Origin of the sequence: Desulfovibrio piger (assembly GCF_951793255.1) — a bacterium.
In the GTDB taxonomy this organism is placed as follows: domain Bacteria; phylum Desulfobacterota; class Desulfovibrionia; order Desulfovibrionales; family Desulfovibrionaceae; genus Desulfovibrio.
Genome location: NZ_OX636706.1, coordinates 167936 through 221203 on the forward strand (window position 1 = coordinate 167936; position 53268 = coordinate 221203).

Sequence of the window (53268 nt, forward strand, 5' to 3'; positions counted from 1 at the left end):
TTAGACCGTTCCATTGGTAGCCCAGGGCCAGGGCCACATCCTTGGCCACGAACCAGGGCTCGCCGCGTTCATCCAGGCGGCAGCGCACCAGCTGTTCCTCAAAGGCAAAGGGCATCAGGCGTTCAGGCATGGTGCACCCCGCGCTCGGCCTGGGCAGGCAGCAAATGGCAAAGGGCGCGCAACTGCTCCAGCTGGCTCTCGATGCGGGCCGCGCTTTCCAGCAGCAGCCCGGACACGGCATCGATGTAGGGCGTGCGCTCATCTTCTACACATTCGGCCAGCAGGCGCAAACGGTCGGGCAAGGGGGAGAGATTGCTTTCGATGTCCAGCAGGGGGGACAGAGAAATGTCAGACATACGGGCCTCGTAGTTGTTAAGGGAATTGGGGAATAAAAAAGGCAAGGCGACGCTCCCCGGCCAACTACAGCCGCCGGTCCTCACGGATACCGGACGTCGCCTTGCCAATATATACCCGCACCCCTCAGAGGCGCTCTGGTGGCAAGAACAAAAAAGACCGCACTTCTTGCCGTGTGGGGCACAGCAAAGGCGACGGTGACGCCTGTAGTTGTTTGGGACTTCAGGTTGCTAAAAAGCCGGGGGCGTGTCAAGAAAAAGGAAAAAAAGGAGCACAGCACATGAAGGGCGAACACTTTCATGAATGCAGCCAGCGCATCGAAGATCGCGGAATTTCCGAGCTGATCGGCATCGCGCGCGGCCTCGTGGCCGACGGCGTCGTCAATGAACTGGAAGCGGATTTTCTCATCCGCTGGCTCAAGGAGAACGAGCACCTCACCTGCTGGCCGTTCGACGTGCTCAACAAGCGCGTCCGTGCCATGCTGGCGGACGGCGTGATCGATGCGGAAGAACGGCAGGAACTGCTTGAACTCCTGCGGGATCTGATCGGCGGGAAACCCGCGGCCGGAAAGGCCGTCAACTTTGCCAGTGCCCTGCCCCTGACGCAGCCTGCTCCCGACATCATTTTTGCGGGCAAGACCTTTTGCTTTACCGGAACCTTCGCTTTTGGCCAGCGCAAGGACTGCCAGGCAGCCGTGGCCCGCCTGGGCGGCACACCGCAGGACAAAGTCACCACCCGCCTGGATTACCTGGTCATCGGTTCGCTGGGCAATGAGGACTGGATGCATTCCACCTTCGGCCGCAAGATCCAGCAGGCCCTGGACTTCAACGCCAAGGGACGCGGCATCGCCATCGTTTCAGAGGACGCCTGGACGCAGGCCCTGTGCGCGGCGGAGTAGGAGCAAGCAGCGTAATAGACATCTTGCCTGAATGAGTAACCATAGGCACTTACTGTAAGAGGAAACGATATGGGAAGACGAAACCCTGCACAAGTCCAAAGCCAACATCTTTCTATGTTTGAAAAAATAACAATTGGCGCAGGCTTTGCCATATCTATTTCGACATTCGTTATGGGGTTGATGGCAGTTTTTGCAGGATATACTGTAGTCAATGATAAGCTAAAAAATGCGGAAGAAAAAGCTGAATTATTACTAAAAAAAATTGAGGAACATGAAAAAACATCAGCTAAAAAGGTAGAAGAAGTAAGCAAAAACTCACAACAAATCATCGTTAGTAAGGACTTTTCAAAGATTATGTCGATGGGCATGTCCGATGAACTCATTGAAAAGGCAAAAACTGTTGCTGAAGATAAATCAAGCAACAATACCAGACGGGCGGATGCGCTTTTAGAGTTGTATAATAAAAACTATGAAACAGCATTGACCTTATGGAAAAAAGTACTTGAACATGATGCGAATGCTGCTGATGCCATATTTTATTGCTGCCTTTTGCATTTAATATTTGCCGATGATACCCACAATGTTAAGAAACTTTTTGAAAGCAAAAAATATCTAAAAAACATTCCAAAAGAAGCCATTAACATCATTTTTACTTTTATTGACCTTACATTGGGGACAATTAATATAAATAGCCTTGATGAAAATGAGAGAGACGCATTTTTTTCTTATATTGAATGGATATATACAAAAATAAAAAACACAAAAGAAAGTTTTGAATTATATCACCGGTGGGGATGCATTGTTATGCAGGAATTTAACCAGCCTAAAAGATCCAATCTAAATTCAATACAGCGTTCAAAAGAATTATTTGCTGAAGCTGAAAAACTTATAAAAAGTGACACAACGATTCCTCAAAGAGACCGTATTACTTTTTACAAACAATACGCAGATGTATTTGTAACTCTTGCATATCATGATATAAATAATGCTGCTACCTACTGGAAAAAAGGACATGATATCCTTGATAGCATAAGGCATATCAATGATGAAGCCAAATATGAGTATGCGGTATTTATTTATAAAGAAAATCAATTTTATAATAGATTGTCAGAAAAAGACCTTAATGAATGCATTACTATTCTCGAAGAATTAAAAGAGACAAAAATGAGATCAAATGCCTTAAGTCTACTTGGAGGCATATATCACTTTATATATAATAATGAAAAGAAAGATTTAGATCTTTTAGTTAAGTCTAGCGAATACATGCGGGCAACTATTTCTCTGCAAAATCCTAACAACGAAAAATGTAAAATTTTGCTCGATGCTCTTTATACTCTTGCATCAAAAACAACTGACAATAATCAATATATACGACAAGCTAATTACTTGTTCCATAACTTCAATTTACTCAGGTATATAACGCCCGATATTTTTGAATATCAAATCAAATTCAAGCTTCTTACAGGTGCCCCAGAAAAGGAGATCCTCTCCGCTTTTTCTGGCTATCAAGGCCCCATTCCACGTACCCTGCTTGTTGACCCCCAGATAAAAAAAGTTATCGACACCGCCTACGGCCTTGACCGCATGGACAGCTCGACACAACAGCAACACTTGCCTGATGAGAAAGCTGTCAATCCTCGGGTAGTTGAGTAAGATCTCTCATATTGTCTGGGGATGTCTCATTTTCTGCAGGCATCCCGGCCAGCAGGGATGCCTGCAGTCTGCCGGTCTCCACGCCCCAGGCAAAAACAGTGCGCAGTAGTCGCGCCCGGTGCGTGGCGGTGGTCAACATAACTCCCTGCTCGCGCTGGGCGGCCAGAAACTCCTGAATCTGCCTTGCTCCCACGCGTCGGGCCTGCCAGCCGCCGAACATGGCCAGTATCGTGGCCAGATGATGCCGGGTACTGATCTGTGTTACCGGCCTGGTCAGCTGGTGCGTCACATAGTCCTCTGCCAACTGCCGCACGGTCAGGGCCGCACGGCGTCGTTTGCTTGCAGCCATAAAAGCCTCCTTGCAGGAGGCCTATAGCAGTCTGCCCTCCAGATCCGCCATGAGGGCAAGGGCCTCTTTTTTGCCCATGCGCGGTCCCTCGTGTCCGGAGAGACGTATCCACCAGCGGTTTTTATAGCAGCGGGCGGCACTGACCGTTCCGCCCTGGCTGGCGGTCAGGCCGCGGCAGACGCCGGGCAGGAGCCAGTGCAGGGGATTCCGGTCCCGTCGGTTCCAGGACCATCCGATCCAGTTTGCCAGATCGACAACAAAGCCCCACAGACCGGCCTGCAGAAAACGATCTTGCCAGAAAACACAGTCCTCGGCCAAGATGCTGGCCCCGTCATGCGCCCATGCCGCAAAGGCGCGCACTGAGAACCTGCTGCGGATGCCCCAGTTGCGGATCACACAACGCCTCATGGTCACACGCACGCCATCCTGTGCCTCCGGGGCACGGCGTCCGATGTCGCGCACGATACAGTCCTCCAGCACCAGCTCCGCGCCTGGGTCCGTCTCTGGGTAATCGCCGTTGCCCCACAGGACCCCTTTGCCTACCCTGGCCAAGCGGGTCTCGCGCACCACGGCCCGGGCGCCGTCCACCCCGGAGAGGCCCTCGTCGAGCCTCTTCAGCGGCCAGCTGCCCAGATCCACCACACAGCGGCGGATGACCACAAGCCCATCGCTGCCATAGACGGTGATGCCGTCACCCCCGGCGCCTGTGGGCGCCGTGATGTACTGGTCCTCGATGATACGGATGGAGCTGCCAGTCCCTGCGGTACGGGAAAGTTGTCTATCCATCTCTCCCCTCTACAGCATTGCGGGCTTCCCAGCGCCACCCACGAGCGCAGCCGTCCCTATCATCATCGTAGGGACACCACGTCTCCGCCTCTTCGGGTTCTTCCACGAGCTCATCCCTGTACTCGCACTCATCGCAGTAGGGAGCTTTTATATCAAGGACTCCGACAAGGTAATCGATCTGAGCCTCAAGACTTGCCACCTGCTGCTCCAGAGATTGCATTTTTTTGCTTTCAGCCTCGGTCATCCAGATCCCCTCCCGTTACATGTTTTACCCGATCTCGTTCCTCAGCACGCTTGGCATTGTTGAAACGATCAAGCGTGCCCACCAGATAGCCGGTGATGCGTCGCACGCGCTCGAAAAGGACGCCCTCACCGCGTTCCTTGGCCGATGCTTCGTGTGGTTCCATCTTGTGCTCCTAGAACGACAAAACGTCCGCCAGCGAGGCCGGGAAGACTGGTGGGTAGAGGGCATCCCTGATACCCCAGAGCATGGCCGCGGCGGCCTCCCGGGGGGCGAGACCGCCCGTCCCCGTCCCCATGCCCGGGATGGCCACGCTTTCCAGACCGGCATCCAGCGCACAGCGCACCGCAGCGCGTGTGGCCAGATAGGCCGGGAGAGGCGTATCCAGCAGGGTGGGCACGCGCATGGTCGGTGCGCTGATGCACCAACGGATGTGCGGATGCCCGGTCTCCACCAGCAATGCCTGCCCCACCAGCAGCTCACCGCCAGCCTGCTCCCGGATCATACGCTGGAGACGCTGCTGGAGCTGCGGGCCGAAACAGCGCGTGTACACACCATCCAACCCGCCATCCATAAAACCAAAACTGTTGGCCGGGCTGACCACAGCAGCCACGTCCAGGGAAAGGATGTCCCCCTCCACCACCCGCACTGTGGCCGCCAGCCTGGAGCCGATGCGATCTCGCCATGCCGTGGCCAGATGGGATTGCGTCGCGCAGAGGATGATCTCCATGCCGCCTCCTTACGCCTTCACCCAGTTGGGGATCTCCGGCCACGGGGTATCTTCCGCGCCGCCATCCCAGGGCGCGCCCTCCTGCGAAGGAAGATCGCGCAGGGCCTGGCGGTAAACCTGCAAGATGATGCGCTGGTCATCGGAGAGGGGATAGTCCGGCATCAGCAGGTAATCCGTGGCGGCAAGACGCTGGTCACGCTCGGAGCGCAGGCGCTCGAAGCGGGCCTCCTCGCTGTTGTATTCGGCCAGACGGGCCGCCTCGGCCTCGGCGGCAGCCTGCTCCAGACGGGCCTTTTCTTCCTCCCACAGCTCCACATACGGCGCGACCTGGCCTGCGTAGCTGTCGGCGGCCAGGGGATCATTGTAGGGCGGCTCATCGCCGCTACCCAGCCATTCGATGTGGCCCTGCTTCCCATCCCATTGCAGGGCGTGCATGCGCTCCGGAGCGTTGAAATCAAAGGTCAGGGCCAGACCGTCCACGATTACGAGCCTGTCCGCAGGAACAACGGTTACTCTGGGCATGTCTTTTCTCCTTATTTTTTGCCGTATTACGGCGGGTTAAAAAATCTTTCCGGCACTGTCGGCGCCACGACGTTGAGCGTGGAGCAGATGCCTGGGCATACGCATACTTTTGGCGTCTCTGGATCTGGAACAGGAACTTCCAACTCCTGGGTTCCTGCGTCAGCGACATCGGGCGCTGGTTCCTATCCCAAAACCTCACAAACTGGCGGCAGCCAGTCGCACACGCACAGCCTTTCCGGGGCCAATTCCGGTGCTGCCAGCAGCCTGCCGCCGTACTATTCCGGGCATTATGTGATCCGCGTCTGAGCAGCGGTAGACGAGGGGTTGAGGGTGGTGGCCGGGTATTTCCGGCACTGTCGGCGCCACGACGTTGAGCGTGGAGCAGATGCCTGGGCATAATCATACTGCGAATGTTGGTAAGTTCCATACGGGCGGAAATAATCGAGGTACATATGCATCAGGTGATAATGTCGTTGCATCTACTAGCCAGACAGGGGGGTCTCAGTCGCACACGCACAGCCTGTCCGGGGTCAGCTCCGAGGCCGCAGACAGCCTTCCGCCGTACTACGCCGGACATTATGTGATCCGCGTCTGAGCCCCGGTAGACGTGGGGTTGAGGGTGACGGCCGGGTGTTTCCGGCACTGTCGGCGCCACGACCTTGAGCGTGGCGCAGATGCCAAGCCATACTCATACGTTCGACAAGGGCACTTATGGCAATATTGCAGAAGCCAAAGGCAGTGCGAACTCCGGAAAACAAACGACTGATGCAACAGGCGGCTCCCAAGCCCATACGCATAGTCTGTCCGGGGCCGAGTCTGGCAGCGCCTCAAACCTGCCTCCCTATTACGCCCTGTCCTACATCATGCGATGCGCATGATGTAGGTGAGTGCATAGTATGGCGGGAGCGTGCTGGCCGACCCGGATTTGGCTCCCGACAACGCATGAGTATGCGCCTGGGAACCGCCCGAGGCATCAGTGGGCTGTCCGTCTCTCGGCGGTTTGCAGTCATTGCCGTCATTTTTGCCGTGCCAGCCGCTCCACGATGTGACCTTGCGATAACCATGTGTATGGCTTGGCATCTGCTTAGTGGACAACGTGGTCTCACCCACAGTGCCGGAAATACTGTGGCTATGGGTCTCAGAGCCGCCGGTGGAGCCAGCCGTATGCTCATCGGAGGCGCCCAAAATCATGCGCCCGCGCAGATCCGGCACGGTGCCGCCTTTGCCGTCGCTGCCACCGTCACAGAGTATCCAGTCCTCACGGGCCTCTGTCTCCCCGGGCATGATGGCCCGACGGCCATCGCTCCCGCCGAAGGTCACGCCGTCGATGGCAACAGGGAGGCGCGGCGGGAATATTGTCCAAGGATCGATATTTCCGATGGCCTCGATCAAGCCCGCGACCTTCTCCTGCAGTGCCGAAAAATCATCGGAGCTCACACCACCCAAGGTTTCAAGATCAAGAGGATCACTCCCCCCCGGGGCATGAGTATCGGCATGGGAGGGCAAGATGTCCTTACGCAGCTTGGGGCCTGCCCCGTTGTTGGCGAACAGGCGGCGGATGATTCCGGGAAACGACATGGCTGACCTCCTACTTGCAGCGGACCAGGATGTCCCTGTCCGTGGCGACTTCGATGTTCCAAACGATTTTCGTACTGGTCTGGCCCTTGCTGCCGACCTCGGCGTACTGCTCTCCGATCATGCAGGCGACGCCGTCCAAAAAGACCTCCAGCGCCACGCTGCCCACCTCATACTGCGGCACCGTGAACTGCGTGCCGGCCGCGATGGCCGCCGAGCGGCTCCCGGCAAGGGAGCGCAGCTCGGCAGCCTGGGCCACGCGGAGGGAGTCCGGCAGCATACCGATTTTGTTACCTTTGGCATCCTTGATGATATACGACACAGGACTCCCTCCCTGCCCCCTAGACGGCGGCCTTTTCGAACACGATGCCGTTGGGGTTCATGTCCGCCGGGATCTGGCCACCGTTTTCGATGATGGCCACCATACGGCCGGAGTAGTAGGTCTTGCCGTTGATGATCGCGGTATCACCGGTGGCGGAGATGCCGTTGAGGACGTCGGCATTGGCGTGCTCGTGGGCCTTGGCCATAGCGGCTTCAACGCCTTCCTTGCCCTGGATGTCGGTCCACTTGACGACCAGATCCATGCTTTCGGCTTCGGCGATCTTCACCCACTGTGCGCCGTCGTAGATGTACTGGGCCGCGCCGGTGCTGACGGTCGCATCAGCCGTGGCATCCTTGACCCAGCACAGGTCCCCCTGCTTCGGGCTCTCCAGACCGTCACGGGCAGCGATGTCGTTGACGATATGGCAGGGGACCTTGCCGCTGATAGCGGTTTGCAGCGAGGCGAGCTTGGTTTCGACATTGCTGCCATCGTTCGTCTTGACCTGTTCAGCGGTGGTTTCGGGCAGGATGGTGTTCTTCTGCGCGTCAAGCAGTTTAACCTTAATGAGTTCAGCCATGAGTTTTCTCCTTACTCATGAGAGGGTTTGTCGATATAGGCCACGTTCGCGGCCACGTCCTCGAGGCGTGTCTCCAGCGCGTCCACGCGCTCGGCGATGCCCTCCGGCACCTCCACGCCCTCCAGCCTCGGCTGGATGCTGTGGGCCCGCACCAGCACCCGCATCTCGCTCCCGGCCGGAGCAGCGAAAAGCAGGCGGATCGCGGTCGATTCCAGCGCGTCAGCCGAAGAAATTTCTTCATATTGCTGGCCCGGATAGCAGGCCACGCCATCCCAAAACACATCCAGCAGATGCTCTCCGGGGAGGTAGGCCACCCCCTCCGGCAGAGTGAGCGTGCTGCCGTCCTCAACGGCCTCATCCAGCGTCCAGACGGCCTCCCGGGGATGACGCAGATCCTCCACCACGCCCGCGATCTGGAGCAGCTCCAGCCGCGAGGCATAGCCGCTCTCGCTGACGATGATCTGCACCTCGGCCGTGCCGGACATGATGACCGGCACGGAAAGCTCGTGCGTAGTGGCCTGACCCAGCACGCTTTTGGCCTTGTAGAACGGGGCGTGGTTGCCGTAGGCGAACAGCACAGGCTTGCCGCCCTCTTCCAGCGGCTCGGCCCAGACGCCGAACTCGCGTATCCAGAAGCCGCCCTCCGTGGCCGGGATGACGATATGCGCCCAACAGACGTTGGGGTCCTCCGCATCCTGGCTCAGGCTGTCGATGGGGCGGCGGTAGACCTCATGCACGAGATCCACGGCATCGTCGGCGGGCACGGGGACCTCGCCGTTGCCGTCGCCCACCGCGATGACGCTGAGGCGGATGGGCTTGCCGGCAGCGTGGGCCGCGGCCTCCAGCACGGCCCCGGCTTTGGTGAGCAGGCAGTAATACTCAGGGGTGTCGGTGGCGACACCGGGGACGGTCTGGGTATCCTCCAGACCGCCGGGAACTGTAGCTAGGGCTTGGGGCATACGATACTCCGGCTTTGTGAGATGATGGCAAAAGCGATGCGGCCGCGCAGAGCAGGGACAGGCCGGGGCGGCGTCCAGGGCCGGATGACGCTCCGGGAGTAGCGCGTGCTGCCCAGCCCCACATGGACGCGTCCGGACGGCACCGGCTTGGGGGGAAACCAGAGGCGCACCCGGTTCATGGTCCGCATGATCCCGGCCACAGCGATGCTGACAGGCAGGGGCCGGGTGGTGACGGTCTCCAGACAGTCCAGCCAGCTGCGGACGTTTTTGTAGTCAAAGATCAGCCGCATGGCGTCGGTCACACCGGTCTCATCCAGACCGGCATCGCTGACATCGAGGCGCACGCGAAAAAAGTACGGACGCCCCTCATACTCCCACCACTGGCGGATGACCGTGGGCAGGCGCAGGGCCGTCTCCAAGGCCGTGCGCACGGCCCAGGGCGTGCCCCGGCGCCGGTGCAGCAGCAGGCTGCCCGCGATGAGCTGGCGTTTGGCCGCCACGTCCACGGCGGTCTCGTAGCCCTCCACATGGAGCTGCCACGCCAGATGATCCAGCACAGCCTCCGGGAGGCTGGTCAGCCCACCGGACAATGCGGCCAGCCGCGACAAAGGGGAGAGCATGGGCACGGAGACGGCGGACCCTGTGTCATGCGCGAGGCGGGCGTACAGCAGCACACCCGGGATGGCGCGCGTCGTCGCATCCAGCACGGTGTCCAGCGCGGCAGCGGCGGCGCGGATGGAGGGATCGCCGCTCAGGGAATCGGGCAGCAGCTCGCGGAAGGGCGTCGATCCAAGTCGGCGGGCCATCACTCATCCTCCAGCCCGCCGAACAGCAGGGAAATCTCGGTCTCGCGGGCCACCTGCGTGGCCTCCAGTGCACGAAAGGCCGGGGAATCCAGCTCCACGCGCTTGGCTCCGGCGGCCTGCACGGCGGCGATGAGCCGCGTGGGGTTGATGTCGCGACCGGGCTGGGAGCGCTGCCACAGCCGCCAGTCCTCAACAGCCTGGGCCACGGCGGCCGTCACCCCGGAGAGCAGCACGGCATCGCTGCGGCGCAGATACCAGCGCCCGGACACGGCATAGTCCACGGTCTCAGGCGCGGCCACATCCACCCTGTCGGTAAGGGGCCGCACGGTCTCGTCGGACAGGGCCTCGCGCACCATCGAGATCATGGCCTCGTCAGGCAGCTCGCCACCGGCCAGCACAAAGCGCACGTCCACCACGCCCGGCTCCGGGGAGGTGACGGACACGGCCCCGATGTCGGCGCTCACGGCCAGCACGCGGGCCTCGTAGGCGCCGGTGCTGCCCGCCACGGTGTACGTCTCCGGAGCGAGACGGATGCGCTCGCGCAGGCGCTCATCATCCTCAATGTCGGCTCCTTCCACCGACGTAGTGGTGTTGCTGACGCTCACCACATAGGGGATGGGGTCCACCAGCTGCGTCACCTGCCCGGGCACAAGACCCGTGGCCTGCGCGCCGGAGGTGGTACACAGGGCCGCCACATCCACCTGCAGCTCACCGGCGGCGATCTCGCTGTCCGACACGGTAGCGAAAGCGATCTGGCCGTCCATCGTAGCCACGCGCGTGCCCTCCGGGATGGGCACGGCAAAGCCCAGGGGCTCGCCCAGCACAAAGCGCAGGCTCAGACGGGCGGACTGCGCCGGGATGCGGGCCACGCCCATGAGCGCGCCCAGATGGTCGAGGTGCGCGCCCTGGGCATAGGCCAGCAGGCCCTGCTGCCCGGCCAAGTTGAGCAGCCGGTTCTGGACGGACAGCACATAGGCCAGGGCCTCCAGAAAAAGGCGTACCGGATCGCCGGGCTGGAGGCTCACGCCGGTCAGCCCTTCGTAGGTGGTCAGGATGGATGCCTCGATGTCGGCCGCGGACAGGGGCGCGAAGCTCACGGAAGGCAGGGCGCGCAGATCGACGCTACTGGAAATCGCCACGGTACTCCTCCCTGATCTCGACGGTCACGCGGGGGATGAGCTGGCCCTCCACCGCATCATTGCTGGAAAACGAGATGTCCCGCACCCGGATGCGCGGCACATAGCGCTCCAGCTGCTGGCCGATCTCGGCCACCATGTACTGCATGGCCTCGCCCATCGGCCTGTCCACATGATCCCAGCTGAGGCCAAAATCACGATCCAGCGGCACGGAGCCCTTGCGCGTGGCCAGCACCATGCGGATCTCCTGCGCCAGACCGGCCAGACCGGTGGCGCCGATCTGGATGCTCTGGCGCTGCGCCATGTCCACGGTGAGCGTGATGGGGGGCATCAGTTGTACTCCTGCAGGGCCAGCTGGACCTCGGCGGAAAGCGTCACGCCGTAGTGCAGCTGGCGGTGGGTGATTTCGTAGGACTTCAACACATACAGGCCGTAATATTTGAGGCCGATGACCAGGGCCATCTCATCGCCGCCGGCCGCCACGCTCTCCAGCAGGCGCAGGCGCAGGCCCACGGTGGAGACGGGCGTCAGGGGCACGATCTGCACGGTCAGCGATACCGGGTCGAGGTTACGGCCCATGTGCTGCAAACAGGGGATGCCGGCCAGCACCCGATGCTCGGCATAGACCTGCTCGCGCGAAAATTTGAGGTCGCGGAAGGTACTGACCTCCAGTTCTGTCACGGTGAACGGGAAAGCGCCCAAAAGCCCCTGGTACATCAGTGCGGCTCCCCTGTCTGACCGCCGTGCGGGCAGTCGTGGACGTGATGCAGGAAGGAAACGCCCTCCACGATGATGTCGCCATGCTCCAGCCGGAACGTGCCCTGCATGGTCGCCTGGGTCGTGCCGCCACCGGTGCCGCCCAGTTGCATGGCCGGAGCCATGAGCGTCAGGCTGGCCGCGCTGGAGACGCTGACATCGCCGGTGGCCTCGGCCTGCACGCTGCCGGTGGCCTTTACGGCCACGTCGCCCTGCACCTGGGCCGTGAGTTTGTGCGCGGCCCGGTCGTACTCCAGCACCGTGCCGTCCGAAAATTTCCGGTGCCACTTGTCCCCGCTGGAAACCGGCGGGCTGGCCTTGCCGTACATGGCGCCCAGCACGAAGCCCTGCTCCAGCCCGTAGGGCAAGAACAGGCACAACACCTGATCTCCCACGTCGGGCAGGTCATAGGCCAGATCGCCGGAGGCCCGCGGACAGAGTACCGGCAGCCATGTGGAGGACAGGGGCTGCGTCACCGTGTCCCGCAGCTCCACCTGCACGCGCATTTTTTCCGGCTGGCGGGCCGTCACAAAGCCCACGCGGATGGTCTGGGCCAGCACGTCCTGCACATCACTCATGGCAGTACCCCCACAATTCCAGCACCAGCCAGCAGCCACCGGCGGCCATGAACAGCAAGCCCGCTGCCAGCAGCAGGAAAATGGACCGCATCTCCCGTCTGATCTGTCGCAGATCCTGATCCATGTCCGCCCCCTAGTAGTCCAGCGCCTTGACCAGCTCCACGCTGGTACGGTAGCCGCTGTCGCGGCCCAGGTTGTGCGTGGCCTGCTGGATCATGTAGTCCGTGTCAAAATTGCCCCAGCCCGTGAGGCGCAGCACCGTGCCCGCCCGCAGGCGCGTATCGCCCATACACTCGAAAGAGCCGGTCATCTCCCGGCAGTTTTTGGCCCGCAGCTCGGCAATGGCCACGCGCTCGGCCTGCGCCGGATGCTCGATGCGTTTGTTGATGGTCAGCACCCGGCCCGTGGTGGGCGGCAGCTCCGGCTGATAGCTCTTCTCCATGGTCTCGGAGCTGGCAGCATCGGTGTAGCCCACCACGCACTGCGTGTAGACGCCATCCAGAGTGCGCTTGAAACCGGCCCGCTCCACGGCCAGCTCGCCGCGCTTGAGCTCCAGGGGCTCCAGCTGGTCGGCCGCCTGCCCGGAGTAGATGACGCAGAGTTTTTTCTTCAGGGCCACGCGCAGGCCCTGCTCTTTACAGATGCGCTGGAGAAAGGCCAGGTCGGCCTCCTGCCGCTGCTCCACGCGCCCGTAAACGATCTCCGGGGCCTTGTAGAGCAGATCGAGCCCGGCAGGCCCCACCACGTCCGCCGCCACGGTGGACAGAGGCACGTCGGCCCAGGCCCGCGTCTTTTTCTGCAGCATCAGGCTCGATTTTACCGCCGCCGGCACGCCTTTGATGGTCACCACGTCGCCGCCGTCGCGGCTGGATTCCAGGGTCAATTCGTCTATTTCGAACTCGCCGCAATCCAGTTCTTCCTCTCCGGGGGCGCGGAAATTGCTGGCCACGATAGTCACGCTGATGATGTCGCCGTGTTTGGGCAGCCAGTCGCCCTGCCAGAGCCCCTCGCGGTCTTCCAGCGTGAGCTGGAGGTCGTCCAGCTCATCGTCAGCTTTGTCCACATAGGAGAGGGACAAGAGGTGCGGCCAAAGATCCATGCTCACGTCCTTGCCCTGGATGCTGATCTCTACCCGTGCGCGGCGCATCACATACGCTCCCACGGCGGCAGGCTGCGCACCCGCTCGGCAGCGGCCTGCTCCGGCACGCTGATGTGCGTCTCCCCGGAGAGCAGCAGCGCGTCCAGCTCATCAACGTTGAGGGCCAGCACATCGCCCATTTGGGATTCCCCGGAGAGGCGGGACAGAGCGATCTGATCCCATGCCTCGCCCTGTCGGCTGCGGTAGCCGTTAGCCCGCTTGCCGGGCTTACGGATAGCGACAGCGGTTTTGCCGGCTGTTTTTCCGTGTGACGCATTGCTGTCTTCAGCCGTAGCTTCCTGCGTCGCAACGGCTGAAGCGACATATTCGCTAGGCATAGGCCGTCCTCCTGCGGTCGGAGGCGATTTTGTCCAGCGCCCGGCGGATGAGCGCCTCCATGTCCGGCTTGATGCTCTCCAGCACCCGGCGCACCGCACGCGGGTCGGACGACATGAGCGAAAAATTCTGGGTCAGATCCACCATGATCTGGCCGTTGCTCCCCGAAGCCTGGGCTGTAGTGCCGCCACGACGGGCCAGACGGGCGGGCGTCTGCGGCAGGGCCGTGGGGGTGCCCGCGCGACCGGATGCCTGGGTGGCCGTGCCCGTGGTCACGGGTATGGGGGTTCGGCTGCCTGCCGGGATGAACAGGCTCTGCGGACGGGAATTGTCCCCGGCCAGCGTGACCACGGTGGTGCCGCCAGCAGCGCGTGAGCCGCTGCCACCACCACTCCCTTTGCTGCTCTTCTTTTGGGCTGCCATAAAATCATTGAAGCTCTGCCGCTGCTGATATTTGGGGGGATCGGCGACCTTGGCTGCGGAACCCTGCGCGGCTGTCTTGGCTGCTGACGATGTCGCGGCTTTCTCGGCTGTTTTCGCCGCGTTGTCCGCAGCCTTTTTGTCTCCATCTCCGAAGGCCTTGTTCCAGGCATCAGAGACAGCACCCGTCACGGCGCCCACGGCATCGCCCACCGTTTCGATGGCCGAAAAGATCCACTGGAAATTCTCGCGTAGCCAGTTGAAAAATCCAGCGAATATCCCCGTGATCCCATCAACGATGGATGCAAAAAAGGCCGCGGCCCCAGACCAGATGCCGGCGATACCATTGTAGGCCCAGGACCCGAGCTCCATGACATAGCTCCAGGCCGTCAGTGCACTTTCAGTCACACCTTGCCAGATTACGGAAAAAACAGTGCTGACCGTGCCCCAGATAGACAGGACGGAATCATACGCCCAGTTAAAGGCCCCGATCACACGATCAAGAGCCGGCTGGGCCACCGCTGCCAGGTTGTCGAACAGTGCGGCAAAAAAAATCCGCAGGCGGTCCCAGTTATCCATGACCCAATTGGCCGCGAACCCCAGGCCCACCAAAGCTATCCCAGCGCCACTGGCCACCAGCAGGCTGCGCAAGCCGCCGGCCAGGATACGTGCCCCCATCCCGGCCGCCTTGCTGGCCGCCCCGAAGGCCAGGCTGGATGCTGTGAGCCCGGTCGTACTGGCTGTTGCTGCCACCTGGGATGCGACCAGACGCAGCAGTAATCCACGCCAGGAATTGGTCGTGGTACGCAGCACATTGAGCACAAGCCCCAGCGCAACACTGCCAACAGCAAAGGATGCCACTGCCGCCACGGCCGTCATCACGACAGCCGTCAGCCGCGGGAAGCTGCTTGCAAATTCTCTGGCGCCATTGACCACGACGGTCAGACCACGAGCGACAGCTCCCACAACAGGCAGCATGGTCGCACCGACGGTCGCACCCAGGTTGCGAGTGCTCTGAGTCAGCTGGGATATGGCCGTGGCCGTGGTCTTCATCCGGTTCTCGTACTCCTGCAGGACGGAGCCGGAGACATCACTGTTGGCGATATCGAACGCTTTGCGCAGCGTGTCGATCTGGGTCAGCAGAGGGGCGATGGCCGCGATGGATTCCTCGCCGAACAGCCGGCTCATGATGGAATTTCGCTCTTCAGGATTGACCTTTTCCATGGCTTCCAGGACCCGCATCACGGCGCCCTTGGCATCCTGTTGCAGCTCCTTCTGCAACTTGTTCGGATCGATCTTCAGGTATTTATAGATGGCGGATTTTTCCGGTGTGAGCCCGGCTTCACCGGCGGCCATGACCTTGACGAAATTTTTCATGGCCGTGCCGCTGACTTCGACTTCAGCACCGGCAGCCTTGAAGGCCGTGGCCAGGGCCGCGATATCCTGCGTGGCGAAACCGGTCCCCTTCATAAGGGGGCCCATGCGGGTGAATATCTGGTCGATCTCGCCGGCTTCCGCATTCATGGCGTTGGACAGCGCATTGATCACGTCCGCTGTGTGCATGGACTGCTCGGACGTCAGGCCCATAGCGGCCTGCCAGGTGGCCAGAGACTTGCCTGCCTGTTCGGCGCTGACGCCCCAGGCTATGGACATCTTGACCGCCTGATCCGCCACCCCCAAAAGTTGCTCCCGGGTGGTGCCCAGGCCGGCTTGGGCCGCGGCCGTCATGATGGTCACCACATCCTCAAAGCTTTTCCCGGTACGGTTGGACATCTCCTGCGCATCGGAAAAAACTTGCTGCATGACGGATTCCGGCGCGTCCATGACTTTGCGCAGATCTGCGAACGTGTCTTCGGCGCTGATGGCCAGTTTGACCGGAAGAGCCACCGAGGCTCCCACGGCCGCAGTACCCAGCAGACGCCCCTGCAGATCGGCACGCTGCGCCTGCAGGGCGCCGGCCTGGCTCCGGTTGGCGGCCATCGCCGTCTGGACTGCCCGGGCACGCTCAAGCTGGGCGGACAGCTGGGCGTAATCCCTGGTCAAGGCACGGACGCTGCCGCTCGTACTGGCAGCCTGAGCCACGGTCTCCCGATAGGTCGCCGTCTGACGGGACAGGGCCCCAGACAGACGGCGCACCCGGGCTTCGGCCTGTTCTATCTGCCTGGCCATGACCGTGGTCATGGTCCCGGCCTGTGAAGCTCGTTGCCACAGACCATCCAGCTCGCCGCGGGCATCCTTGAGGCTGCCGGAAAGGCCGCGGATCTTTTCCTGCTGGGCGGACATGGCCGCCCCGATCTTGCCCACAGGCGTCCGCTCCATATCGCGGATAGCCTGCGATACGGCTTTCGCCTGGCTGGACGCAGACTGAAAAGCGGCAGTGAACCCGCTTTGCAGTCTGGCCCCCAGGGCAAAGGAAAGGGCGATCTCACGCGCCATGCGACATTTTCTCCACGGCCTCTGCGGCCTCGATATAGGCCCCGAATTCTTCCGGGGTCATGGCCCTCAATTCACTGCGTGACCACTGGCTGATCTTCCCCAGGGCCACCATCCCCCGCCGCAGTTCAGCTAGGCCGGCTGCGACGTCCCAGCTTCCGTCTCCGGAGGCGTAGGGTTTTCCACGCCACCGTCACCGGCACCGTTGAGCTCGTTGAGCGCGTCGCGCAGCTTGCCGTAATCAGCCCCGCGCATACCCCTGATCGCGTCATAGGGCAGGCGGGTAACGATGGAGAGCAGGGAGACCTCGACGGTCACCGGATTGGTGCTCCGCTTCATGTTCACCGCCAGTTGCATGGCATCTTCTTCATCGCCCACGGTGGACGCGCGCACGACGACTTCAGCAATAGTCTTCCCCCCTACGTTCAGGGGCTCATTCAGCACAACGGTCTTGCTTCTTTTCATGGTCTCTCCCTAGACGTTCAGGCCCATTTGGGAACGCACTGTGGCCAGCAGATCCGTACCCTTGACCTTGTGGATGAAGTTGAGCTTGTCGAACAGGAATTCTTCCTCGCCATCGAGCAGCACTTCAAGGCGGGTCACTTCCAGTTCCAGCTCGTTGCCATGTTTTTTGCCCTGCTCCAGCGTGCCGATGGGGAAATTTTTGACACGCCCGAGGATATTGATGCGGTAGGGCACGCTGACGCGCTTGCCGGTAGCATCATCCGTGACCTGCAGGGCGGAGTAGCATTCATACAGAGAGCTCTGTGTCCAATCGAGCGCGTTGAAGATCTCGGGGGTCACAGAGGTGAAGGTGAGCTTCACCGACATGGACTCGACCATCCCCAACGTGGGATTCTCGATTTCTCCGGCCACACCGGACCCCGAGATGGTCTCGGTCATGTAGGCGATCTCGGGAAGATCGATGGTGGCTACGCCGATCATGTCCGTACCGTCGTGGTACACTCGATAGGCGATAGTTTGTTCAGGACGTCTGGGCATGCTTCCTCCTTAACCAAACAAAGCGGACAGGTTGTCGGTGTCAAATTCGAAGACGGCTTCAATATCCCGGGCAGCAGGAGGCGGCGTGATGCGCAGGTGGAAACGCATGATGCCGTCGATGAGGTCGGTCACGGGGTTCTCGGACTCATCAAAGGTGATGCTGCCGCCCAGGATGATCTCGCGGACGGTGTAGCCGTCCAGCTTGATTTGCTCGGACTTCAAAAAGGTCTGCACGAGGCGGCGGGTCAGCGGTTCGTCAACCTTGGCGAAATAGCTCAAAACGAACTGGACCTGATACCAGTTGAAGAAGCGCCGGATACTATCCTGCGCGTCCTTGGGGTCGGTATTGGACGGATAGCAGGCCATGCGGCCACCCCAGGTCTTCATGCCGCCATCGAAGTTGCTGACCGTATAAATTCCCTGCCCATTCAGATAGTTTGCCTTGGTCAGGTCGAGCCACAGCTCGTTCCACTGGCCGTCAGCGTCCACATAGCCACTGGAGGTGATGTCCAGCCGCTTGTTACTGGGGCTGGCGTAGGGGATGCCGTCATGATCGCCGTCCGTGGCCGCCATGACCCCGGCCAGATGCGTAGCGAGGCCGTACACGTTATCGCCCAGCTTGACCTTGGGCCAGCAGACGACCATCAGACCATCGGTGAGGTTGTGCTTCTCCTTGTAGCCGGGCACGTCACTGTATTTGGTCACGGCGTTGTCGCCGCTGCTGGGGATGTCCACCAGACAGATGGCCTGGAACAGACCGTTGATGCCGTCGCACTTGGCGGCCATAACCACGGCCACAGCCGGGTCTTCGCAGAACTGCGGCGCCAGGACGATGGACGGCACGAGCCGGAAACGCGGGAAGACTTCATCGATGAGCTCAAGACCGGTGCCCTGCCCGCTGGCCGGGTCGATGCCGCCGATCACGTCCTCAGAAGTGACCTTGCTCACGTCCGCGTAAACGTAGCCGGCCTTGACCGTACCACCTTCGGGGATGCTTCCCTCGGCCAGACGGGTCAGCAGGCCGCTGACGGCATCCACGCTGTAGTCGGTGCCCGCCTCATAGGTGGTCTCGCCCAGCTCATCCTTCAATTCCACGGCACAGACGCCGCCGTGAGCCAGCCTGGCGGTGTCCTTGTCCAGGGCCGACGTGCCGAAGGTCAGACTTTCGTCCGCGACCTCGGTCTTGTGCTTTTCGGGGTCGAAAACGTTGACGCAGACCACAGGCGCGCCGCGGTAGATGGCGAAATGGCTGTAGATCAGCTCTTGCAGGCTGTAGTCGCTGAAATGGTCGGCATCCCAGCCCATCGCCTGCACTGCTTCGTCATAGCTGTAAAAAAGCTGCGGCACGTTGACGGGACGGGCCTTGTCCCCGGCCAGCGTATGCACAGGGGCCGTGCCCACGGCGAAGACGACCGCGCTGTCCACGGTGCGGGCGGGCAGGATGCTGGTGGCCTGCTCGGAGGTGTAGATGCCGTGACGGTATCCGGTGGTTGCCATTATATCCTCCTACTTCTTCCGGGCTTGACGGACGCATCCTGGACGGCGACATACGCCTGATACATGACTGTCCCGCGCATGGTCAGCAGCATGCGTGCCGTGGCCAGATCCCCGTCCACCGGAACGAACAGCGTCCGGAGTTCGGGATGTTCCTCAAAAAGATCCGCCAGGACGGGAAAAACTTCTTCCGGCTTGCCGCGCAGGATCGCATTCCGCATCAGCGGCAGACCGAAAGGCCGGCTGGGGCCAAGATACATACAAGCAGTGGTGCTCATCTGATGGTCTCCACTTCATCTAGGCCGCGGGGCGGCCAGGTATAGTTCCACACACATTCGAGGGTGGCCAGGTGATACTGGTGCCAGCGCTGCTTGGGCGTAGGGATACTGGCTTTCAGCTCTCCCTCGAGCTCAAAACGCTCGGCCAGCAGCCGTGTTTTCCAGAGCTGCCGGCGCAGACAGTCGAGCATCTCTGCCAGGAGCAAGCCCGCCTGTTCCTGATTCACCGGGCTGTAGACGCCCAGGGCCAGTCCTACGGTGTCATGCAGCATGGTCTTGTGGTCCGGCTCCAGCTCGACCTGTCCCTCTATCCAACGCACGATCACAAAGGGGTAGCAGCCCTCCTGCTGACGTTCGGGCAAACCATGCAGGAACACCTGCACAGGTTGCATCCCCCCACCTTGCGGGGCGGGGAAGGGGTAATCCACAAAAGCCTCCTGCACGAGCTTTACCAGGCATGTCAGCAGCAGACGGGAGGTCATCGTCCTGTCCCCACGATGCCGGACAGGATCACATCCACCTCATGTTGCAGACGCTCCGGGAAAACTTCTTCAGCTCGGGCCACGACCTGTTCCTGGGCGTCTGCCGTCTGCAACGCCTGCACAGGCGATGGACCGTAGAGCATTTCCAGCTGTTGCCCATGACGCACGAACACGCCATAGCCGCCCTGGGGCTTACGGATGATGAAGCTCTTGCTTCCCCCGGCCACATTGGACGTAGCCGGATGTCGAGCCCCCTTTTTCTTGATCTGCACAGAGACCCCCGCGGCAGGGCGTGCTGCCGGAGGTTGCGGCACATCAGGATCAGGCAGGAAATGGATCAGACTCATACCGGGCCGGCCGGTGATATTCAGGGCGCCTTCCAGGTTGCTGCGGTTGGCACGCCTGATCTCCAGATTGGCCCGCAACTCATCATATTGGGCCGTATATGCCGTCTTGGCGATGCGCGTCGCCCTGGTCCCGGCCGCTTGAATGCTGCGATTCAGGGCTCGGGCGATGGCGATGCCAGCCCCCTTGCCGCCCAGGGCTTCCAGCACATCCTGCATCCTGCCCAGGGCCACATCCATTCCTTCTGACGTGATGACGATGCTCATGACCGCTCCCTGTACAATCTGATGGTCCGCATATGCTCATGCGCATCCGCACTCAGCACATACCAGCGCTCGTTGCGGAACGTAGTTGTCCGCCCGGTCTGCAATTCATCCGGAACGTCGACAGCAGCCACATAAATGGTGACACCCTCATAGCTGACGGCACTACGCCCATCACTACTGAGGGGCATTTCCATCTCCAGCGGCTCGTAGACACACGGGACGCCCTCATGCCCGGCCAGTTCTAGGCACTCGCCAAACTCGGCGGGGTTGAAAAAGACCGTGTGCAGATCTTCTTCAAGCTGTCCTTTAAAGCTCATGGGCTACCTCTCGCAGGAGCAATCCCGTTTGATTTCCTGCATCGCCTCCAGCCGGGCCAGGCGCTCGGCATGATCTGCTGTGACGGCCTCCAGTTCATCCAGACGCTTGTGTGCCCGGTACACGGATGTCTTCGACGCATACACTTCGGACAGGCGATTGATGCTCTCGGCAAGTTCCCTGTGCTGGGCTTTATGGTCTTTCCACCATTCGTAGCCCAGGAAAAGACTCGCGCCGAACAGCAGGGTATTGGCCCCCAGAAGTATCTCGGTGGTCATCGGTTATCCTCCACCCACTCGATCCAGAGCAGCAGCTCCCCAGCCTCATCAGCGGGCAGATGCAGCCACTGGCCATCCACCTGCGTCAATCCGCCGTCCTCCGCATACCACCACTCATCCGTCACTATGGCTCCCGGTGTCATCGGCACCGGGGGAAGCACGCTTGTCGCTGCCCCCGAATTTACGCATCCACTCACCAGCAGGGTCAGCGCGCACAGCATCCGTGCGAGATGCCGCGCGTTCCCGGCGGAAAAAGGCCACCACCGCCACCACCAGCCGCAGGAGCGCCTGTGCCCAGACCGGCATGACATCACAGCCTGCGGCTGGCCGCCGCATCGTCAGAGTTTTTGGCCTGACCGGCGTTGAAGCCCAGGGCATTCACCACGGTGTAAAGGAAGCGCACCACCACGTTGGCGTCGTCAGCCGGGCGCGGCCACACGGCCGAAATGGCCGCGCAGATGGTCACGACGAAGGTAATCCACTGTCCCCAGCTTTCGGGCAGCCAGCCGATGATGGTGGCCACCATGTCGGCGCCGGGGACAACGGTGTCCGCCTCCGCTGCCAGAGCGAGGCAGGGAAAGAGGCAACAGAGGCAAAGCAGCAAAGGCAGAAGGTACTTTTTCATGATTTCCTCCTTAGTCGGGGCAATGGGTGCGTTTCATCCAGCCATCGGTGAACTTGCGCTGGCTGGGATTGCGGGCCGCAAGCTCGATGTAGTGCGCGCCCTGCATGCAGTTGAGGGCATGGACAAGGGCTTTTTCATCCGTGCGCCAGGCCAGCAGGGCCGCCAGGGCATCCAGCGTGCGGGGGCCGATGACCCCGTCAACGTTGAGGTCGGCGAACAGGGAGTTCCCGGCCCGTGCGCGGTTGAAGGCATTGCAGACCAGCTGCACTTTTTTGCCGGAGCCGCCCTTGCCCAGGTTCACGGACTGCTCGAAGATCTCGTTGGCGAGATCCTGAGGCAGGGCTGTGAGCCCGAGGCGATCCCACCACTCGCTGCGATACCAGCCGGACACCAGATCGGAGAGGCCGGGCACCGTGGCCAGATGGCGCGTGAACGCGCTGGCCCCGGAGGCGAACGAGCTGTGGTCTTTCTCGCGGTCAATGAGCTTCCAGCCGGGCCAGTCCGGCCAGTAGCGGCGGGCGATGCCCGCGTAGGTCTCGCCGCCGCTGTCCCCCTGGACGGTGCACCAGCCGCCTTCAAAGCCGGCCAGCGGAGCGTAGGCAGTAGCGAAATCGGCCATTACTCGGTCACCCCCGTGAGCACATAGCCGGCGCCGACGAACTGGATGCGTTCATCCGTATTCTGGCGCACGCGGTAGATGGTCCCGCGGGTCTGTTCCTCGCGGTAGCTTTCCGTCGTCAGCAGGCCGGAATCTTCACTCCAGACGAAGGTGCGGCCCAGGCAGGGCTCGCGCAGGTCGGGCCCACCGGAACTCAGGCAGGCAAGCATGACCCTGTTCCTGGGCCACAGGGTCTCGACTTTGAGGTCGCCCCCCTTGGGGCCGCTATTGTAGACGGCGTTGGAGACCAGGATATTGGCCACGCCGAAATAGGCCTTGAGCTGCTCGATGGTCAGCTCTCCGCGCAGGGCGTTGGGATTGCTGTATTTGATGCGCTCCATGACCGCATCGCACATGCTGATGTGGCGCAGGATGTCCACATCCAGGACCAGAGCATTGGGCTGCAGGCCAACGGAAAAACGAAAATGGTCCTTGGCCTTGTTGATGTCGGCCAGCGGATCGGCGTCGGCATAACTGGACCAGGCCTTGGCCACGGCCCCGTTGGGCAGGTCGGCATTGTTGATGGTCGCCTCGACCACACGTTTTTCCTCGTTGCGCAGGATCATGAGGGTGGCGCGCTGCACGGCCACCACTTCGGCATCGAAATACCGCCTGTAGAGCATGGCCTCAGTGTCATCCAGAGGTTCTTCCCAGCCGTATTCGCGGCAGTAATATTCGGCGGATTCGAAGCTGTAATCCCCACGGGCATAGGCGGAACGAGGGGCACGGGCCGTATCCTGCATCTCAAGGATGGCCTCGGCCGGGATCATGGGATACTGCGCGGCACGCAGATCCGTTTCGAAGACCGGCAGCACCTGACGGCCGATGAAGCCCTGCTGGGCCGCTCCCAGGGAGTATTCGTAGGCCAGGACCCCGAGTTCGGGGCGAAACACACTATTGGTAGTAGGCATGATGTCCTCGCGTTACGCCCCGGCGGCAGCGGAGCGGTCGAAAATGGGCACGATCTGGAGAAAATCGCCATTGTCCGCCGGCGAAAGGGCGATGCCCACCGCCAGGGCGCCATCACTGTGGGGCGCCACCGCGCCGCCTTCGGCCAGCATGACCAGGCTGCCGGTGGCGATGCTGCCGGTGGAGCGGGCCTCGAACGTGCCCTGGGAATTGATGAGGCGCACACAGACATGTTCACCGGCGTCCTGCGCCCCCAGCTCGGTAAAGCCGATGGGCGTATCAGCCGCGCCGCAGACCTTCAGCCCATCGGCTTCCAGCTTGACGAAGCTGGCCCTGGCGATGGTTTCAGCAGCGATGAGGGTGACTCGGGAGCTTTCGTAGTACGGCATCACTTGGACTCCTTCTGTACGTTTTTCAGCCAGACGGCGTGGGCTTCGGGGTTGTCCCTGGCCACTTCATGCATGGCCTGCCCCTTGGTTTTGCCTTCGGCGACCTTGGCATTCACCAGGGCCATGAAGTCATCCCCTGCGGGCTGGTCCGGCGCGACATCCACAGGGGAAGCCGCGGCCTTGCGCAGAGCATCCAGGGCGTCCTTGCGATAGGGATCAGGGTCAGCCGGCTGCGCTGTGCCGGCCTTCGCCGCAGGTTGCATCAGCGGCTGCAGGGCCTTGATCTGTTCGACCGTCACCCCCGACTGCACCACCGTTTTCAACGTCTCGGCGGCATCACCCAGAACAGCGCAGGCCAGCCCGATGAGGCGGGCCTGTTCTTCTTTGGCGCCTTCCGCACGCGCATTTTCAAGGGCGGGCGCCCGGTCTTTTTCCAGTTCCGCCCGCAATTCCTGCTCCAGCTCGGGATGCTGGGCCCTGAGTTCTGCGAGATTCATGGTCCACTCCTGTTTGATCTGTTTGATGAATTCTTCGCGGGAACAGATCCGGTCGATAAGTCCGGCCTTGAGCGCCTCGCCCGCGATAAAAATCTTGCCGTCAGCCATCGCCAGGGTCTTTTCCCGGCTTACGCCGCGCCCCTGTTCCACGGCAGAAAGGAACAGCTCGTACACGGCATCGATGCCTTCCTGCAGGTAGGCGCGCATCTCATCCGACAGCGGCTCCACCGCATTGCCGGCGGCCTTGTAATGACCGGCAGCGAGGATCGTGTACCTGACGCCCGCGCCTTCCAGGGCTTTGGAAAATTCGCGGTGCATGCTGATGACGCCGATGCTGCCCACCTGGGCCGTAGCCGGCGCAGCTATCCTGCGTGCCCCGGAGGCCATCCAGTACGCCGCCGATGCCATGAGACCATCGGCCCAGGCGTAGAGCGGCTTTGCCGCCGCGGCCGTGCGTACCGCCAGGGCCAGTTCCTCGATACCGTCCACCGTGCCGCCGGGCGAATCCACATCCAGCATGATGGCCCGCACACTGGTGTCAGCGGCGACTTCCTTCAGCGCCGCCGCGATCTCGCGCATGGAGAACAGCAGGCGCCAGCCAAAGAACTGGAGCCCATGCTTGCTCATGGCCCCCTGCACGGGGATGACGGCCAGACCGTCTTCCACGGTGTAGAGCGGCGCCTGCTGTTCTTCGCTGCGGCCAGGACCGCGGGCATCAGGGCCCTGGTTCAGCGTATCGGCGAGGGCCGTCAGCGCTTCCGGCTGCATGGCCCACAAGGAGGGGAGGTTGGGGATCGTCATGCGTCAGTTTCCTCTGCCGTTTCTGTGACGGCATCCTTCGTGTCCGGAGACGACGTACCGGACTGAGCACCCAGGCCCAGGTCACGCAGCAGACGCTCTTCACGCTGTCGCTGCCGGGCCAGGGTGGGGAAATCCATACCGCGGGCGTAGCAGATGCCCGTGCGGGTCTCGGTGAGGTTGGCCAGGGCCAGATCATCGGCCTGACGTTCCTTGACCGGGTCCACCTGGCCCCGGGGCGGACGCGTCCAGATACAGCGGCCCCAGGCGCGCATGATGGCCGGGGACTTCCAGAACGACGGAGCGCCCGCGGGAACCGCCAGAAGACCGCGCAGCCAGGCTTCTTCCATGACCATCATCCAGCATGGCCGCAGGAAGCTGCGGATCATCCAGTCTTGGTAGAGCGTGTGCAGCTTCCAGACTTCCAGCAGGGCCGCGCGGGCGCTGCTGTAGTTGGTCCGGGAAAAGTCCTTGGCCACCATCTCGTAGGGCTGGCCGGTGGAGGCCGCCGCCGCGCGCAGGATGCGCTCATAGAAAGCATCGAAGGTGGGCCCGGGGCGGTTGCTGGAAATGATGTGCGGCTTGTGCCCGGGCTGGCCGATGGTCATTGTCCCGGGCTGCATGGGCAGATAGGAGGGCGCCTTGTCCTGGGCCGCACCGTCAAAACCGGCGGCGCCGGCCATGACATCGGCCGGTGCTTCCAAAAAGACCGTGAACGAGGCCGCGATCATGGCGCCCACCAGCTCGTAATCCACATAGTCGGCCAGATCGCGGAACTGCTTCATGGCCGGCGACAGCAGCGAGACACCGCGAACCTGTTCGGGCAGGCCGGCATGGAAACAGTGGAAACAGCCCCAGCGGTGCGCCACCTTGCGCCGGGCAAAGAAAAAATGCGACGAATCCAGGGATTCCAGAGGGGTACCGGTCACGGGATTGGCGATCCAGTAGCCCACAGGCTCCCCGTAGGGGCCCAACTGGACACCGTTGCAGATGTCTGACCGGGAAAAAAGATCGATGGGCGTCCGCAGGCGGGCAGGGTGCAGCGCCTGCAGGCACAGGCCGAACACCCGGTCGGGGGCATCGTGCCAGACCGGCAGCTGCAGGATCTCGCCCGTGACGAACAGCGAGCGGGCCGCCAGATATTGCAGATCCTCGAAGCTGGAGCGGCTGGAGGCGTCCGCCTCCTCGCACCAGAGACGCCAGGCTGTCTCCATGCTCTCGGCGAAAGCTTCGGCCTGGTCTTCCGTGATGCCCAGGGCGACGTGATCCGGATAGCTCTGCGGCCGCATGCCCGTGCCCACCACGTTGAGGGCCAGGGCATCGATGGCGCTGGCGGCATGGCCATCATTGGCCACCAGGGACTCCGCACGGCGCATGGTCACGTCGTAGGCGCGAGTGGCGCTCATCTCCTCCTGCTCGCGCCGGGGCCGCCAGTTTTCCATGGTTCCGTCATGGCCGCCGCTCTGCCTGCGCACCGGCGTCACCCGGCCGGAAGCCAGCGCCATGACCATGCGCGCGTGCATGCGCCGCGCACCGGTCACGGGAGCGAACCAGCCCACCAGCCTGTCCAGCAGGTTGGGCGCAACGGCGGGCAGGGATGGCATCAGAACCTCCTCCCAGGCAGCATGGAGATGAAGCGGGGCAGCCCGCGACCGGCCTGCTCATCCTCCACCGTGGGCTGGGCATCGAGCCATTCCAGCGTCTGGCGGATCTCGGCCAGGTCGGCACGGCGCAGGCGGCGCGCGCCGATGGTGTACTCCTGGCCCAGGGATACCTTGGCCAGAGCATCGGTCCACAAGCCTATCTGACGTGTCTTTTCTGCGCGGGTCAAAACTGCCATCTTTACCCTCTTTCGTGCTCCCTGCATGGCCGCAGGGGCCTTTATGGGCCATGTACACATGCTGAGGGGAAAAGTCGTCCACAATGGATAGAATGGATAGAATGGAGACACTTTTTTCAGCCTGCAAAAAATCCCGCCAGGCCGCGCCGGCCAAGGCTTTGCGGGGATCGCGACAGGCAAAAAAAGAGGGGGCGGAAAAAATTTTTTTCCGCCCCCTGTCAGGAATGGCCCTCAACAGGACCGTGAAGGCTTATGGCTCAAGGGTTTTGTGGATATTTCCCGCCGTATTCACATCTTCCAGCGGGGCGTTTCCAGGGCCACGTCCGGGGCCTGCTGCCGCACCTGCTCCAGCAGGGCCGTGAGCTTGCGGTAGTGGTCTTCCAGCAGGGCCCAGACCAGCTTGCTCTGGCTGGGGTTGCCCGCTTTTTCCAGCAAGGCCGCGTAGGCCATGAGCGGCTGCATCAGGTCCGCGACCAGATCAGCAAGGGGACGGTCTTCGGGCTGGGTATTCATGGCGGCCTCCTATTGCGTCAGGCTCAGGCCCAGATACCAGGTCTTGCCGCCGCGTTTGACCTTGGCGAACCGTGCGGGCATGACCCGGCCGAACACATGGATAGCGGGCACGCTGTCCGCGAAGCGGGCGCACCACCAGAGGGCAAAGGCTTCATACAGGCGGCTGGCGTTGACGCGCCCGTCCGCGTCCCGGCGGCATTCCTCGTCGGCAAAGCGCAGGATGCGGGCGGCACATTCCCGGCCGGGCTCGGCCTCTCCCACGGGCCGGGCCGTGACCATGCGGCACAGGCGGGCGAACCAGCGCACCGCCGCCGCGGAGCCGCCGTTGTCCAGGCGGGCCGTCTGCAGGGCATCCTGCCACAGGCGCTGCCGCATGGTCGGGCGCAGGGCGTACATCTCGGGGATGGCGGGCAGGTCCGGGGCTTCCTCTCCGGCTTCCGGCAAGGCATAGCGCCCCGTGCGCCGCAGGCTGGGTAGGACTTCGGCCCGTACCCACTTACTGAAGGCCCTAGCCTGCGGCTTGCGGCTGCGGAAGATCAGGGCATACAGGCCGGATTCAGAAATCAATGTGTACTGGTGGGGAATACCGGCTCGGGGATTACTGTCGGGATTTCCGACGGTAATCTTTTCATCTTCATCAAGTGAAGATACCGCATCCCTGTTGTTTTCTAGGCCAAGTACCCGGCACACATCCTTGGCCACGAACCAGGGCTCGCCGTGTTCATCCAGGCGGCAGCGCACCAGCTGTTCCTCAAAGGCAAAGGGCGTCAGGCGTTCAGGCATGGCGCACCCCGCGTTCGTCCTGGGCAGGCAGCAAATGGCAAAGGGCGCGCAACTGCTCCAGCTGGCTCTCGATGCGGGCCGCGCTTTCCAGCAGCAGCCCGGACACGGCATCGATGTAGGGCGTGCGCTCATCTTCCACGCATTCGGCCAGCAGGCGCAAACGATCAGGCAAGGGGGAGAGATTGCTTTCGATGTCCAGCAGGGGGGACAGCGGCAGATCAGACATAGGGCACCTCGACAGTTTGGGATTGGTTACAGGATGCAAAAAAAGGCGAAACAACGCTCCCCGGCCGTCGAGAGGCCGCCAGTCCTCACGGATACTGGACGTTGTTCCGCCGATATGTACTCCACACCCATGAGGTGCGCAGAGGGCAGAAATGCAAAAACGCCGCGATTCACGTCAGCGGGGGGACACTGACACAGGCTCCGGCAGGGCCTCTCGACTTTGGGGACTTCAGGTTGCCTGAAGGCAATGGTGGTGTCAAGGGGCAGCCCCGAAGGGGGCAAAAAATGAGGCACCGTGGAGTTCTCCACGGTGCCTGCTTTAGAACTGAATTTTACGAACGCCCGCCTTTAGAGTGGCGGATAGTGACAAATATCAATGCGATGCAAATGAGAGAAATATCAATGCGATGCAAATGAGAGAAAAAGTAATGGGATCTTGAATTGCCCACGGGGCGATAGCAGCTAATATGTTAAGGAAATCGATATGTTCAAAAATCCTATCAAGGAGCCAGTCAATAAATCTTTTCCGAATTTCACTCCACCATCCTGGTCCATCCCGGCTCCAGCTGTTCCTTCCTTGAGGAACCCTGGGGCTGAGGCGACTTCGTGGCGGAGCCTTTGGGGGTCCGTCTCTTACCGCTATGCGATTTGTATTGCGCCGTTTCAAGGGTCCGTCGGACATTTGAAACGGCTTGAGTGGTCGATACCGTTGTCGTGCCATGCTCACCTCCATGTCTAAGGTTTCAGAAAGATGCCTCGTCCCCCGATGGGACGAGGACTTTTACCTAAATAAACACGTCCCCGCTTTTGACAAGGGGGACAGACAACTTTTTTTCACACTGCCCTTTCACGCCGGATTCAGGCGCGAAAGCGTCATCGGCTGATGAGCATACCAGAGAAAAACATGGGGCCGGGGAAAGATCCCCAGCCCCATGTACGCTATTTCTTTCTGGCATCCAAAATGAGCGCCACCCCGATCGCGATAACCAAGCTGATCAGCAACGTCACCGCGACGATTGGCTCATATAAAGAACGGCCAGGTGGTGTTTCGCCGAGACGGTCACAAATCTCTTTGATCAGGAAAAAGATAGATGGACCAAGCAACAAGGAGAACAAGCCGATATGCTTGATGACGGCAAACCAGTCAAATCCTGGGATCACCTGATGCGCAAAGTCCTCTGCAAGAACCTTGATATCCGCAACAACTTTTTCCTGATTTTTGAAGATGTATGCATCAATCGCCTGCTGGGGGATATTATCTGAAGGTAGCCCTAAGGCCTCATAGTGGTTCTTCAGGTTCTGCCGGGCTACCTCCTGTATCAGATACTCCTTCATCTGGGGCGTACCCATAACAAAGCGGATGAAGTTTTTTCTTGCTCTGCTAGGGCTTGCGATCAGACCGGTTATCCAGCGAAACATGATGGATCTAATGGGAAGAAGCCAGTTCGGCGATACGGCGTTTCAGGAAATCAGAAAGCGGGTTGGGTTCATCAGAGGAAGGCAGGCTCATCCCCTCAATCCCTACATGATCTTTCAACACTTCCATATTATAGCGCTCAGGATACGCGCGCGTCGCAGGCACAGTCAGACCGTTCAGTTCCAGCTGGCAAATCTTCAAGCCGGCAGAAAGGGTCACGGTTATGGGACCAACATTTTTGATCAGGAGAGGCATGTGACCAGAGTAGCCAGGATTGATATAGGCAACAAAGACCTCGATCCCCATCATAAGCAAGCTGTTCTTACCCAGGATCTTTCCGTTGCAGTCTTGCGGGATAACCAGCTTTTCCAATGTGCTGGCCGTGATCGTTTCACCTGGGCGCAAGGCATAGCCATCCACAAAACTGATATCAGTATGGCGAATCTCCGCCAGCTGTTCCTTATCACGGGGATCAACTTCTCCCGCCACCAGCAACTGCCCCTTTTCGCCCAAACGCAGATCCACAGATGCCGGCTGGATCTGCGAAAGTTCCAGAGGGCTGATCTGCAAATTCCCGCTGCGAAGCAGGGCAAAAATATTCATATCGGACAGGACAGACATACGGCCCCCTTTTGAGGTTTCCACTCAGTGAAATGTGTTTCCGCTACCTAGTCCAAAAGCTTCTTTTTGACAATCATCGCACTCTTGCGCCAGGAGCCAAGTAAGTAACCCTTCAAAATACTGTGTATTTTGAAGGGTTAGGAAGCATTCTGACGCAAACTTGATTTTTTTTCAATGACAAAAATCAAATCTTCCCCAGGAAGCAGGTTACCTCCGCACCTCCAGAGCACCTTCCACGCGCACCGGTTGTACCGGCTCACGCAGGTTCAGGTGGGGCTTCAGGCTGCCATCCTTGATGCCCATGCGCCTGGCGATGGCCGCCTTGAGTCTGGGCTCATCGGTCAGGCCGTCAGCCGTCTGGAAGCGGCCGCGCAATTCCGCCCACAGGCGCAGATACTCCAGCTCCTGGTCCGAGAAGCCCCGGGGAGCCGCCGACAGGTCACGCCAGCCCTCACGCGAAGGCCGGTACCAGGCACGGGCCAGCTGCAGCTCGCCAAAAGAACTGGCCGCCTTCTGGCAGATCAGGCGCACATCCACCGCATCCACGCCCAACTCCACCTGGAACTGCCGGGCCGCTGCCATGACCGTGGCCGCAAGGTCCGCCTGCGTCGCTGCCGCCTGTGAGCCGGCCGGGACCAGGATGATCGTTGCCGTATCACCATTTTTCTCCACAGACACCTTCTTCACGGCCAGCGGATGTCCTGCAATCCCAGATTCAGTGGCCACGTCCGGAGCAGTATCCGCCGCGGGAGCCTGCGTTGCTGCAGGAGCATTCGTGGCCGGCGCCTCCGGTTGCGGCCCCACCACCATACCCAGGCCAAGGATGAAGACCAGGCCGATGCCCAGCCAGCCCAGGAAGCCCCTGAGACGGGTCTTCTTCTTGCAAAAAAACGCCGCACGCGGCGTGATCAGGCTCGCAATGGCCATGATGACCGCGATGAGCAGTCCCAGAACCGCAATATTCTGCCACATCGTGTAACCTCCCTTGTTGGCTCAAGCCTATCAGCAGGGGGACGCTGTTTCAATCGGCCCCTCTATGCTCCTTGATATATTTTTCTATAGACGCTTCCGTGACCTGCAATCCCTTGCGCGTGCCGATACGGATGGCGTCCAGATCTCCCCGGGCCACCAGCTTGTAGACGTAGGATGTGCTGCATCCCAACAAGGTGGCCGCCACCGCCACATTGACACGGCGCATGCCGTGCAGTCTCACGCTACTGTTCTTCGGCATGGCGCCTCCTAATAATTGCTGCCACGTTGCATGAAGGCCGGCCGGCCGGGAAGCTGTCGCGCCGGCAGGGGCCGGGCCGGCAACGGGCGCTGTTGCACGTGGGGTCTGGCCGGGGCCGGCGCCGCGACCGGTTCCACGATCTCCTGTCGCGGCTGCCTGGACTGCTGCTCGCTTTGCTCCACGATGAGCTGGAACGAAGGCAGCCAGGAGCCGTCCACACAGGCATCGGCCATCATCACGCAGTCCAGGTAGTGGTTGCTTTTCCGCAGACGCTTCCAGACCAGGTGCCCGTTGCGGTCCCGTTCCAGGACCTCCGCCGTGATCTGCCGTGCGAACGTCTCATCCGTCTTGCTGTGCAGGGTCATGGGCTGATGAGCATCCATGCGCAGGCGCCCGAAGACGAGCCCCTTGAAATAGTGCGTATCCAGCAGATAAAGCCAGAGCCCGCCCGGGATGCGCATGCGGGAGCTGGGCAGGCGGTCGATCATGGTGGCCCGCACCGGCGTATGCGACTCACGGCTCAGGCCCTTGCAGGCGAACAGCCGCCCCTGCCCATGCCGCCGCACGAAGGTGTAGACCTCCTCGGTGCGGGAGACCACGGCATCATCCAGGCGCGTGCCGCCGGAGTCGATGCCCGCCCGCCAGATGTGCAGGCTCTGGCCGGCCCGGGGCGACCGCGTCTCAAAGGGGTAACGGGTGTCCATCAGGGCCTGTACGGCCGGCCAGTCCGTCAGACGACCGTAATCGATGAGCACGGACGACATGTCCGGACGCCAGGCCTTGACCACATACCAGAAACCGCGCGCCTGGACGTCGATGCCGGCCGTCAGGGCCACCGCATCTCCGGGCACGGTCCGCGGAGGCAGCTCCGGATCGACCAGGGAGAGGATCTCTTCCTCCTTGGACTCCATCTCGACCATACGGAACGGCAGGGCCCACATGCCGTTGATGTACTGCTGCTTGGTTGCCGGGGAGTCGGAACGCTCCGCCGCCACCTTTTCGGCCACCACTTCGGAGATACTGACGTTGGCCGACAGGATTGCCGGCAGCAGGAAGCCGATGGAACGCGGCCGGGACACGGGTTCTTCCGCCTCCCAGTGGCCATGCTGCACAGCCTGGTCGCGCAGGTAATCCGTCCAGAGGTAGCCGCACTCGGCACAACGGTACCGCCCCAGACGGCGTTCCTTGATCTCGCGCGGACTGGCGCCCTTTTCCAGCAGCACCAGACGGTCCTCGATCATGGGCTGGTATGCCTGGCAGGCAGGACAGCGCACCAGGTAGTGCCGCAGCTCATCCATCTCCGAAAGTGCTTGTGCGATGCTGCATTCCTCGCCGCCGATGGGCTTGGAGACGCGAAGGATCTTGCGCTTGCGGGCATAGGAGCGTGTCCGTTCCTTGAATTCGGCCACCGGCACGCCCTGTCCGGCTATCTGCTTGTACAGGGCCTCTTCGTCCAGGAACAAGTCCTGGATGGAGATGGAGGCTCGCTGGCCAGGAGATTGCGCACTGGCCAGGAACAGGGATGTCCCGTCCCGGAAACCAATGCGCTGCGCTCTGACCTTGCCCAACATCCCCCGTACCCCCGGAGAAGACCTGAACATGGGCAACAGCTTGAGCTGGGCCACCTTGCCCATCGCATCGTCGTCCTGCATGGCCAGCATGCGCGGCCCGGGACGGCGGGCGACGCAGTAGCAAAGCGCCGCGTGCATGACCAGGGTCTTGCCCGTCTGGGCACTGCCGCACACCACCACTTCTTCCACCCCCGGGGCGCTCCAGGCATCCATGATGCCCACCAGATACGGGTTGACGTCACGCCGGTAGCGCCCGCCTGCATGCGGCCCGTCCCGGACGATGAGGTTACGCGCCGCCCATTCCGAAAGCGGCACATACGGCTGGCGGGCAAAAACATGCCGCTCTCCGGCCGTAAACTGGAATGCCATCAGGCATCCTCTGGTCCGAGATCATCGCCATCCTCGGAACCACCAAAACTCATCTCGCCGCTCCAGGCATCCATCCAGTCCGCTGTTTCATCACGCCACCAGTCCATGAAGGCTTCCAGCATGGCCGGATCGCCGCGCACGAGATCGATGATCTCGCCGGCTTTGCGTAGGCCGAAGTTCTCGATCTCGTTCCTGAAGAACAGGGCCCGCGCCGCCAGGGCTTCCTCCACCTCGCTGCGCGGTACGAGCGTGCCCCGCTCCTTCTCCAGCTTCAGACGGCTGCGCTCGGCATTGATCTTCTTCATCTCGGCATCGGCGGACAGGCGGCTGACCGTCACATCGGTCAGCTCCCGCTGCTCCTGCCTGGCAAGGGGCTTGAGGTGGGCCGCGGCGTAGGCCAGCAGGGCGCCTTCTTCATAGCCGTCAGGTGTTCTGGCCACCTTGCCGGCCAGCACGTCCCGGTTGAATTGCGACGTGGAGACCTTGAAGCCGGCATTGGTCAGGAACTCCACGCTCTCCTTCTGGGTCTTGATCACTATCCCCACGAAACCACCTCCCTGTTGCAGCCGCCGGATCTCCTCCTCCACGGCGCCTTTGGCCCGCCTGAAGGCCGCGATGTTCTCCTGCGTGGCGTCATCCCGCAGCCGGGCCTTGGCCTGTTCCTTGGCCTTGAGCAAAAACGCCAGGTCACTGGCCGCGCTCTGCCGGGCCAGATCGAGGACATCATTCTGCACCATGTTCCACCTCCTGGGGATAAGAGATACGGCTGCCGGCCAGTACAGCCACCTTGCCGGTCTGCTCCTGCCAGCGCCGGATGATGACGTCCGCATAACGCGGATCATACTCCATCATGTTGCAGCGTCTGGCCAGCCTCTCCGCAGCGATCAGGGTCGTGCCGCTGCCGCCACAGAGGTCGACGACCAGTCCGCCCCGCGGCGACGAATTGGCCAGCATGCGTTCCACCAGGGCCACAGGTTTCATGGTGGGGTGCAGCTCAGATTTTTTGGGCTTGGGCTCCGAGAGGATGCTGCTGGCCAGGTCCTCCACCACCAGGTCTTTGCCGCTGATTCGGAGGATGCTGTCGCCGCTGGCCACCTGCCAGACGTTCTCGGAGACTTTCTGCACCACGCTGCCCGCGAAATGTTCAAAAAATGAGCGCTGCTTCCTGTCTCCGTACCAGACGTGCTTGCCCGTAGGCTTCCAGCCATAGAGGATGGGCTCGTGCTGCCAGTGGTAGTCGCCACGCCCCATGACGAGCTGGTTCTTCTTCCAGATCAGGCAGCAGGAAAGCTTGAACCCGACGTTTTGGAAGGCCGACCTGAAGGCCATGCCGTCACCGGCTTCGGAATGGGCCACATAGATGGCCCCGCCGTCCACTAGGACGTCGTAGGCACTGTTCATGAGGTCGTACAGGAACTTTAAGAATTCCGCAGGGCTCATCTTGTCGTTTTTGATCTTGCCGGCCGGGGAGCTGTAGTCGACGTTGTAGGGAGGGTCTGTCCAGACCATGTCCGCATGCTCACCAGACATGAGCGTGGCCACGTCCGCAGGCTGGGTGGAGTCACCGCACATGAGCCGGTGCATGCCCAGCTGCCAGACCTGGCCTACCTGACAGACAGGAGGTTCCCTGAATTCAGGGACGCTATCCGGGTCTTTCTCTCCGGAGGCCACCGCATCCAGAAGGATGGCGTCCAGCTCCCGGTCATCGAAGCCGGTCACGCTGAGATCTGCCAAAGCAAGGCGAAGCTCGGCCATCTCGATGCGCAGGGACTCATCGTTCCAATCCGCCCACGTGGCGCTGCGGTTGACGAGCAGGCGGAACGTCCGGATCTGCGTCGGCGTCAGGTCATCAGCGACCACCACCGGGATCTCCTGCATCCCGAGTTGCACCGCCGCCAGGTAGCGGAGCTTGCCATCTATGATCTCACCGGCAGAACTCACCAGAATGGGAATGCGGAACCCCCATTGCTGCAGGGCAGCAACCATCTTCGGCAGTGCCTTCTCGTGCTTCTTCAGCTCGCGTGCGTAAGGGGAAAGACGCTCTGCCGACCAGGTCTCGATTTTCATATTCCCTCCTAGAACTCTTCTGTATCATTGTATTTTTCAACATCCATGAAATTTCGAGCCGTTACGATGTCGTGTTTGTTGCGAGACAGCCAGACCATGATCTCTGGATGGTCATCCCGGAACTGAAAAAAACGGTGGATCACGCCGGGATTCGCATGGGACCAGGGATAAGGGTAGACGAAAGAAAAGCCGCAAACGTTCCCCTGCGCGTTGCGCTCACGGATGTACTTAATGGGATAGCGCTTCCACATATCCCAGAATTCCAGGATGGCATCCGTGGGACGATCTGGATCTGCGGCATAGGCTGCAGTGGAATCCAGGATCTCTTCTTCCTCATCCACGAAGGTGGCCTCCTGGATCTCCGGTTCCACAACTGCTGGCGTGGCCCTGTCCAGAGTCAGACGCAGCCCCTCGGGGAGCCCGGACAGCAGCCAGAGCCGCATGTCTTCCCCCTTGGCAAAGGCATCACCCGGGTCTTTCCCCACAGGGACAGGCCACCTTTTGGCCGTGGGGAACGTCTCCTGCCAGCGTGGCCAGCCCTCAGCTCCGGCATCATCGGCATCCAGGGCCACCAGGATCACCAGTGAACCCGCCAGCCGCTTGTAGAGCTGGGCTGGGAGGTTACGCACATTGCAGGTCCCCAGGGCAAGACAATGCACCAGGTCGCTGGCCTGTGCGTTGAGCATCAGGGCATCCAGCTCTGTCTCCACCACCACGACGGCACCCTGTCCATCCCGCAGGGGCGTGGTACACTCCAGCCACAACGGCTGCATCTCAGAGCCCTCGACCACATGATATTTGTGGTCCGGATTGAACTCGGCCCGGTCCGAATCCAGGCGCCGGATGCGCAAGCGCCTGACCTCATCATTGACCACTTGAGGGATGACGATCCCGCGCGGCAGCCAGAGGCGCTTGGGCTTGCCGTCATCCTTGAGCACATCCGGCAACCCCCAGGTCGACCGGGGCCTGATAATGCAATTCTTCCCCCGTTCCCCCGGATTGAAACCCAGCCTGTACCGACGGGCCGCTGCGGCATCGATGCCGCGGGCGGCCAACCAGGCCAGATGTTCCTGACTGCGCTGCAAACAGGTCTCTGCCCAGCGCACAAAATTGCCGGCACAGGTCCTCCACGCGGCCACGTCCACATCCTTGGGCCCCGTATTCTCCACAGACTCGAAACGATTTTTCTCCGCCCGCTGGGGCAGGGAGGGCGTCTTCACAGCCCAGGCAGCAGACGCCACGCCAATACGCGCACAGGCATCGGCATAGGACATCTTGGCGTAGTCACGCAGGAACTGGATGCCGTCCCCCTTGGCCCCGCATTCCCTGCACCAGTAGTAGCCCCGCCCCTCTCCACGGGCGGGCCAGATGCTGCACCGCTTCGTCCCGCCACAGGCAGGGCAGGTAGAAGCCCATTCGCCGGCAGTTTTTTTCTTGGGCTCGAAGCCCTGTTCACGGAACAGATCGATGATGTCAGCAGGCATAAGGGGCCCCCGAAAAACATCCTGAAAGGTCCTGCAAGATGTCCTGGACATATCCTTTTGTTTTTTCAAATAAAAAAAGGAAACAGGACAATAGGACATGAGCACGGAATAGATACCAGCCCCATGAAAAAGCATTTCGCATTGGCCCCTCCATGAAGACGTCATATCCTCCTGACGCAGCTATCCTACCGAAAGTAAAAAACTTTCGTTCAGGACCTCGCCCCTTCAAAATGTCCTGGCAAAAAGGAAAGGTCATACCGTCTTGCTCTTGAACTTGTGACCGAAATCGGAGAACTGCTTGCCGTAGTAGTAGGTGTGGCCCCCGACTTTCCTCTTCTCCAGCTTGGCGCCAATCTGGCGCCCGAAGATGTGCATGCTGGGTATGTATTTGGGATTGATATATTTCTTGTACCATTCCTTGAACACCTCATAGAGCTCTGTGGCCTGGATGCGGTCCTCCGGCAGTTGGCTGTCCACCAGGCACTGATCCACGAACACCTGCATGTCGTCCTCATCCACACGGTATTGCTCGGTGGCCTTGGTGATCGCCGCCGGAGCGACCAGCCCTTCTGCCCGGTAGAGCAGACAGCCACGGACCAACCAGGCTAGGATGCCGGGGTACTCATCCTCCAGCTCCCTCTCCAGGTACGGGTTGCGAGGGAGTTCGAACTCCCCCTTGGGCTGGTCCACGAAACGGAAGGGGAAATTGATGAGCTTGAGCCGTTCCCAGAAAGGCAGGTCATGCGCTGGGGCCGATGGCAGGAAGTTGGTCAGCAGGAACAGGGTATGCGTCGGCCGGAATTCCGTATTCTGCTTGTCCCAGAGGTAGCGCCCGGTCAGAGAGTCAGAGCCGGAAAGCAGCTTGACCTGCGCTGTCGAAAACCGGCGGTTCTCGTTGGTCTCAGAGGCCCAGATGATCCGCATGCCCTTCATGTTCATAATGGTCGGGCTGGCTGAATCGGGGTCTTTGGGGATCTTGCGGTCCAGAAGAAGCTCCGCTGGGACAGGGCCCATGTAGGGACCGAGCACCTTCTTGAGCGTCTCCATCACCACCGTTTTGCCGTTACGGCCCCGCTCCCCGTAGAGCATGAGGAACAGGGGCTCCGTGGACTGACCGGTGATGGCATAGCCCAACACTTTGTGCAGCCAGGGCAACACCCCTTCCGAGGCACCGATAATCTGCTGGAGGGTCTCCTCCCAAAGCGGCGCAGGTTCGTGCAGGCCTTTCCACTCCACCGGACAGTAGCGCAGGATGTAGTCTTCAGGACGCCCCGGGCGATGCTCGCCTGTCCTGAGATCTACCACGCCGTTGGCCACACCCAGCAACCAGGGGTCCGTGTCCCAGACATCCGGCTTGGATATCAACGGATCGCTGTTGGCCAGAGTGAACTTCACGCAGGCATTGACCCCCCTGGAACTGTTCAACCAGGAGGCACGCTTGTGCAGAGCCTCTGCCTTCGCTCTCAGATGGTTGGCCCGTTCGTTGTCACCACCCTCACCGGCATCCTCGGCCAGTTGCTCATAGTGGGCAGCGACTTCCCGGTATTTATTTCCCACCTGTTCCACCGACGCCTCGACCATATGAATATGGGTGCTGCGCCAGTGATGATCCTCCCAGCAGTACCAGCTCTTGCTCTCTGGGACATACGTCAGTTTCCCCCGGAACAGGGCGGAGTGCAGGAGCCCATCACCTTTTTCGGAAAAGGTGGCGCACTTGGCCACGAAGTCAGGTGTAATCGCGTCTTTTTTGTCGGCAGGTTTCGCCTTCGCCTTTTCAGACTCCACCTGCTTGGCCACGCGATTGGCCATTTCTTGGAGCTGACGGTCAGACTCAATCATTGGTATCTCCGCGGATATGGTCCCAAAATCCCAGAAAAACTATCCCGAAAAATCCCCGGCCTCTCGGGCGACCGGTTCGGCCCCTCGAGGGGGGGGCTCTGGAAGGACCCGCTGCAGAATGAAGGCAGCAGATGCGGATAGGAGCTTTTGCTCTGTCTTTTTTATAAGGAGGGGTGCGGGGAGGGCAGGCGGCGGCTTTTTGGGCGCGTTGCGCCAAAGAGGTCGCGCCAGCATAGCTGGCGCCCCACAGAGATGCAGGGCAAAGGTGAATAGCTGCGATTAGGGAAAACTCGACCAATCCATCCACAGGCATGGTCGCAATTTGGTCGCAAAAACGAAAAGAGGTTACACCACACCTGTAGTGTAACCTCTTGATTTTATTTGGTCGGAGCGACTGGATTCGAACCAGCGACCCCCTGCTCCCAAAGCAGGTGCGCTACCATGCTGCGCCACGCTCCGTGATGGGATGTTTTGTACGCAAAAGGCCCTGCTTTGGCAAGGGCGGCCCGTCTGGAGGCCAAGGGCGTTGCCTGCCCTGAGGGAAAAGCCGCCTCCTGCGGGACAGGACCGCGGACCTCTCTCACTCGCCAGGCAGATGACGACCGCGGACAGGGCTCCATCTATAGATAAGGACGAGAGGGAACACGCGGGACGGGCCAGTCTCTTCCCTCCCCGCCGGAAAAGGATCTCCCGGAGGCCCTTTCCTGCGAACGAGGCATATCCCCTTCCGTGCACACGAGAATAAAGCCGGGATTTGTCCTTTCGGACTCCCGGCCCGGGCTCCCGGCACAGCGCCGCTGAGGGGCTGTCAGGCCGTAACCAGCGGCAGAAAAAGAAAAACCCCGCTCGAAAGCGGGGGATTTCCTTATGGGGCGAAAGATGGGACTTGAACCCACGGCCACCTGGGCCACAACCAGGTGCTCTACCAACTGAGCTACTTCCGCCGTAACGAAGACGTGTATACGCACATCCCGAAAAATATGCAAGCAAAAATTTACATTTCTCTTTCTGGATTTTTTATAGAAAAAAAACTAGCATCCGATACCGGCTCCAAACACCGTGTTTTGCCGGAGCACGGACCAGCCCCCGCACGGGGACGGGACCGCTGCCGCAACCCCCAGCATGCGCCGCAGGCCGGAGCCTGCAGGCCGCACGAGGATCCTGATGGACAAGCTTATTATCGAAGGCGGTACGCCGCTCAAAGGGACCATAGATATCAGCGGCTCCAAGAATGCCGCCCTGCCCATTCTTTTTGCCGGCATCCTGCTGGACGCGCCCATGGTCTACACCAATGTGCCCGACCTGCGCGACATCCATACCACCATCAAGCTCCTGAACGTGCTGGGCTGCTCCTGCAGCTATGACGATCATCGCGTGGAGCTGAAGCCCGGCAGCCTGCTGCCCGAGGCTCCGTATGATCTGGTGCGCACCATGCGCGCCTCGGTGCTCTGCCTGGGCCCGCTGCTGGCCCGTATCGGCCAGGCCCGCGTGGCCCTGCCCGGCGGCTGCGCCATCGGCGCCCGCCCCGTGGACCAGCACCTGAAGGGCCTGGAGCTCATGGGCGCCACCTTCGAGCTGGAAGAAGGCTACATCATGGGCCATTGCGACAAGCTGCGCGGCGCCCACATCACCTTTGACATGCCTACCGTGGGCGGCACGGAAAACCTGCTCATGGCCGCCGTGCTGGCCGACGGCGAGACCACGCTGGAAAACGCGGCCCGCGAGCCCGAAGTGGTGGATCTTGCCAATTTCCTCATCTCCTGCGGCGCGCAGATCGAAGGCCACGGCAGCAGCACCATCCGCATCAAGGGCGTCAGCAGCCTGCGCGGGACGGAATATGCCATCATGGCCGACCGCATCGAGGCCGGCACCTTTTTGGTGGCGGCGGGCATCACCGGCGGCGAGCTGCTGCTCAAAAACTGCCCCTTCACCGAACTGGAATCCGTCATCGCCAAGCTGGAAAGCATGGGACTGGCCATCGAGCAGCGTCCCGAAGGCGTGCTGGCCCGCTACCAGGGCGTGCTGCGCGGCGCGGACGTGAAGACCCGCCCCTACCCCGGCTTCCCCACCGACATGCAGGCCCAGATCATGGCCCTGATGTGCCTGGCCGAAGGCTCCAGCATGGTGGAGGAGAGCATCTTCGAGAACCGCTTCATGCATGTGCTGGAGCTGGTGCGCATGGGCGCGGACATCAAGATCTCCGGCCATACGGCCATGGTGCGCGGCGTCAGCCGTCTGACCGGCGCCCCGGTCATGGCCTCGGACCTGCGCGCCAGCGCCTCGCTGGTGCTGGCCGGCCTGGCCGCCCGCGGCACGACCCATGTCCAGCGTATCTACCATCTGGACCGCGGCTATGAACGCATCGAGAACAAACTCAACGCCGTGGGTGCCCGCATCCGGCGTGAAAAGGAATAGCGCTCCGGCGCAAGGAGGATACATGCGTTACATCGTCCCCCTGCTGCTTCTCTGCTGCCTTATGCTCAGCAGCGGTTGTGCCTCGCTCTACGGCGTGTACGACGACCAGCGCCTGAGCGGCACCATCAGCGATGACAAGGAAATTTCCCTGGGCATCAAGTCCGACCTCATGGACGCCAATCTTTCCCAGGGCTGGGGCATCAAGGTCTACTGCTATTACGGCCATGTCTTCCTGGTGGGCGAAGCTCCCGAAAAGATGCGCTCCCAGGCCATCCGCATTGCGCGCCGCCACAAGGGCGTGCGCTCCGTCACCTCGCACTGGTTCACGCCGGCCAAGAGCGACACCGGCGACTTTGTCCTGGCCACCAAGCTGCGCACGGAACTCATCGGCACCTCGGGCCTGAGCTCCACCCGCATCGATACGGAAGTCAACGCCGGACGCGTGGTGCTGCTGGGCGTGGTCAAGGATGAGGCCGAGCGCAAGCTGGCCATCCGTGCTGCGCGCCAGGTGGAAGGCGTCAAGCAGGTCATCAGCTATCTGATGCTGCCCCAGAAGCAGGCCGACATGCCCGTGCCCAAGGGCCAGGTGGTGCCCGGCGCGGGCCAGGGCACACAACCGGCCGCCACGCCCGCCGCGGCTCCGTCCACGGAACCGGCCGCCCAGCCCGCGGCCCAGAACGTGCCCACCATGCCCCCGGCCAACTCCTCGCACAAGCTGACCCCGCCCACGGCACCGCCTCCGCCGCCGGTGGGCGACGAGGCCGCCGGGGCCGTCTAACCCAAACTCCCCAGGATCTTCGGGGCCACGCCCCGTCATGAACGATCTTCCTTCATACGAAGGGCCCGCTCCAGTGATGGAACGGGCCCTTTCCTTTTTTAATGTGCACGGCACGGGACGGCCGCTGCCGACAAAACGTCCCGCCCTAGAATTCGATGCCCGGCGCGGCCTTGATGCCCGCCCGCCAGGGATGTTTGATCTCGCCCATCTCCGTGACAAGATCGGCGGCTTCCACCAGCCAGTCCGGCGCGTCCCGGCCGGAAAGCACCAGATGGCACCGGGCACGGCGCGCCGCGTCCATGAGCCCTTCCACTTCGCTCCGTTCCAGGATGCCCGCTTTCAGAGCGTAGAGCGTCTCATCCAGCACCAGCAGATCCAGGCGTTCCAGACGCTGCCGGGCCCAGTCCAGTGTGGCCAGGGCCGCTTCCCTGTGGGCGGGGCGGTCTTCCTCGCGCCGCAAAAAGCCCTTGCCGCCGGCCAGAAAATCATCTCCCAGCAGGCGCGCGAGAACGGTCTGTTCCCCGGCACAGCCCGGCTGCTTCATGAACTGGCCGAAACCCACGGCAAAATCCCGGCCCAGGGCCCGCATGGCCTGCCCGATGCAGGCGCTGGTCTTGCCCTTTCCGTTGCCCGTATAGACGATGATCATAATTCCCATACTCCCGGCAGCTTGCTGCCGCATCGCGGACAGACGCCTGTGTCCGTCCTCATGATAACCTGCCATCCCTGCCGCTCCAGGCAGGGGGCGCCACACTGCGGGCAGAGCGTGTCGCCGCCGCCCGCGCAAAAGACATTGCCCGTATACACGAAGCGCAGTCCCTCTTCCAGACCGATGTCCCGGCAGCGCCGCAAGGTCTCCGCTCTTGTGGCCGGATGATCCGTCATGCGGTAGGCGGGATGGAAAGCCGTCACATGCCAGGGCGTGTCCGCGCCCAGCTCGTCGCGGATGAAGCGTGCCAGCGCCCGCAGCTCCGCCTCCCCGTCATTGAGACCTTCCAGGATGAGGGTCGTCACCTCCAGCCACCAGCCCAGCGCGCGCATCCGCACCAGATTGTCCAGCACGGGCCGCAGGCGGGCACCGCAATAGTGATGATAGAAGTCCTCGCTGAAGGCCTTCAGGTCGATATTGGCCGCCCGCACCAGGGGCCCCAGCAGCTCCAGACAGCCGGGGCTCATGAACCCGTTGCTCACCAGGAGGGACGGCAGGCCCCGCTCCCGTCCCAGCGCGGCCGTGGCCGCCAGCAGTTCCACGAAGACCGTGGGCTCGTTGTAGGTGAAGGCCAGGCTGCGGCAGGCAGTGCGCAGGGCCGCCTCCACCAACATCTCCGGCGTGGCTTCGTGCCCGCGGATGCGCTCCTGCTCCAGCGGGTCACGGGAAATATGATGGTTCTGGCAGAAGCGGCAGGAAAAATTGCATCCGGCACTGCCCACGGAAAAGGTCCGGCTGCCGGGCAGGAAATGATACAGGGGCTTCTTTTCCACCGGGTCGGCCTGTACGCCCGTCACCAGCCCGTCCACCAGCGAGAGCGGATGCCCCTCGTGGTTGCAGCGCACACCGCAGCGTCCCCGCTGCCCCGGCGAGAGCACGCAGGCATGGGCGCAGAGCCCGCAGCGCAGCCTGCCATCCGTCAGCCGTGTCCACAACATGCTTTCCATAACTGTCCTCCCTGACGGCCTGTGCCGGTCTGACGGCCGGTGGCACTGTCCCTCTCGGCCCGTCCGCATCACCTGCACCGGACCGTCATCCTCCATGTACGGGCCCGGCCCTGCCGCCCGAAGAAAACAGGAAGCCCGCCACTCCGGTATATCAGGGGAAAATCTCGGCTGCCACGAGAAAAAAGGTGACCGAAAATCTCCCCCTGCCGGGATTTCCCCCAAAAAGCTGCTTGGGATTCGGCAAATTTTTTGCTAGGGTGTCTCCCACCAAGGAGGATACTCATGTCCACAGATCGCGCAAAAGCATATACCGAAGCCGGCGTCGATATCCAGGCCGGCAATGATCTCGTGGCGCGCATCAAGCATCTGGTGCAGCGCACGCATACCAAGGGGGTCATCTCCGACATCGGGGGATTCGGGGGCCTGTTCAGACCTGAAATCGGCAACATGAGCGACCCCGTGCTTGTTTCGTCCACCGACGGCGTGGGCACCAAGCTCAAACTGGCCTTTGCCTTCAACAAGCACGATACCGTGGGCATCGACCTCGTGGCCATGAGCGTCAACGACATCCTGGTCCAGGGGGCCACCCCCCTGTTCTTCCTTGACTACTTCGCCACCGGCAAGCTGGATGTGGATACCGCCCACACGGTCATCAGCGGCGTGGCCGAAGGCTGTCGCCAGTCCGCCTGTGCCCTGCTGGGCGGCGAGACCGCCGAGATGCCCGACATGTACGGCGATGGCGAATATGACTTGGCCGGCTTCTGCGTGGGCATCGTGGACAACGCCAAGCTGGTGGACGGTTCCGGCATCCGCGTGGGCGACAAGATCGTGGGTCTGGCCTCTACCGGCCTGCACTCCAACGGCTTCTCGCTGGCCCGCAAGATCCTGGACAAGAGCGGCCTGGGCCCGGACGATCCCTTCCCGGGTGCCGACGGCGCCACCGTGCGTGACGTGCTGCTGGCCCCCACCCAGATCTATGTGGAAGTGGTCCGCTCCCTGCTGCGCGACCTGGACGTGCGCGGCATGGCCCACATCACCGGCGGCGGCTTCTACGACAACATCCCGCGCGTGCTGCCCAATCAGGTGGAAGCCCACATCGACTTCGGCAGCTGGGAAATGCCCCCGGTCTTCAAGTGGCTGCACGAAGTGGGCGAACTTTCCTGGCCCGAGATCCTGCAGATCTTCAACGGCGGTATCGGCTACGTGCTGGTGCTGCCCGAAGAGCAGGTGGAAGAGACCATCAACCGCATCCAGGCCTTCGGCATGTCCGCCTGGTCCATCGGTACCATCGCCCGCCGCAACGGCGACGGCGAACAGGTGGTCGTCAACTTCGACAAGGCCTAGCCTCGTCCTGCATCCGATCCTCAAGGGGGAAGGCCTGCGCCTTCCCCCTTTTTTCTTAGCAAAGGACTTCCATGAACGGCAAAGCATGGCTGGGGCGGCTCCTGCCCCGCAAGGCCCCGGGCCCCGCAAAGGCCACGCGCAAGGCCTCCCGCCGTCCGTCATCACCGCTGCGGGAACTGGAGCGGGAACAGGCCGCGCTCCGGGCCCGGCTCGATGCGCTGGGGACGGCCCTCGACGCCGCGTCCGTCGCCCTTCCGGAACAGGAACGCACGGCCCTCCGTCAGGTGCGGGACGAGGCCCGCGCCGTGTGCGGGCGTGCCCGCGGCCGTCTTGCCGCCTTCCGCAAGACCTGCTGGCTGGTGGTCCTGATCCAGCTCTGTCTGCTGGCCGCCATGCTGGCCTCCTTCCATTTTTTCCTGCCGGAACTGTAGCCTTTCGCCATTTCCGGCCCGCTCTCCTTCCATGACGGGTACGGCCGGGATCATTGCCTGATCCTGCCTGGCCTCCTGCCCGACGGCCATCCTGCGTGAGGGCTTTCTTCCTCGATGGAGAGAGGGAGATGACCGCTCCATGCGGCATCTTCCCCGCACGCTTCGCCCATCCCTCCCCCGGCACATGGACAGTCCCCCCGCCCCCGTGTAGCATGGATGCTCCATCCACGTTTTTTCAGGAGTTTCCCATGCAAGCTCTGGGCTGTCTCGGCAATGTCCTCTGGTTCTTCCCCTTCGGTCTGGGTACCGGCCTGCTCTGGTGCATCGCGGGCGTGTTCTGCTTCATCAGCATCATCGGCATCCCCTGGGGCCGGGCCTGCTTCGTCATGGCCGGTTTCGCCTTCATGCCCTTCGGCCGCATGCCGGTCTCCCGTGACGTCCTTACCGGCGAAGGCGATATCGGCACCGGCCCGCTGGGCACCGTGGGCAATATCGTCTGGCTGCTGCTCTGCGGTATCTGGATCGCCTGCGGGCATCTGCTCTCGGCCCTGGCCTGCGCCGTGACCATCATCGGCATCCCCTTCGCCTGGCAGCACGTCAAGCTGGCTGCCCTGGCCCTGTGCCCCATCGGCAAGACCATCGTGGACGCCCGCGTGGCCGATGCCGCGGAACAGGCCGCCGCCTGGCGCCAGGCCAGCGGGCAGTTCCGGCGCTGAGGAAAAACAAGGGGCGACGCTGCCCCAGCACCGACGCCCCTTGCCTCCCTCCCGGCCGGGGCGTACACCCACAGACATGAACACCGCATCCCCCGTCCTGCCGGACATCAGCCGTCATGAAGCCTGGTTCGCCGCCTACGCGGCCCGTGAGCGCGAAAAGGAATGTCGTCGCGACGGCGGCGATCCTTCGCCCATGGATCTCAAACTGCACCACACCATGCAGGTGCTGGCCCATGCCCGTGCCATCGTCGCGGGCGGCCGCTTCGCACCGCCGCTGGACCGCGCCTGTCTGCTGGCGGCCCTGTACCATGACGTCGCCCGCTTCGAGCAGTACCTGCGCTGGCATACCTTCCGCGACCGGGAGTCCTGCAACCACGGCCAGTGGGGCGTGCGCATCCTCAAACGCGAACAGCGCCTGAAGGACGAAACGCCCGCCGTCCGCAAGCTGGTGCTCGCCGCCGTGGGCCTGCACAACCGCTTTGCCCTGCCCGCGGGCCTGCCGGAAGGGATGGCCCGCATCTGCCATGCCGTGCGTGATGCCGACAAGCTGGACATCCTGCGTGTCATGGACGAGCATCTTTCCGGCCCGCGGCCCTACTGCCCCACCGTTGTCCTGAGCCTGCCCGATGATCCCGCCCTCCACAGCGACAAAGTGCTGGACGATGCCCTGGCCGGGCGGGTGGCGGCCTATGCCGACCTGAAGAGCGTCAACGATTTCCGGGTGCTGCTGGGGACATGGTTCTACGACATGCACTTCCCGGCCAGCCGGGCCCGCTTCGTGGCTGAGGGCCACGCGCGCCGTCTGCTGACGGAGCTGCCCGCCACACCGGCCTATGCGGCGGCCCGTGACCACCTGCTGCGCTGTCTGGATGCCGTCCCGACCACGGAGGCCCCTGATGCCTGCCTGTCCTAGCGCTCCCTGCTTCTCCCCGGAGGCGACCGGCAGCGTCCCCCTGCTGCGCGACCTTCTGTCCGATGCCGACGTGACCCGCCTGCACACCTTGCGCCCGGCCCCGCCGGTTCCCGGCCTGTACGCAGCCCTGTGCCGCCGGGTGCCCTGGCCGGACGTGAGCCGTGCCCTGCCCTGCAATGCCCTGCCCGACCTCCCCGGAACGACGGCGCAAGCGCCCTTTGCGTCCCTGCCGGAACTGCCTGCGGGCTCGCTGGAAGGGCTGCGCCTGGGCTATGTGCTGTTCTCTCTGCCCTGGCCCGATGCCGTGAGCCTGCTGCGGGCCTGTGCCCTGGCGGCACGGCAGCTCTGGCTGGCGGACTTCATCCTGGCCGAACGCAACCTGGGCCTGCCTGCGGCCCTGCTGCGACGCCTCCTGCCCGGTTTCCTGCCCTGGGGGCCTGCGACGCCCGCCCGTACCTGGCTGCGGCGTGGCGGGCTGGAAGGGTGCCTGCGTGATGCCGGGCTGGCCGCGGCACAGCGCCGCACCCTGCTGGCCGGGGCTGCCGCCCTGATACGGGTGGCGCCCGTCCGCCTGCAGGCGACGCCACGTCCGGCGCGCCCCTGATACTTTTTGGACGGAACAAGTCCCCCACCGAAAGACCGGCGTTCCTCTCCTCCTTGGCGGAAAGCCGGACGTCACCGCCGATACCCGCAGTAAAGGAAGCCGGACACGATCTCCGCCGCCTCCATCTGCCGGAACAGCTCTGTCGCTCCTCCTGCCCGGCCATGCAGGCTCATCGCCCGGCCATCTCCGGCTGGCGGTCTCGGTGCACGCCTCTCTTGGCCCATCAACAAAAAAACAGGGAGCCGCAGCCCCCTGTCTGTGAGAAAGGCCGCCCGAAGGCGGCCTTTCAGGTCCAAACCATGCAAGTCCGGAAATATGTCATCCCTCTGCACTATGGAGGGCTTTGCGTCCCTGATCCGGCACAGGAAGGTCGTGCTCCCGCATGCCGTGAGCCTCTCAAGATCTATGCCCCACTGCCATCGACGGCCCGCAGGAGCGTCTCTCGCCCGGAGCTCTTCTCCGCGCCTCCGTGCCCGGGAACGTGCCGGTGAACGACCGCTCCCCGTGCCGGATACCCTTTAGGCATCGAACGGGTCGCAGAAAAAATGCTCCCGCAGGGCCTGTGTCCAGGGGCGCGGATGCATCCCCAGATACTCGGAAAGCTTGCCGCAGTCCAGTACCGTATAGGGCGGACGCGGCGCTTTTTGCGGCCATTGCGACGAGGGGATGGGCTCCACGCGGCATTCGTTGCCGGCCAGGCCCACGGCTTCGCAGGCCAGCTCGCACCACGTGGCCTGACCGCTGTTGACGGCATGCCACAGGCCGGTGGCCTGACGTTCGGCCAGCATGATGCTCCACAGGGCCAGATCCAGCGAATAGGTGGGCGAGCCCGTGCGGTCGTCTACGATGGTGATGCTGTCGCGCCGGTGGCAGGCATTGAGGATGTCGTCCACGAAATTGCGCTTGCCGGGGCCGAACAGCCAGCCCGTGCGCACCACGCAGGCCCGCTCGGGCAGGGTCTGCAAGACGGCCTGCTCCCCGGCCAGACGGGTCTTGCCGTAGACATTGAGGGGCGCCGTGGCGTCTTCTTCCCGCCAGGGGCTGCCGTGCTGGCCCGAAAAGACCAGCCCGGAACTGAAGTGCACCAGATGGCCTTCCCCGCGGGTCTTGAGCAGGCAGGCCAGAGTATGCGGCAGGGTGCGGTTGTAGAGCAGGGCTTCGTCGGGATGGTCCTCGGCATCGTCCACCGTGTTCCAGCCAAGGGAGCTGAACACCACGTCCGGCGCGCAACTGTCCAGACGGGCCTGCAGGAAGTCCGCATCCAGGATGTCACCGTCCGAGCGTTCCAGCGATTCCACCGACCAGCCGCGCCCCAGCAGGACATGGCGCAGGGCCTGCCCCAGCAATCCGGTGCAGCCCTCCAGAACCAATGCTTTCACGAACAATCCTCCAAAGTATAGCGCACTGTAGCCTCCCCTCTGCCCACGGTCAACCGTGAGGCGCTCCGTCTTGCCAGCGTGCGTCAAGTGTCGTACACCAGCAGAGATGAAAACCGCTATCCTGTTGGTCGCCTACGGTACGAGCAGCCCCCAGGGGCGTGGCTCGCTGCGCCAGTTCGACGCCTGGGTGCGCGAACGTTTTCCCGGCATTTGCGTGCGCTGGGCCCTTTCTTCGGAGCTGCTGCGCACCCGTCTGACGCGTGCCCGGCAAAAAAACGATTCCGTGCTCAAGGCCCTGCGCCGCCTGTGCCTGGAAAATTTCACCCATGTGGCCGTGCAGCCCCTGCAGATCATCCCCGGCAGCGAACATACCGACGTGCGCGCCGATGCTGACGAGGCCGGGCGTCTGGACGGCCTGCATGTGAGCATAGGGACGCCCCTGCTGGCCTGTGACGAGGACATCCGGGCCGCCGCGCAGGCCGTGCTGGCCCACCTGCCCGAAGAACGCCGGGCCGACGAGGACGTGGTGCTCATGGGCCACGGCAGCCGCAAGCAGGCCGTGACCGCGTATGCGGCCCTTGCCGGGGCCGTGCAGGCCCTGGACGCCCGCGTGCATGTGGGCACCATGAGCGGTGCCCTGGAGCTGGAGGCCCTGCTGCCGCGCCTCACGTCCCGCCGTGTCTGGCTCATGCCCCTGCTCTCCGTGGTGGGGCGCCATACTCTGGAAGACATGGCCGGGGACGCGCCGGATTCCTGGCGTTCCCGCATCGAGGCCGCCGGCCACACCTGCGCGCCCGTGGTGCGGGGCACGGCCGAATACCGCGCTTTTGCCGATATCTGGCTGCGGCATCTGGAAGATGCCGTAGCTGCCTTGCCAACTGTCAAAAAGGATGAGGAAAAGTGAAGAATGTCCTGCGCCTGCCGCTGGCCCTGCTGGTCTGCGGCCTGATCTCTGCCTGTGGTCTGATGGGGGGCAACGGCAGCGCCGACCTGACGCCTGTGGCACAGGCAGCCCCCGCTGCCAAAGCCAATGCCTTCAACCCCTGGATGAACAAGAGCCTGCCCAACACCCGTACCCTTTCCGCTGAAGGCATGGCCATGGTGCAGGCCATGGGCGCCGACCGCCAGAGCATCGAGGACGAGGCCGCCTACCGCCCCCACTGGCGCGAAGAGATCTACCCCGTGTTCTTCGGCAACAAGACGGCCCCGCACGAGATCATCGTGCTGCTGGACTTTGCCTCGCCCGACAGCGCCCGCGTCTGGCAGGCCGTGCGCGATGCCTCGGCCAAGCTTTCTCCCGCTGACGCCAAGATCGCCGTTTTTGCCAAAAATTCGGAAAACTACGGTACCGACCTCATGGGCATGGGCATCTGGATCAGCTATGAGCGCAAGGGCCAGGCCATGGACTACATGAGCCACGCCCTCAGCGAATGGAACCGCATCAAGGCCGCCCAGAAGAAGCAGGGGCGCAGCGTGCCCTTCACCAACGAGTACGATGCCACCGTCAAGCCCAGCGACCTGCCCATCCACTACGCCTATATGGGCAAGCTGCGTCCGGCCGTGCCTTCCAGCCAGGAACTGGACGTGGCCCGCTACTGCTACAATGCCGGCAACGTGAACATGTACCAGGCCGTGCAGATCTCCCGCTATTACGGCGTGAAGCGCATCCCGGCCGTCATCGCCGACGGCAAGGTGCTGGCCTCGCCTTCAGCCTCGGACATCGTGTCCGCCCTGCGCTAGGCACGCTCTCACCGCATTTTGCAAGGACGGGTCCGCAAGCCGGGCCCGTCCTTTTTTGTTGCCCGTTGCCGGACGAAAAGCGGGCCCTGCCACCACACGGCCCCGCGCGATGCCGCGGTGCGGGCTGTGCCGCGTATACGGTTGAGCCGCAGCGCGCCCGCCGCCTCCGTGACGTGGGCAGACGGCAGGCCCTCCCGGAGCTGTCTGCCGGCCCTGTGCGAAAAAAGCCCGCGCCCCGCCGGTGGACGAAAACGGATTTCATTGCACATCGGGCGGAACTTGGTTAGCACGGAACCACGCCTTCGTTCACACGAGGGCATGGAGTTCCCGTATGCCCAAAAAAGTTTTTGCCCCCGGCAACCGCTGGCTGGTTGCCTATCTTGCCTTCCTGAGCGCCTTCGCGCCCCTTTCCACCGACATGTACCTGCCGGCCCTGCCGCACATGACGCAGGCCCTGCAGACCACGGACGCCCTCTCCAGCCTGAGCATCTCCTGCTTTTTGCTGCTCTTCGGGGCCTCCATGCTCTTCTGGGGCCCGCTCAGCGACAAATACGGCCGCAAGCCCGTGCTTTACACGGGCGCCCTGCTCTATGTGGTCTCCAGCCTGTTCCTGGCCCTGGCCCAGTCCATCTGGCCCCTGCTGTTCTGGCGCGCCGTGCAGGCCATCGGCAGCGGCGGCATCAGCGCCATGGCCCTGGCCATCGTCAAGGACGTGCTGCGCGGCCGGGCCATGGAAAAAGTCATCACCTGGATCCAGACCATCACCATCCTGGCGCCCATGCTGGCCCCGGTCATCGGCGGGGCCCTGCTGGCCGTCACCGACTGGCGCGGCATCTTCGCCTGCCTGCTGCTCTGCGGCCTGCTGGCCGGTGCCGGGACACTGCTGCTGCGCGAGACCATGACACACCCGGTGCAGGGCAATGCCTTCCGCACGCTGGGCCGTCTGCTGGTGGTGCTGCGCCACCGGGGATTCCGCTGCCTGCTGCTGCTTTTTTCCGCCACCAGCATGCCCTTCATGGCCTATCTGGCCCTTTCCTCCTATATCTTCCAGGGCCTGTTCGGGCTCTCGCCCCAGGCCTACAGCCTGTTCTTCGCCTTCAATGCGGGCATGAGCATGCTGGGCCCGCTGGCGCATGAGCGTTTTTTCCGCACCGCGCCCCGGCGCCTCTTCTTCTCGGCCTATCTGGGCATCGTCGTGGTGGCCGGGCTGGGCCTGCTGCTGGTGGGGGATCGGGGCCCCTTCATCTTCGCCCTGCTCTGCGCGCCCATCAGTTTTTGCGGCAGCGCCCTGCGCCCCCCGGCCACGGTGCTCATGCTCAACCAGATGCGCAGCGATACCGGCAGCCTGACGGCCCTCATCAACAGCGGCGGCCTGCTGTTCGGCAGCCTGTCCATGCTGCTCTGCGCCCTGCCCGTCTGGCCCGGCCCCGTGGCGGCCCAGGCCCTCATGGCCATTCTGGTGGGTCTGGCCTGCCTGCTGGGCTGGCTGTGGCTGGACAGCCACAAGGTCTACGAAGGCTGATCGCCGCGCTCTTTCCCGGGACATCCCAAAAATCTCGACAGGGGATCTTCCCGCACCTGCCGCGGCAGTCCTTCGGGGCTGCCGTGACACTTTTTGTCCCATGGCGACGCGTCCTGTTCTCCATGCTGGCAACATCGTTGCCAGTCCGGGGCTGTCGTCGCCTGCTCCTGCCGGGCCCGATCGCCTTTGGACGAAGAAAAATGGACACTTCCGGCTTTCCCCTGTAGGCTGAAAGGAACTGGCATGAAGCTTGCTTCATGCAGGACAGCATTTGCCCGTACATCCCGTACCGCACCTATCGACCATTTCCCGGGAGGGATCCCATGCCCCAGATCGATCGCGTCAACGTTGCCACTCTGACCCGACTGGCCGACATAGCCGGCACCCATGACCGTCTTGTCGCCACTGCGGAAGGCGGCATCCAGACTTCCGGCAGGGTCAGCGCCTTCTTCACCGCCAAGGCCACCCACCGCGCCACTGCCGAAGCTTTCCTCGGCGCCATCCGCAACAAGTACGGTGACGGCATCGCCGATGCCCTGGCCCCGCAGCTCAGTGCCATGCGCCAGCAGGGCAAGCCGCTCAAGGCCCGCGTTGCCCGCGACATCCTGGCCCAGGCATCGAACATGTCGCAGGCCCTGGGCCCGGCCAACACCGAGATGGCCCGCCGCTTCCTGCTGGGCAACAACGGCGCGGGCGATACCCGCAATCTGGACCATGCGCTGCAGGACTTCTACGCAAAGAACAACCTCCAGCCCTCCCCGGCCCTGCGCCAGGCCTTTGAGCGGATCATCAACGATATGGCGGCCAACAGCCAGAAGCTGCTTTCCTATCAGGACATGGCCGATGCCGTGACCATGCAGACCCTCCAGTCCCGGCCCGCGGACTACATGCTCTGCGGCATCGAT

General features: G+C 62.4%; 65 protein-coding genes and 2 tRNA genes (2 of these 67 only partly in view). 13 read left to right on the forward strand and 54 right to left on the reverse strand.

Features of this window, described 5'->3' with window-relative positions; translation table 11 throughout:
• Together Q4I12_RS00845 and Q4I12_RS00850 are read right to left on the reverse strand one after the other, a co-directional pair.
• On the reverse strand, window positions 1-130 hold the start of the coding sequence (locus tag Q4I12_RS00845) for a BRO-N domain-containing protein (RefSeq protein ID WP_302260073.1). The gene continues 635 nt to the left of window position 1, outside the view; 130 of the gene's 765 nt are visible here — the first part of the coding sequence; it begins with the start codon at window positions 128-130; the stop codon falls past the left edge of the window.
• Window positions 123-356 (reverse strand): hypothetical protein, encoded by a 234-nt coding sequence (locus Q4I12_RS00850; protein WP_302260075.1) that lies wholly within the window; start codon window positions 354-356, stop codon window positions 123-125. The genes Q4I12_RS00845 and Q4I12_RS00850 overlap by 8 nt, the downstream gene beginning before the upstream one ends.
• 278 nt (window positions 357-634) lie before the next feature.
• Here Q4I12_RS00850 and Q4I12_RS00855 point away from each other — a divergent pair, with 278 nt between their 5' ends.
• Both Q4I12_RS00855 and Q4I12_RS00860 read left to right on the forward strand, forming a co-directional pair.
• Entirely contained in the window at window positions 635-1252 is a 618-nt protein-coding gene (locus Q4I12_RS00855; RefSeq protein WP_302260077.1) for a BRCT domain-containing protein, read from the forward strand.
• Window positions 1253-1321: 69 nt separating this feature from the next.
• Window positions 1322-2905, forward strand: coding sequence for a hypothetical protein (locus Q4I12_RS00860; protein ID WP_302260078.1), 1584 nt, complete (start codon window positions 1322-1324; stop codon window positions 2903-2905).
• Here Q4I12_RS00860 and Q4I12_RS00865 read toward each other — a convergent pair.
• The 49 genes from Q4I12_RS00865 to Q4I12_RS01105 form a co-directional block, all read right to left on the reverse strand.
• On the reverse strand, window positions 2883-3254 hold the full coding sequence (locus Q4I12_RS00865; protein ID WP_302260080.1) for a hypothetical protein: 372 nt from the start codon (window positions 3252-3254) through the stop codon (window positions 2883-2885). The genes Q4I12_RS00860 and Q4I12_RS00865 overlap by 23 nt on opposite strands.
• 21 nt (window positions 3255-3275) lie before the next feature.
• Window positions 3276-4040 (reverse strand): hypothetical protein, encoded by a 765-nt coding sequence (locus tag Q4I12_RS00870; protein ID WP_302260082.1) that lies wholly within the window; start codon window positions 4038-4040, stop codon window positions 3276-3278.
• On the reverse strand, window positions 4033-4284 hold the full coding sequence (locus tag Q4I12_RS00875) for a hypothetical protein (RefSeq protein WP_302260083.1): 252 nt from the start codon (window positions 4282-4284) through the stop codon (window positions 4033-4035). The genes Q4I12_RS00870 and Q4I12_RS00875 overlap by 8 nt, the downstream gene beginning before the upstream one ends.
• A complete protein-coding gene (gene nrdD / locus Q4I12_RS00880; protein WP_302260084.1) occupies window positions 4271-4447 on the reverse strand; it encodes an anaerobic ribonucleoside-triphosphate reductase in 177 nt (58 codons plus the stop codon). Before nrdD ends, Q4I12_RS00875 begins: the two co-directional genes overlap by 14 nt.
• A gap of 9 nt (window positions 4448-4456) precedes the next feature.
• The gene (locus Q4I12_RS00885) at window positions 4457-5011 is read right to left on the reverse strand and encodes a macro domain-containing protein (RefSeq protein WP_302260085.1); all 555 of its coding nucleotides are present in this window, start codon (window positions 5009-5011) and stop codon (window positions 4457-4459) included.
• A 9-nt stretch (window positions 5012-5020) separates the two neighbouring features.
• Window positions 5021-5533 carry a tail fiber assembly protein gene (locus Q4I12_RS00890; RefSeq protein ID WP_302260087.1) on the reverse strand — a complete coding sequence of 171 codons (513 nt, stop codon included), beginning with the start codon at window positions 5531-5533 and terminating at the stop codon, window positions 5021-5023.
• 861 nt (window positions 5534-6394) lie between these two features.
• Window positions 6395-7111, reverse strand: a complete 717-nt coding sequence (locus tag Q4I12_RS00895) for a hypothetical protein (protein WP_302260088.1) — start codon at window positions 7109-7111, stop codon at window positions 6395-6397.
• 10 nt (window positions 7112-7121) lie between these two features.
• Window positions 7122-7430, reverse strand: coding sequence for a hypothetical protein (locus Q4I12_RS00900; RefSeq protein WP_302260090.1), 309 nt, complete (start codon window positions 7428-7430; stop codon window positions 7122-7124).
• 19 nt (window positions 7431-7449) lie between these two features.
• Complete coding sequence (locus Q4I12_RS00905) at window positions 7450-8007, reverse strand: hypothetical protein (protein ID WP_302260092.1); 558 nt, start codon at window positions 8005-8007, stop codon at window positions 7450-7452.
• Between the two features lie 11 nt (window positions 8008-8018).
• Window positions 8019-8966: a phage tail protein gene (locus tag Q4I12_RS00910; RefSeq protein WP_302260094.1), complete on the reverse strand. Its 948-nt coding sequence runs from the start codon at window positions 8964-8966 to the stop codon at window positions 8019-8021.
• Window positions 8951-9772: a phage tail protein I gene (locus tag Q4I12_RS00915; RefSeq protein ID WP_302260095.1), complete on the reverse strand. Its 822-nt coding sequence runs from the start codon at window positions 9770-9772 to the stop codon at window positions 8951-8953. The genes Q4I12_RS00910 and Q4I12_RS00915 overlap by 16 nt, the downstream gene beginning before the upstream one ends.
• Window positions 9772-10911 (reverse strand): baseplate assembly protein, encoded by a 1140-nt coding sequence (locus Q4I12_RS00920; RefSeq protein WP_302260097.1) that lies wholly within the window; start codon window positions 10909-10911, stop codon window positions 9772-9774. The genes Q4I12_RS00915 and Q4I12_RS00920 overlap by 1 nt, the downstream gene beginning before the upstream one ends.
• Window positions 10895-11239 (reverse strand): GPW/gp25 family protein, encoded by a 345-nt coding sequence (locus Q4I12_RS00925; RefSeq protein ID WP_302260098.1) that lies wholly within the window; start codon window positions 11237-11239, stop codon window positions 10895-10897. The genes Q4I12_RS00920 and Q4I12_RS00925 overlap by 17 nt, the downstream gene beginning before the upstream one ends.
• Entirely contained in the window at window positions 11239-11625 is a 387-nt protein-coding gene (locus Q4I12_RS00930) for a phage tail protein (protein WP_302260099.1), read from the reverse strand. The genes Q4I12_RS00925 and Q4I12_RS00930 overlap by 1 nt, the downstream gene beginning before the upstream one ends.
• Entirely contained in the window at window positions 11625-12242 is a 618-nt protein-coding gene (locus tag Q4I12_RS00935) for a phage baseplate assembly protein V (RefSeq protein WP_302260100.1), read from the reverse strand. Before Q4I12_RS00935 ends, Q4I12_RS00930 begins: the two co-directional genes overlap by 1 nt.
• The gene (locus Q4I12_RS00940; RefSeq protein ID WP_302260102.1) at window positions 12235-12366 is read right to left on the reverse strand and encodes a hypothetical protein; all 132 of its coding nucleotides are present in this window, start codon (window positions 12364-12366) and stop codon (window positions 12235-12237) included. The genes Q4I12_RS00935 and Q4I12_RS00940 overlap by 8 nt, the downstream gene beginning before the upstream one ends.
• 9 nt (window positions 12367-12375) lie before the next feature.
• Window positions 12376-13389 carry a phage late control D family protein gene (locus tag Q4I12_RS00945; protein ID WP_302262079.1) on the reverse strand — a complete coding sequence of 338 codons (1014 nt, stop codon included), beginning with the start codon at window positions 13387-13389 and terminating at the stop codon, window positions 12376-12378.
• On the reverse strand, window positions 13389-13718 hold the full coding sequence (locus tag Q4I12_RS00950) for a tail protein X (protein WP_302260103.1): 330 nt from the start codon (window positions 13716-13718) through the stop codon (window positions 13389-13391). The genes Q4I12_RS00945 and Q4I12_RS00950 overlap by 1 nt, the downstream gene beginning before the upstream one ends.
• Complete coding sequence (locus tag Q4I12_RS00955) at window positions 13711-16572, reverse strand: phage tail tape measure protein (protein ID WP_302260105.1); 2862 nt, start codon at window positions 16570-16572, stop codon at window positions 13711-13713. The genes Q4I12_RS00950 and Q4I12_RS00955 overlap by 8 nt, the downstream gene beginning before the upstream one ends.
• Before the next feature lie 129 nt (window positions 16573-16701).
• Window positions 16702-17034, reverse strand: coding sequence for a phage tail assembly protein (locus Q4I12_RS00960; RefSeq protein WP_302260107.1), 333 nt, complete (start codon window positions 17032-17034; stop codon window positions 16702-16704).
• 9 nt (window positions 17035-17043) lie between these two features.
• Window positions 17044-17571 carry a phage major tail tube protein gene (locus Q4I12_RS00965; RefSeq protein WP_289615941.1) on the reverse strand — a complete coding sequence of 176 codons (528 nt, stop codon included), beginning with the start codon at window positions 17569-17571 and terminating at the stop codon, window positions 17044-17046.
• Between the two features lie 9 nt (window positions 17572-17580).
• Window positions 17581-19068, reverse strand: a complete 1488-nt coding sequence (locus tag Q4I12_RS00970) for a phage tail sheath family protein (RefSeq protein ID WP_302260112.1) — start codon at window positions 19066-19068, stop codon at window positions 17581-17583.
• A complete protein-coding gene (locus tag Q4I12_RS00975) occupies window positions 19068-19343 on the reverse strand; it encodes a hypothetical protein (protein WP_302260114.1) in 276 nt (91 codons plus the stop codon). Before Q4I12_RS00975 ends, Q4I12_RS00970 begins: the two co-directional genes overlap by 1 nt.
• On the reverse strand, window positions 19340-19735 hold the full coding sequence (locus tag Q4I12_RS00980; RefSeq protein WP_302260115.1) for a hypothetical protein: 396 nt from the start codon (window positions 19733-19735) through the stop codon (window positions 19340-19342). The genes Q4I12_RS00975 and Q4I12_RS00980 overlap by 4 nt, the downstream gene beginning before the upstream one ends.
• 86 nt (window positions 19736-19821) lie before the next feature.
• On the reverse strand, window positions 19822-20436 hold the full coding sequence (locus Q4I12_RS00985; RefSeq protein WP_289615937.1) for a hypothetical protein: 615 nt from the start codon (window positions 20434-20436) through the stop codon (window positions 19822-19824).
• Window positions 20433-20753, reverse strand: a complete 321-nt coding sequence (locus Q4I12_RS00990) for a nitrate reductase (RefSeq protein WP_302260117.1) — start codon at window positions 20751-20753, stop codon at window positions 20433-20435. Before Q4I12_RS00990 ends, Q4I12_RS00985 begins: the two co-directional genes overlap by 4 nt.
• 3 nt (window positions 20754-20756) lie before the next feature.
• Window positions 20757-21029 carry a hypothetical protein gene (locus Q4I12_RS00995; RefSeq protein WP_302260119.1) on the reverse strand — a complete coding sequence of 91 codons (273 nt, stop codon included), beginning with the start codon at window positions 21027-21029 and terminating at the stop codon, window positions 20757-20759.
• Window positions 21026-21154, reverse strand: coding sequence for a hypothetical protein (locus Q4I12_RS01000; protein WP_289615935.1), 129 nt, complete (start codon window positions 21152-21154; stop codon window positions 21026-21028). Before Q4I12_RS01000 ends, Q4I12_RS00995 begins: the two co-directional genes overlap by 4 nt.
• 185 nt (window positions 21155-21339) lie before the next feature.
• Entirely contained in the window at window positions 21340-21654 is a 315-nt protein-coding gene (locus tag Q4I12_RS01005) for a hypothetical protein (protein WP_302260120.1), read from the reverse strand.
• Between the two features lie 10 nt (window positions 21655-21664).
• Window positions 21665-22273, reverse strand: coding sequence for a putative peptidoglycan-binding domain-containing protein (locus Q4I12_RS01010; protein ID WP_302260121.1), 609 nt, complete (start codon window positions 22271-22273; stop codon window positions 21665-21667).
• Window positions 22273-23223 carry a hypothetical protein gene (locus Q4I12_RS01015; protein ID WP_302260123.1) on the reverse strand — a complete coding sequence of 317 codons (951 nt, stop codon included), beginning with the start codon at window positions 23221-23223 and terminating at the stop codon, window positions 22273-22275. Before Q4I12_RS01015 ends, Q4I12_RS01010 begins: the two co-directional genes overlap by 1 nt.
• Before the next feature lie 12 nt (window positions 23224-23235).
• Window positions 23236-23610 carry a capsid cement protein gene (locus tag Q4I12_RS01020; protein ID WP_302260124.1) on the reverse strand — a complete coding sequence of 125 codons (375 nt, stop codon included), beginning with the start codon at window positions 23608-23610 and terminating at the stop codon, window positions 23236-23238.
• A complete protein-coding gene (gene sppA / locus Q4I12_RS01025; RefSeq protein WP_302260126.1) occupies window positions 23610-24908 on the reverse strand; it encodes a signal peptide peptidase SppA in 1299 nt (432 codons plus the stop codon). Before sppA ends, Q4I12_RS01020 begins: the two co-directional genes overlap by 1 nt.
• Complete coding sequence (locus tag Q4I12_RS01030) at window positions 24905-26509, reverse strand: phage portal protein (RefSeq protein ID WP_302260127.1); 1605 nt, start codon at window positions 26507-26509, stop codon at window positions 24905-24907. The genes sppA and Q4I12_RS01030 overlap by 4 nt, the downstream gene beginning before the upstream one ends.
• Entirely contained in the window at window positions 26509-26745 is a 237-nt protein-coding gene (locus Q4I12_RS01035; protein ID WP_289615928.1) for a DUF6148 family protein, read from the reverse strand. The genes Q4I12_RS01030 and Q4I12_RS01035 overlap by 1 nt, the downstream gene beginning before the upstream one ends.
• A 288-nt stretch (window positions 26746-27033) precedes the next feature.
• A complete protein-coding gene (locus Q4I12_RS01040; RefSeq protein ID WP_302260129.1) occupies window positions 27034-27258 on the reverse strand; it encodes a hypothetical protein in 225 nt (74 codons plus the stop codon).
• A 9-nt stretch (window positions 27259-27267) separates the two neighbouring features.
• Window positions 27268-28041 carry a BRO-N domain-containing protein gene (locus tag Q4I12_RS01045; RefSeq protein ID WP_302260131.1) on the reverse strand — a complete coding sequence of 258 codons (774 nt, stop codon included), beginning with the start codon at window positions 28039-28041 and terminating at the stop codon, window positions 27268-27270.
• The gene (locus tag Q4I12_RS01050; RefSeq protein ID WP_302260132.1) at window positions 28034-28267 is read right to left on the reverse strand and encodes a hypothetical protein; all 234 of its coding nucleotides are present in this window, start codon (window positions 28265-28267) and stop codon (window positions 28034-28036) included. Before Q4I12_RS01050 ends, Q4I12_RS01045 begins: the two co-directional genes overlap by 8 nt.
• A 938-nt stretch (window positions 28268-29205) precedes the next feature.
• Complete coding sequence (locus Q4I12_RS01055) at window positions 29206-29685, reverse strand: hypothetical protein (protein WP_302260134.1); 480 nt, start codon at window positions 29683-29685, stop codon at window positions 29206-29208.
• Between the two features lie 7 nt (window positions 29686-29692).
• A complete protein-coding gene (dcd, locus tag Q4I12_RS01060; RefSeq protein ID WP_289615924.1) occupies window positions 29693-30304 on the reverse strand; it encodes a dCTP deaminase in 612 nt (203 codons plus the stop codon).
• A gap of 207 nt (window positions 30305-30511) precedes the next feature.
• Window positions 30512-31276, reverse strand: coding sequence for a DUF4875 domain-containing protein (locus Q4I12_RS01065; RefSeq protein ID WP_302260135.1), 765 nt, complete (start codon window positions 31274-31276; stop codon window positions 30512-30514).
• A gap of 49 nt (window positions 31277-31325) precedes the next feature.
• Window positions 31326-31535, reverse strand: a complete 210-nt coding sequence (locus tag Q4I12_RS01070; RefSeq protein ID WP_289615922.1) for a helix-turn-helix domain-containing protein — start codon at window positions 31533-31535, stop codon at window positions 31326-31328.
• Between the two features lie 8 nt (window positions 31536-31543).
• Window positions 31544-33475 carry a terminase gpA endonuclease subunit gene (locus Q4I12_RS01075; protein WP_302260137.1) on the reverse strand — a complete coding sequence of 644 codons (1932 nt, stop codon included), beginning with the start codon at window positions 33473-33475 and terminating at the stop codon, window positions 31544-31546.
• Window positions 33475-34212 carry a hypothetical protein gene (locus tag Q4I12_RS01080; protein ID WP_302260139.1) on the reverse strand — a complete coding sequence of 246 codons (738 nt, stop codon included), beginning with the start codon at window positions 34210-34212 and terminating at the stop codon, window positions 33475-33477. Before Q4I12_RS01080 ends, Q4I12_RS01075 begins: the two co-directional genes overlap by 1 nt.
• Window positions 34199-35542: a site-specific DNA-methyltransferase gene (locus Q4I12_RS01085; protein WP_297159787.1), complete on the reverse strand. Its 1344-nt coding sequence runs from the start codon at window positions 35540-35542 to the stop codon at window positions 34199-34201. Before Q4I12_RS01085 ends, Q4I12_RS01080 begins: the two co-directional genes overlap by 14 nt.
• Before the next feature lie 8 nt (window positions 35543-35550).
• Window positions 35551-37026, reverse strand: coding sequence for a CHC2 zinc finger domain-containing protein (locus Q4I12_RS01090; protein WP_302260140.1), 1476 nt, complete (start codon window positions 37024-37026; stop codon window positions 35551-35553).
• A gap of 252 nt (window positions 37027-37278) precedes the next feature.
• Window positions 37279-38865: a DNA primase family protein gene (locus Q4I12_RS01095; protein WP_302260141.1), complete on the reverse strand. Its 1587-nt coding sequence runs from the start codon at window positions 38863-38865 to the stop codon at window positions 37279-37281.
• Between the two features lie 382 nt (window positions 38866-39247).
• A tRNA-Pro gene (locus tag Q4I12_RS01100) sits at window positions 39248-39324 on the reverse strand.
• Between the two features lie 409 nt (window positions 39325-39733).
• Window positions 39734-39809: transfer RNA gene (locus Q4I12_RS01105), tRNA-His, on the reverse strand.
• A 220-nt stretch (window positions 39810-40029) separates the two neighbouring features.
• Here Q4I12_RS01105 and murA point away from each other — a divergent pair.
• On the forward strand, window positions 40030-41280 hold the full coding sequence (gene murA / locus Q4I12_RS01110) for a UDP-N-acetylglucosamine 1-carboxyvinyltransferase (RefSeq protein WP_204625079.1): 1251 nt from the start codon (window positions 40030-40032) through the stop codon (window positions 41278-41280).
• A 22-nt stretch (window positions 41281-41302) separates the two neighbouring features.
• A complete protein-coding gene (locus tag Q4I12_RS01115; RefSeq protein ID WP_302260143.1) occupies window positions 41303-42058 on the forward strand; it encodes a BON domain-containing protein in 756 nt (251 codons plus the stop codon).
• A gap of 145 nt (window positions 42059-42203) precedes the next feature.
• Here Q4I12_RS01115 and Q4I12_RS01120 read toward each other — a convergent pair whose 3' ends face one another.
• Window positions 42204-42707 (reverse strand): cob(I)yrinic acid a,c-diamide adenosyltransferase, encoded by a 504-nt coding sequence (locus Q4I12_RS01120; protein WP_300644436.1) that lies wholly within the window; start codon window positions 42705-42707, stop codon window positions 42204-42206.
• Complete coding sequence (gene amrS, locus Q4I12_RS01125; RefSeq protein ID WP_302260145.1) at window positions 42704-43714, reverse strand: AmmeMemoRadiSam system radical SAM enzyme; 1011 nt, start codon at window positions 43712-43714, stop codon at window positions 42704-42706. Before amrS ends, Q4I12_RS01120 begins: the two co-directional genes overlap by 4 nt.
• 282 nt (window positions 43715-43996) lie before the next feature.
• Here amrS and purM point away from each other — a divergent pair, with 282 nt between their 5' ends.
• The 5 genes from purM to Q4I12_RS01150 all read left to right on the forward strand — a co-directional run bounded on the left by purM (window position 43997) and on the right by Q4I12_RS01150 (window position 47722).
• Window positions 43997-45058, forward strand: coding sequence for a phosphoribosylformylglycinamidine cyclo-ligase (gene purM, locus Q4I12_RS01130; RefSeq protein WP_006008254.1), 1062 nt, complete (start codon window positions 43997-43999; stop codon window positions 45056-45058).
• Window positions 45059-45129: 71 nt separating this feature from the next.
• Window positions 45130-45489 carry a hypothetical protein gene (locus tag Q4I12_RS01135; protein ID WP_168936101.1) on the forward strand — a complete coding sequence of 120 codons (360 nt, stop codon included), beginning with the start codon at window positions 45130-45132 and terminating at the stop codon, window positions 45487-45489.
• A gap of 248 nt (window positions 45490-45737) precedes the next feature.
• Window positions 45738-46205: a YccF domain-containing protein gene (locus tag Q4I12_RS01140; RefSeq protein WP_239464943.1), complete on the forward strand. Its 468-nt coding sequence runs from the start codon at window positions 45738-45740 to the stop codon at window positions 46203-46205.
• A 76-nt stretch (window positions 46206-46281) separates the two neighbouring features.
• The gene (locus Q4I12_RS01145; protein WP_302260149.1) at window positions 46282-47118 is read left to right on the forward strand and encodes an HD domain-containing protein; all 837 of its coding nucleotides are present in this window, start codon (window positions 46282-46284) and stop codon (window positions 47116-47118) included.
• The gene (locus Q4I12_RS01150) at window positions 47102-47722 is read left to right on the forward strand and encodes a hypothetical protein (protein ID WP_302260151.1); all 621 of its coding nucleotides are present in this window, start codon (window positions 47102-47104) and stop codon (window positions 47720-47722) included. Before Q4I12_RS01145 ends, Q4I12_RS01150 begins: the two co-directional genes overlap by 17 nt.
• A gap of 518 nt (window positions 47723-48240) precedes the next feature.
• Here Q4I12_RS01150 and Q4I12_RS01155 read toward each other — a convergent pair.
• Entirely contained in the window at window positions 48241-49101 is an 861-nt protein-coding gene (locus tag Q4I12_RS01155) for an SDR family oxidoreductase (RefSeq protein WP_302260153.1), read from the reverse strand.
• Between the two features lie 106 nt (window positions 49102-49207).
• Here Q4I12_RS01155 and Q4I12_RS01160 point away from each other — a divergent pair, with 106 nt between their 5' ends.
• The 4 genes from Q4I12_RS01160 to Q4I12_RS01175 all read left to right on the forward strand — a co-directional run.
• Window positions 49208-50005 carry a sirohydrochlorin cobaltochelatase gene (locus Q4I12_RS01160; protein WP_168936105.1) on the forward strand — a complete coding sequence of 266 codons (798 nt, stop codon included), beginning with the start codon at window positions 49208-49210 and terminating at the stop codon, window positions 50003-50005.
• Window positions 50002-50841 carry a hypothetical protein gene (locus Q4I12_RS01165; RefSeq protein WP_204674460.1) on the forward strand — a complete coding sequence of 280 codons (840 nt, stop codon included), beginning with the start codon at window positions 50002-50004 and terminating at the stop codon, window positions 50839-50841. Before Q4I12_RS01160 ends, Q4I12_RS01165 begins: the two co-directional genes overlap by 4 nt.
• A gap of 331 nt (window positions 50842-51172) precedes the next feature.
• A complete protein-coding gene (locus Q4I12_RS01170) occupies window positions 51173-52363 on the forward strand; it encodes an MFS transporter (protein ID WP_302260157.1) in 1191 nt (396 codons plus the stop codon).
• A 323-nt stretch (window positions 52364-52686) separates the two neighbouring features.
• Window positions 52687-53268: the beginning of a hypothetical protein gene (locus Q4I12_RS01175; protein ID WP_302260158.1), read on the forward strand. The gene runs 1179 nt beyond the window's last position; the window shows 582 of its 1761 coding nt (coding positions 1-582); the start codon lies at window positions 52687-52689; its stop codon lies beyond the right edge, outside the window.

What these genes read in the sequence shown, in the direction of transcription:
- Q4I12_RS01055 (WP_302260134.1), bottom strand. Translation starts at nt 29,685, where the DNA reads ATGTTTCGCTGGATAACCGGTCTGATCGCAAGCCCTAGCAGAGCAAGA.
- Q4I12_RS01090 (WP_302260140.1), bottom strand. Translation starts at nt 37,026, where the DNA reads ATGCCTGCTGACATCATCGATCTGTTCCGTGAACAGGGCTTCGAGCCC.
- Q4I12_RS01040 (WP_302260129.1), bottom strand. Translation starts at nt 27,258, where the DNA reads ATGAATACCCAGCCCGAAGACCGTCCCCTTGCTGATCTGGTCGCGGAC.
- Q4I12_RS00885 (WP_302260085.1), bottom strand. Translation starts at nt 5,011, where the DNA reads ATGGAGATCATCCTCTGCGCGACGCAATCCCATCTGGCCACGGCATGG.
- amrS (WP_302260145.1), bottom strand. Translation starts at nt 43,714, where the DNA reads ATGGAAAGCATGTTGTGGACACGGCTGACGGATGGCAGGCTGCGCTGC.
- Q4I12_RS00850 (WP_302260075.1), bottom strand. Translation starts at nt 356, where the DNA reads ATGTCTGACATTTCTCTGTCCCCCCTGCTGGACATCGAAAGCAATCTC.
- Q4I12_RS00890 (WP_302260087.1), bottom strand. Translation starts at nt 5,533, where the DNA reads ATGCCCAGAGTAACCGTTGTTCCTGCGGACAGGCTCGTAATCGTGGAC.
- Q4I12_RS01095 (WP_302260141.1), bottom strand. Translation starts at nt 38,865, where the DNA reads ATGATTGAGTCTGACCGTCAGCTCCAAGAAATGGCCAATCGCGTGGCC.
- Q4I12_RS00935 (WP_302260100.1), bottom strand. Translation starts at nt 12,242, where the DNA reads ATGAGTGATGTGCAGGACGTGCTGGCCCAGACCATCCGCGTGGGCTTT.
- Q4I12_RS00940 (WP_302260102.1), bottom strand. Translation starts at nt 12,366, where the DNA reads ATGGATCAGGATCTGCGACAGATCAGACGGGAGATGCGGTCCATTTTC.
- Q4I12_RS00905 (WP_302260092.1), bottom strand. Translation starts at nt 8,007, where the DNA reads ATGGCTGAACTCATTAAGGTTAAACTGCTTGACGCGCAGAAGAACACC.
- Q4I12_RS01115 (WP_302260143.1), top strand. Translation starts at nt 41,303, where the DNA reads ATGCGTTACATCGTCCCCCTGCTGCTTCTCTGCTGCCTTATGCTCAGC.
- Q4I12_RS01065 (WP_302260135.1), bottom strand. Translation starts at nt 31,276, where the DNA reads ATGTGGCAGAATATTGCGGTTCTGGGACTGCTCATCGCGGTCATCATG.
- Q4I12_RS00895 (WP_302260088.1), bottom strand. Translation starts at nt 7,111, where the DNA reads ATGTCGTTTCCCGGAATCATCCGCCGCCTGTTCGCCAACAACGGGGCA.
- Q4I12_RS00985 (WP_289615937.1), bottom strand. Translation starts at nt 20,436, where the DNA reads ATGAGCATCGTCATCACGTCAGAAGGAATGGATGTGGCCCTGGGCAGG.
- Q4I12_RS00945 (WP_302262079.1), bottom strand. Translation starts at nt 13,389, where the DNA reads ATGCGCCGCGCACGGGTAGAGATCAGCATCCAGGGCAAGGACGTGAGC.
- Q4I12_RS01140 (WP_239464943.1), top strand. Translation starts at nt 45,738, where the DNA reads ATGCAAGCTCTGGGCTGTCTCGGCAATGTCCTCTGGTTCTTCCCCTTC.
- Q4I12_RS00980 (WP_302260115.1), bottom strand. Translation starts at nt 19,735, where the DNA reads ATGCAACCTGTGCAGGTGTTCCTGCATGGTTTGCCCGAACGTCAGCAG.
- Q4I12_RS00915 (WP_302260095.1), bottom strand. Translation starts at nt 9,772, where the DNA reads ATGGCCCGCCGACTTGGATCGACGCCCTTCCGCGAGCTGCTGCCCGAT.
- Q4I12_RS00960 (WP_302260107.1), bottom strand. Translation starts at nt 17,034, where the DNA reads ATGAAAAGAAGCAAGACCGTTGTGCTGAATGAGCCCCTGAACGTAGGG.
- Q4I12_RS01080 (WP_302260139.1), bottom strand. Translation starts at nt 34,212, where the DNA reads ATGGTGCAGAATGATGTCCTCGATCTGGCCCGGCAGAGCGCGGCCAGT.
- purM (WP_006008254.1), top strand. Translation starts at nt 43,997, where the DNA reads ATGTCCACAGATCGCGCAAAAGCATATACCGAAGCCGGCGTCGATATC.
- Q4I12_RS01050 (WP_302260132.1), bottom strand. Translation starts at nt 28,267, where the DNA reads ATGTCTGATCTGCCGCTGTCCCCCCTGCTGGACATCGAAAGCAATCTC.
- Q4I12_RS00855 (WP_302260077.1), top strand. Translation starts at nt 635, where the DNA reads ATGAAGGGCGAACACTTTCATGAATGCAGCCAGCGCATCGAAGATCGC.
- Q4I12_RS01045 (WP_302260131.1), bottom strand. Translation starts at nt 28,041, where the DNA reads ATGCCTGAACGCCTGACGCCCTTTGCCTTTGAGGAACAGCTGGTGCGC.
- Q4I12_RS00910 (WP_302260094.1), bottom strand. Translation starts at nt 8,966, where the DNA reads ATGCCCCAAGCCCTAGCTACAGTTCCCGGCGGTCTGGAGGATACCCAG.
- Q4I12_RS01020 (WP_302260124.1), bottom strand. Translation starts at nt 23,610, where the DNA reads ATGCCGTACTACGAAAGCTCCCGAGTCACCCTCATCGCTGCTGAAACC.
- Q4I12_RS01085 (WP_297159787.1), bottom strand. Translation starts at nt 35,542, where the DNA reads ATGAAAATCGAGACCTGGTCGGCAGAGCGTCTTTCCCCTTACGCACGC.
- Q4I12_RS01015 (WP_302260123.1), bottom strand. Translation starts at nt 23,223, where the DNA reads ATGCCTACTACCAATAGTGTGTTTCGCCCCGAACTCGGGGTCCTGGCC.
- Q4I12_RS01170 (WP_302260157.1), top strand. Translation starts at nt 51,173, where the DNA reads ATGCCCAAAAAAGTTTTTGCCCCCGGCAACCGCTGGCTGGTTGCCTAT.
- murA (WP_204625079.1), top strand. Translation starts at nt 40,030, where the DNA reads ATGGACAAGCTTATTATCGAAGGCGGTACGCCGCTCAAAGGGACCATA.
- Q4I12_RS01075 (WP_302260137.1), bottom strand. Translation starts at nt 33,475, where the DNA reads ATGGCATTCCAGTTTACGGCCGGAGAGCGGCATGTTTTTGCCCGCCAG.
- Q4I12_RS00870 (WP_302260082.1), bottom strand. Translation starts at nt 4,040, where the DNA reads ATGGATAGACAACTTTCCCGTACCGCAGGGACTGGCAGCTCCATCCGT.
- Q4I12_RS01010 (WP_302260121.1), bottom strand. Translation starts at nt 22,273, where the DNA reads ATGGCCGATTTCGCTACTGCCTACGCTCCGCTGGCCGGCTTTGAAGGC.
- Q4I12_RS00875 (WP_302260083.1), bottom strand. Translation starts at nt 4,284, where the DNA reads ATGACCGAGGCTGAAAGCAAAAAAATGCAATCTCTGGAGCAGCAGGTG.
- Q4I12_RS01120 (WP_300644436.1), bottom strand. Translation starts at nt 42,707, where the DNA reads ATGATCATCGTCTATACGGGCAACGGAAAGGGCAAGACCAGCGCCTGC.
- Q4I12_RS00970 (WP_302260112.1), bottom strand. Translation starts at nt 19,068, where the DNA reads ATGGCAACCACCGGATACCGTCACGGCATCTACACCTCCGAGCAGGCC.
- sppA (WP_302260126.1), bottom strand. Translation starts at nt 24,908, where the DNA reads ATGACGATCCCCAACCTCCCCTCCTTGTGGGCCATGCAGCCGGAAGCG.
- Q4I12_RS00925 (WP_302260098.1), bottom strand. Translation starts at nt 11,239, where the DNA reads ATGCCCCCCATCACGCTCACCGTGGACATGGCGCAGCGCCAGAGCATC.
- dcd (WP_289615924.1), bottom strand. Translation starts at nt 30,304, where the DNA reads ATGTCTGTCCTGTCCGATATGAATATTTTTGCCCTGCTTCGCAGCGGG.
- Q4I12_RS00865 (WP_302260080.1), bottom strand. Translation starts at nt 3,254, where the DNA reads ATGGCTGCAAGCAAACGACGCCGTGCGGCCCTGACCGTGCGGCAGTTG.
- Q4I12_RS01145 (WP_302260149.1), top strand. Translation starts at nt 46,282, where the DNA reads ATGAACACCGCATCCCCCGTCCTGCCGGACATCAGCCGTCATGAAGCC.
- Q4I12_RS01030 (WP_302260127.1), bottom strand. Translation starts at nt 26,509, where the DNA reads ATGCCATCCCTGCCCGCCGTTGCGCCCAACCTGCTGGACAGGCTGGTG.
- Q4I12_RS01035 (WP_289615928.1), bottom strand. Translation starts at nt 26,745, where the DNA reads ATGGCAGTTTTGACCCGCGCAGAAAAGACACGTCAGATAGGCTTGTGG.
- Q4I12_RS00955 (WP_302260105.1), bottom strand. Translation starts at nt 16,572, where the DNA reads ATGGCGCGTGAGATCGCCCTTTCCTTTGCCCTGGGGGCCAGACTGCAA.
- Q4I12_RS01070 (WP_289615922.1), bottom strand. Translation starts at nt 31,535, where the DNA reads ATGCCGAAGAACAGTAGCGTGAGACTGCACGGCATGCGCCGTGTCAAT.
- nrdD (WP_302260084.1), bottom strand. Translation starts at nt 4,447, where the DNA reads ATGGAACCACACGAAGCATCGGCCAAGGAACGCGGTGAGGGCGTCCTT.
- Q4I12_RS00990 (WP_302260117.1), bottom strand. Translation starts at nt 20,753, where the DNA reads ATGAGCTTTAAAGGACAGCTTGAAGAAGATCTGCACACGGTCTTTTTC.
- Q4I12_RS00995 (WP_302260119.1), bottom strand. Translation starts at nt 21,029, where the DNA reads ATGACCACCGAGATACTTCTGGGGGCCAATACCCTGCTGTTCGGCGCG.
- Q4I12_RS00975 (WP_302260114.1), bottom strand. Translation starts at nt 19,343, where the DNA reads ATGAGCACCACTGCTTGTATGTATCTTGGCCCCAGCCGGCCTTTCGGT.
- Q4I12_RS01160 (WP_168936105.1), top strand. Translation starts at nt 49,208, where the DNA reads ATGAAAACCGCTATCCTGTTGGTCGCCTACGGTACGAGCAGCCCCCAG.
- Q4I12_RS01005 (WP_302260120.1), bottom strand. Translation starts at nt 21,654, where the DNA reads ATGAAAAAGTACCTTCTGCCTTTGCTGCTTTGCCTCTGTTGCCTCTTT.
- Q4I12_RS00860 (WP_302260078.1), top strand. Translation starts at nt 1,322, where the DNA reads ATGGGAAGACGAAACCCTGCACAAGTCCAAAGCCAACATCTTTCTATG.
- Q4I12_RS01150 (WP_302260151.1), top strand. Translation starts at nt 47,102, where the DNA reads ATGCCTGCCTGTCCTAGCGCTCCCTGCTTCTCCCCGGAGGCGACCGGC.
- Q4I12_RS01135 (WP_168936101.1), top strand. Translation starts at nt 45,130, where the DNA reads ATGAACGGCAAAGCATGGCTGGGGCGGCTCCTGCCCCGCAAGGCCCCG.
- Q4I12_RS00965 (WP_289615941.1), bottom strand. Translation starts at nt 17,571, where the DNA reads ATGCCCAGACGTCCTGAACAAACTATCGCCTATCGAGTGTACCACGAC.
- Q4I12_RS00930 (WP_302260099.1), bottom strand. Translation starts at nt 11,625, where the DNA reads ATGTACCAGGGGCTTTTGGGCGCTTTCCCGTTCACCGTGACAGAACTG.
- Q4I12_RS00950 (WP_302260103.1), bottom strand. Translation starts at nt 13,718, where the DNA reads ATGCCTAGCGAATATGTCGCTTCAGCCGTTGCGACGCAGGAAGCTACG.